The following is a 57,671-nucleotide window of genomic DNA, read 5'->3' on the forward strand; positions in this document are numbered from 1 at the left end:
AAGGCTTTTTTGGGCCTTTGGAGCTGCCCCCCATGCAAATCCGCCTCCAACCCAAGTCCATATTGATATTTTTCCAATAGGCTGCCCCCCTGCTTGTACTGTGTTAAGTTCTTTGCAAAATTACTGGGTGAACAGGCCAACCCCGCCCCAACAACGGCATTTCTGCCGTTATTTCGGGGTGCCGGGGCCAGTTAGGCCTCAACAACGGCATTTCTGCCGTTAATTCGGGTCGCCCGGGCCAACCCCGCCTCAACAACGGCATTTCTGCCGTTAATTCGGGGTGAACAGGCCAACCCCGCCTCAACAACGGCATTTCTGCCGTTAATTCAGGTCGCCCGGGCCAACCCCGCCCCAACAACGGCATTTCTGCCGTTAATTCGGGTCGCCCGGGCCAACCCCGCTTCAATAACGGCATTTCTGCCGTTATTTCGGGGTGAACAGGCCAACCCCGCCCCAACAACGGCATTTCTGCCGTTATTTCGGGGCGCGCTGCAGTACTCTTGCGAATAATCTCACACAGTCGAGCGAGAAAGAGTAAGCGAATGAGTGTGGAAGTAAGCGTTGGGAAGGGAGTTGCCGGACGCTCAGCTTGCCCACTCCGCACCTACACAAGGGGATAAGCCCAAAAAGCAAAAAAGCCCGCTACAAGCGTACCTATAGACTGGACACTTAGAAAAAAGGTATGCGGGCTGTTGTTCGCTTTGAAAGAAGACACGGAACTATGAAGTCTTACTTCATCTCGCCTGCGCTCAGATCGTTTGGAGAAGCATACGATCCATTCATTCCCGGTAACTTATTTTGGGATAGGTTCTAAGGCTTATCCGATGATGTTATAATAATCGGATGGATGAATCACACAGAGATAGTAACGGAGGAATTATGTTCATACAAATTATCGGCGTGGGCAAATTGAAGGAAAAGTACCTGACCCTCGGCATCGCGGAGTATGCCAAACGGCTGACGCCCTACGATGATTGAGGTGGCGGATGAGAAAGCACCTGACAATCTCAGCGAAGCCAAGGTGTCCAGGTGAAGGCACGCGAGGGCGAGCGCATCCTCGCGCACATTAAGAGCGACGCGCATGTCATTGCGCTCGCGATCGACGGCAAGCTCTGGAGCTCGACAGGCTCGGCACCTACGGGACGAGCCATGTCGTTTTCATCATCGGAGGGAGCCACGGGCTCTCCGATGAGGTGATGCGCCGCGCGCAGCAGCGCATGAGCTTCGGCCGCATGACGCTGTCCCACCAGCTCATGCGGCTGGTGCTGGTGGAGCAGGTGTATCGGGCGGTGAAGATAAACCGCGGTGAACCGTATCATAAGTAGCGGCAAGTTTTTTGGTGGGTAACTGCGTAAAAGGCGTGGAAAAAGATTAGCATGGTGAGGGTTTACACTAAGTAACTTTCTGTGAAAAAGCCTGCTACAGAGGAGATATGCTGTGATTTGAGGGCATAGAGCTGGACGGGACTTACTCCTATTTGGCATCAGATGACGATAGTGTACGGAGCGTTGAACTTTTGCTTGGGAAAAGCAAAAGCCCCTGCTACCGTTTGGGTGAAAGGGGCTTTTCTTAAAAAACACGAATTGACTTTATCATCGAACTCCAATTCGATGCCGTCCGGTAACCGGTAACTGGAAGTCACCTACCCCACCAGATCCTTCTTCACTTCAACCGTGCAATAGAATCGTTGTTTGATAGCCGTTCTTTCTCCTCTCTTTAGTCTAACTTTTGAGAGGGTAAAGTGTCCAACGTTATGCGGTTTGAAATACAAATGGCCGGTCGTATAATTTTTCCATTACAGGGCAAGATAAAACCGCAGGATTTTGATTTTTTTAATGAAGGAGAAGACTATGGTTGAAAAATACGGCCCTCAAATGAAAAATCATCAAATGTCCACATGGCTTGATGAATTAAAACAGAAATTAAACCATATGGATGATGCAGAAATTGTTGAGCACAGAATGGGTCCCAGTGCCTCAGTCCATCTTTTATACATAAAAACGTTAATCGATCCAGAGCGTTTAAACGAGACGATTATTCAGCCACTTCATCGTTCTGCCGGCAATTCGCTTTCTTCATGGATAACCAATGCCAAAGTTTCGGAAGTTATATCGATCGAAGATGCTCAGCAAAAAATAATGCAAGGATTTATTCTTCTAAACGATTCAGTCAACGATCAGTGGTTAGGCGTCCAACTGGAAAACCCTCTTGGTCGGGCAGTTGAACCTTCCCAAACGGAAACTGTTATATATGGAGCGAAAGACAGCTTCAGTGAACAAATCGATAAAAACATTACAATGTTGCGCAGACGTTTGCCTATAACTACATTAAAAACGGAAAGCTTTACTATCGGTTCACTGAGTAAAACGAAAGTTGTGTTACTGTACATAGACGGATTAACTAATCCAGAATTTGTTTCCCTTGCAAGAAAGAAAATTGAAAGTGTGGATTTCGATCAATTTTTAGACTCCTCTCAGCTTGCAGCTTTTATTGAAGATCATAACCATACGGTCTTTCCGCAGTTTCTACAAACGGATCGGCCGGATGCCTGTGCCTACGCCTTAGGTGAGGGAAAGCTGACGCTATTGGTTTCCAATTCACCGTTTGCTTTAATTGCCCCCATTACTTTTTTCCATCTACTCCAATCTCCGGAAGACTACTTCCTTCGTTGGCCGGTAGCCAGTTTTTTACGTTTAATCCGGTACGGAAGTTTTATTGTTTCTTTGACGATGATTCCTTTTTATGTTGCGTTAACGACATTTCATTACCAAATGGTTCCGCTGCCGCTTCTTTACGTATTATTGGAATCGAGAGGCAAATTGCCCTTTACTCCGTTTGCGGAAGGATTTTTCATGATCGTAACGCTGGAAATCATCAAAGAAGCAAGTTTACGAATGCCGACCAAAACCAGTCAAACTTTAGGGGTTATCGGTGGTATCGTCATTGGACAAGCTGCTGTAGAAGCAGGCTTTGCAAGTAAAGTATTGATAGTGTTGATGGGTATATCCGCTATTGCTTTCTTTTTAGTTCCCAATTATCAAGTTACAAAATCCATGGTGCTGATGCAAATTCTTCTTCTTATCCTTGCATCGTTTCTTGGGTTGCCGGGAATCGTGATCGGGCTAATCGGGATTCTTGCACATCTCCATGCATTAACGTCATTAGGTCAACCTTATTTAGCACCGATTGCTCCTTTTTATGGAAAGGATTGGAATGACCTCTTTATCCGCGGCCCTTTAATTTGGATGAAAACTCGTCCGAAATATCTAAAACCACTACGGAAATGGCGACAGGAGATGAAGAAGTGAAGAGTTTATCCTTATATAAGCGAACTTCCACTCTTGGCGGTATCTATTTCCTTCTCTTAGTGAACCGCATGCAAATGCATTATTTTATTTTAATCATGCCGGTTTATTTGGTTCATTCGTATATGGTTTGGGGAATTGTCGTGATGGGGCTACTGTCCCAACTTAATTTGATGATGATGTCCAAATGGTTTACTTCCAGTTATGCAGCGAAAGGCTATCAAGGATTTTTACAGCTTTTCGGGAAACGGACGGTTCAAGTTTTCGCAATACTTGGATTTTTGATAATATTGTTAAAAATTTCAATCATAACACTGGGATACGTTGAAATGCTCCATAGTTTTATTTTTCCATCTATGGATAAAAGGTGGCTGATTCTAATCATTCTTTTGATCAGCTTATATGTGGCTTCACATGGAATGGAGAATACATTGCGTTTTGTCGTCATCGCCTTTCTTTGCGGGGCTTGGATCGCAGTCCTGTTTATTCCTTTTTTCTTTCAACCGGATACAAATTACCGCGATTTGTATCCTCTCATACCCACCGAATGGTCAGGACAATCATGGCAAGGTTTGTTGTTTATTTGGTCGGCATTTTCCGGTCCGGTATATTTGGCTTTTATGGTTCCATGGTTAAGCTCCAATAAAAAAATATCGAAATACCTGGTCATTGGAAACATGCTGTCGATCATGGAATATTTATTATTGTTCGTTGCTTCGGTATTGTTTTACGGTTCGTACTACTTACGCAAGATCGATTTTCCGATAGGATATATGGGAAGCTACATTCAAACGAGCGGTTTAGAACGAATCGATTACATCCTTATCTCTTTCCATATGTTTAATTATGTGTTTGACATTTCAATTCTTCTGTTATGTTTTTATGGAGCCGGAAGAGTCTTTATGAGAAAAATGAAAGAACGCACGACTCGGATCGGATTATTGTCGAGTTGGTTCGTCATTTTGATAAGCATCATCTTAATGGATCAATGGTTATGGCAAACGGTTCCGGGTCAAAAGATGTTACTGAACCTTCAAATCTGGATCGGCTCATGCATTTATTTACTTATTCCTACGATCCTTTTCACTGCAGTTAAACGAAAGGAGAGTATGTAGGCATGGTACCATACAAGCACTATGGTTTATTGGCGATTGTAAGCCTTATGTGGATGGCCGGCTGTTCTTCTCCATATGTCGAGAACAATAAAATCGAAGAGATTGCTCCGGTAGTTTTCTGGTCGGTTGACAAGGGGACGGAAGGAAAGTTGGAAATCAGCACTTTAGTACCACCGCTCATCCAAGAAAAAAAACGTCTTCTCTCCAAGGAAGTTGATCTGTTAAAGCAGGGAGACCAGAAGTTTAATTTAATTTATTATCGGGAATTAAAGCAGGGGCAGCTGCGAATGTTATTAATTAATGAGGAGCTGGCAAAAAAAGGAGGCATTGAAAAGCTGATCAATACCATACTGGTTGATCCCGATATTTCAATGCGTGTCTATTTGTTGATTGTCAGAGGCAATTTTGATGAATACATAAAAAATCAATTGACGGAGCAAGAAAACCAAGATTATTTTCTTTATCGGATGTTAAAGCATTACGAGGAGCATAATCAAGGTGAAATGAGCATCGTCAATATTCATAAATTCATGAAGAAGGTATATTCCCCTTTTAAGGATCCGATCCTGCCGGTTTTTCATTCGGATAAGAACAATTTCAATTACGTAGGAACAGCCATCTTCCAAAACGATAAAGAAGTAATGGTCATTCAAGACGTGGACGATAATATTTTTCAACTTCTGGATAACGATCATTTCCTAAAAGTCTTGGCCATTCCAAAGTTATCTATCAGTTTAGGACGTATTCGATCCAATGTTCGCATGAAACTATCGAGGGACTATTCATCCTTGTCTTTACATGTGGGATTGAAAGGAAGAATTGAGGAATACCAGGGAGAATTGAATATTCAAAGTGAGGAACAATTGGAACATTTAATTCATAAAATTGAGGTCTACCTTGAGGAACAAACGTCAGATTTATTAAAAAGAATGCAACGTTGGAAAGTCGATCCCTTAGAGGTCGGAACCCATTCGCTTAAGGCGTTTTCTAAAGAAATAACGAATGAGCAATGGTTGAAACATTGGGAAAATATGAGAATTAATGTTGATTACGACATCAAAGTACATCCTTTGATTAATGGAGCGGTTGATGTGTTTCAAAACAAGTAAATCGTTCCGAGCCGCTTAAGAGCGCATGATAAAGATGGGCATGCCAGTATATCGACGCTAATCGGTGAGGGATATCAAATCATTACACTGTAAAACAGATGAACGATCAGGATCCCATGTCTTCGAGGTATGTCTAGATAACTGTAACGCTTACTAATCTTTATTTGTAAAAATCCCAACATATAATAAATGGTTTGTTATGTCTTGGAAAAATGTATTTTATGTAAAAAATTAAATATTATGAAACTTTTTCTAATAAAATGCGTCTGAGCGAAAATAATGAGTATAATAATATTTTCTTCTCAGCGCTCTACAAAAATGTCGGTCCGTGGTGTTCAGCACATAATTGAAAAATATCGAGAACGTACAAAGATAGAACACCTCACTTGCCATACCCTCCGGCACACCTAATATTGAAATGCCGATAGGCTTTGGCTGCTCTGAATCCGGAGTAAATGTTGCTCGGGTTTTTAAACATGCCTGATGGTAGTGAATCAAGTTTAAACTGAAGGTAGATTGTCGCAACGGCTAGGATTTATTATTACTCAACTTCCGGTTTATTGAGCAAATCTGCCAGTTAGCAAGCGAGTAAACAGGCGAAAACATAACTTTATAGTGAGAGTGTGAAATATGGAAAAAATATTATTGGTTTGTATTATGATAATGTTGATGCTAGTATCGGCTTGTGGAAATGTTGAAATGACATCAAATCCAAATTCTTCTAGTGAGCCTAAACCTGCAACGGATGAGTCTATTATTCCAAAAAACACATCCGAATATTGTGATTCAGAAAGTATAAATTTGGATAGTGAAGCTGAAAAATATTTCTATGGAACTTGGAGAGTTGAGAAGCTTTTAGGATTTGCAAATTCATATAATGACGCTTCTGAATATCCAACAGGGCAAAAATTTATCGGAGATGAAATTATAATCAAAAAAGATTCTTTTTCATCAAAATATAAGTGACCCTTCTACAAAAATTAGAATACCTGTAAGTGTAAGTTTTTTTGTTGTTAATAACGATAGGCTTATCTTGTTATCAGAGGCAACTATTTTTGAGCTTGAAAAAATTACTGATTAAATGAATGCGATTCTGCAAATGCCTGTGAATATAATTTTTTAAACAAGAAAGCGATATTCAGGACATCGAAGGTATGCTCCGTGAGGCCAATGATGAGAAGATACGTGTGGCTAAAAATGTAATTATTATGAAGCAAAGCAAAACGCACAAGCCATTGGCTTGTGCGTTTTGCTAGTGCTAGGACTTCGGCTTTTCTAATCTGCTCTGTTCACGCATGGTCCTCATCTGCCTTGCATGTCTTACTTCACGGCGGCTTTCTCTCGTTTTGAGTTGGCCGAGCATAATGAGCAACCCCAAAGCGCCGAGCACATAAGAAACGATATGACTCATTTCATTCCACATGTTTGCAGCAGTCAGAAGGAATACCGCTCCAATGATTGTGGCAATAATCCGCCCTGTATTCTTATTTTGCGTTTCTATCAATTTTTTCTCAAAGGAACTCGATAACTTTACCCGTAAATTTCCGCTATCCATTTTATCTACTGCAGAAATGAACTTCTTTGTCGTAGGAAGGATTCCTTTTAGAAGGTTCTTGCCTTCATCTACAACTTTGGAGAAGGCACTTCCGAGTAGATCGCCACGCATAACCTCTTCGACATAAGGCTTAACGGTCCCAATCAAATCAAGCTCAGGGTCCAGTCCAGTACAAAGTCCATACACCGTGCCCAGTGCTTTTCCCAAAAATGTTGTATTTGCAGGTAACTGAAAGGGCTGAGAATAGAGGAAATCACGTAACTCTTCTACATTGTCACCTGACGTCACAAAACTCAAATCAAACGTATCGCCGTTTATTTGTTCAAATAATAACGTAAGATTCCTTGAGAATACATCTAAATCTACATTCCGTCTTAAAAATCTCAAACGGGTAAGGGCATCGATGGCGCCGTGGGCATCTTTTAAATACACGGCCATTAGAAGCGCGATCATCTGCTCCTTCATATCCTCGGCAATGCGTCCGACCATTCCAAAATCGATTAAGGCTATGGTGCCGTCAGGCTGCACGAGAACATTGCCCGGATGCGGGTCTGCGTGAAAGAAACCTTCTAATAAAATCTGTTCTACGAAAATTTCTATCAGTGACTTCGCTAATTGGGTCCGGTCTACACCCCAGGCATCAAGCTGGGCAAAATTGTTGATTTTTACACCCTCCAAGAACTCCATGGTTAGCACTTTGGAAGTTGTATAGGACCAATGAATGGCTGGAACGACAACATCATCCCGATGGATAAGCTGCAGCTGGAATTCTTCTGCATTCCGCCCCTCTTGCTCATAATCGAGCTCATCCATAACGGTATCGTGAAACTCATCATACACAGCATCGAGGTCCATGAAATCTGCAATCTTCGTCTGGCGTTTCAATAACGAAATAGCAACTTGTATGGATTTCCAATCAATGTCTATAATGTCCTCGACCCCGGGACGCATCACCTTCACTGCGACTTCTTCACCTGTTCGTAAGGTTGCCCGGTGTACCTGTCCCAAGGAAGCTGCTGCAATAGAAGTCGTATTAAACTCTGCAAAAATCTCGCTAATGGATACGCCGAGTTCACTCTCTACCTTGTGCCTGATCTCGGGAAAATCTACGGAATCTACGGAATCCTGCAGCTTGGATAATTCCTCAATAACTTCCTTCGGCAAAATATCCACCTGCGCACTCACATGCTGCCCAAGCTTGATAATTAATCCACCCATATCCATGGCGGTCTTCGTAAAATACGCTGCCTGCTTTCGATATAAGGCTTTTGTTTTCGCTTCTAAATGCCGTCTTGGTATGAAATACTTTTGCTTGCCCAGCCACCAGAAATCCCAGGCGAACTTAAAAATCATCCGCATGGTTCTTCTGAACCGGGCATCCTTCATCAATTTAAAGAATTCGCTCATTCTTTTTCATCTACCACAGGTTCATCATCTTCATCATCTGAAACAGCAGTGTTTTTATCAAAGATCGCTTGAGCCATACTTTCAAACTTTTTCGAGGCGCTCATGAAGAAATCCGCAAATTTGTTGAACATTTCAGCTTTGACTAGAATTACAGCCCCCTTGCGCTTATGCCCGAAAACGATGAATTTCTCACCTGGATTGATATCAAGTTCTTCCCTTGCTTCTCTAGGAATAACAATTTGTCCCCGCTCACCCATTGATGTTGTTCCCAGCACTTTGCCGTGCCCGAATCCATGACTATTTTCTTTTTTATGCTGCATCCTGAATCTCTCCTTTGATAAACAATCTGTACAATAGTATGATATTTCATACTAATCATATTTACAAGGGAGTGGTGAAGAGGTCGTATTCACAACACCTGGAATCTTCAATGATCTCTTAACATTATTGCGTATGGAATCAAATTAAAAGGTCCAGTCTCATTTCAACATTGTTGCACATGCGAAAACGTTAACTTGCCGTTACAGACAGCGCGGTGAACTGTATCATAAGTAGGGGCAAGTTTTTTGAAGAAAAACTCGCAGGGGCCTGTAAATAATTCTTAAAGGGCATAGGTTTGGGTTGACCAACCTTGTTAAGATAGTCGCTACAAAAAGCCTCCTGCGGGGGAAAAGGGATGACTAGGATTTGAGGGTTCGCTGAACGTTTAGAACCTTCGGTTGTTCTGAGAACAAGCTAGTGAAGGTGATGGTGTAGTAGCGGTAGGGCGGGTTATGTGCTCCCTCAAAGGTAGTGACTTTCAGAGTGGCTTCCCAATAATACTGGCCCTGTCTTTTCGTTGGTAATCGACTTATGGAGTCATCATTTTATTAATAAGGTAACTGTATGCAGTTGTAATTAATAAAGGAGTAAGGTAACCGTTCAGTACGGAAGAAACAGCCCCGGGACTCTCACTTGTTAGTCTTGCGAAGCAAATTCAACCGTCTCCACGATAGCGCCATGGCGAAGCGTGTTGCCGATGGTGCATGCGCGCTCGGTGACCTTGTTCAGCTTCTCTTTGTAGGCCGGCTCCAGACCCGGTGGCAGCGTTACACGAACATAGAAGTTCGAGAAGCGGTTTGCTTTGTCTTCGGGCTTGGCAGAAGTGACTTCCACTCGAATCGTATTTTTATCGTAAGTGATACCGTCATAGTCCATAATTTTCTGTATGGAGATGGATACGCACAGGCCAAGCGCGGCTTCGAGCAGCTCACGCGGATTCAGTCCATTACCGTTCAACTGGTGACTGCCGATTAGCTGCAGTCCTGCATCATTATAGATTTCATCCTGATCTTCTACTCGTTTAATGATTGTCATGTTGAACGCCCCTTGTTCTAAATTAGATGGCAAGCTGTTTTATGCTGATTGGCGGTTTCTCTGAGCACGGGCAGTTCTACCTGGCAGCGCCCGGTGGCTAGCGGACAGCGCGTATGGAAGACGCAGCCGGACGGTGGATTCAGCGGTGAAGGGATCTCTCCCCGCAGAATGACCCGCTCCTTCAAGCTATGCTTGGAGACGCTGGGCACGGCCGAGAATAACGCCTTAGTATACGGATGCAGCGGGTTGGCGAACAATTCGTCTGTCGGCGCTTCCTCTACGATTCGTCCGAGGTACATAATGCCGATTCGATCGGAGATATGGCGGACGACGCTAATGTCATGGGTAATGAATAACAGAGTCAGCTTCAGCTCGCTTTGCAGCTGCTTCAGCATGTTAAGAATTTGCGCCTGAATCGATACGTCCAGCGCCGATACCGGCTCATCGCAGACAATGATCTTCGGATTCAGAATGAGTGCTCTCGCCAGCCCCAGCCGTTGGCGCTGGCCTCCTGAGAATTCATGGGGATACCGGAAGTAATGCTCCGGCTGTAACCCGACTACGCTTAAAATACGGTGAATTTCCTGTCGGCGCTGTGCGCTGCCACCCATTTGATGAATAATCAATGCTTCGTCTAGAATATCGCCGATCCGTTTGCGCGGATTGAGCGAGGAGTACGGGTCTTGGAAGACAATCTGAATGTCTTTGCGCAGCTTCCGCATCTCCTTGGGCGACAGCTTCGCAAGATCTTGATTCCGATAGAGAACCTGTCCGCCGGTCGGCGGCGTTAGTCCCAGAATTGTCCGCCCTGTCGTGCTCTTGCCCGAGCCGGATTCGCCAACCAGACCATACGTTTCTCCTTCATACAGCGTAAACGACACATCGATCACCGCATGTACGTGCTGCTTCGCGCCAAAGAGCTTGCCGAACGAACCGTAAACCGGAAATTTCTTCTCAAGCGAGACGACCTCAAGAAGAGGAGACTTCTCTACCTGCGACATCGTGAATCGGCCCCCTCTCCCTGCTGCGAATAGCAGCGTAATGCCAGCACTTCACAAGGTGCTTGCTGTGCGCCGATTCCATCGGAGGTTCCTCTTCCTGACACTTCTTATCCGCATAGGGACACCGAGTCGAAAAGCCGCAGCCCCGCGGAACTCGGGAGAGTGAAGGAACCGTTCCTTCTATAACATGCAGTTCGTCGTGGCGATTACCGTCCGGCTTAGGGATCGATTGGATCAGTCCTTGCGTGTAAGGATGAAGCGGGGATTCGAACAGACGGTCAGTCTCCATCTCCTCCACAATCTGGCCTAAGTACATCACCTTGACGCTGGTGCAGATCTCGTTGACGACGCCAAGATCGTGTGTAATGAACAGTACGCCCATGCCTAACTCCCGATTCAGCCGGGCGATCAACTCGAGAATCTGCGCCTGAATTGTCACGTCCAGCGCGGTCGTAGGCTCGTCCGCAATTAGAAGCTTTGGCTCGCATGCGAGCGCCATTGCGATCATGACACGCTGCTGCATGCCGCCGGACAATTGATGCGGATACTCATCCGCACGACGCTCCGGTGAAGGAATTCCGGTCATGCGGAGCAATTCGATCGTTCTGAGGCGCGCTTCCTTACGGGATACCTTCTTATGTAGCCGAATAACTTCTTCTATTTGATTGCCAATCGTGTATACCGGGTTTAGGGAAGTGAGCGGGTCTTGGAAAATAATCGCTACTTTGTCACCGCGCACCTTGCGCATCTTCGCTGCCGACAAGGCAAGGAGATTCTCGCCGTCCAGCAGAACTTCTCCTTCGTATTCCACCGAATCCGTATGGTCAAGCAGCCGGATAATGGACTGGGACATAACGCTCTTGCCGCAGCCGGATTCGCCAACGATACCAATAATCTCACCATCCTGCATATTAAAGGAGACGCCGTTCACCGCTGTCACCTTGTTTCTGTCACTGTGAAAATGCGTTTTTAACTGTTTAACCTCAAGCAGCGGCTGCTTATTCATTGTAATCCCTCCCGCCGGTGTTAGGCTTTCTTCTGTTTGCGCTTTGCTCGAGGATCCAGATGGTCGCGCAGCCCGTCACCAAGCAGGTTTAAGCTTAAGACGGACAGTATCAGAGCGCTGCCTGGGAAGGCAACCATCCACCATGCCTTAGATATAACTGGTTTACTTGCTTGAAGAATATTGCCCCAGCTTGGTTCCGGCGCGGGGATTCCGGCGCCCAGGAAGCTTAGTGCCGCCTCCGACAGAATTGCTTCGGCAAACACGAAGGCGGCCTGGATGAGCAGCGGTGACAAGGTATTCGGTACGACGTGCCGCCACAGAATACGAGAATGGCTGGCTCCCTGCGCGTGCATCGCTTCAATATATGTCTGCTCACGTACAATCAGTGCCGTGGAGCGGATGATGCGCGCGATATTAGGCGTGAAGACGACGGTCAGCGCAATAATGACGTTCAGCACCGAGGCTCCAAGCGTCGCCATTAGCGCAATCGCGAGCAGAATTCCCGGGAAGGCGATTAGCCCGTCGCAGATACGCATGAGAATGTGATCGAGTGTGCGGTAGAACGAGGCATAGATACCGATGATAAGCCCTAAGACCGAGGACAGTAGCGTGACGACTAGTCCGATACTAATCGATACGCGAGCTCCATACAGCACGCGGGTCAGCAGGTCTCTACCGAATTCATCGGTTCCGAACCAATGGGTGGCGCTTGGCGGTTTAAGACGGTCTACAACCTTCATGGCAAAAGGATCGTACGGCGTCAGCAGAGGACCGACGATGCCCAAAATGATAAGAATTGCTAGGATAATACTCCCGATTAGCAAGGCATGATTGGATCGCAGGCGGAGGAACGTTAATAGCCTCTGCTCCTTGCGGAGCCGCCGGCTCAGCTGAGCAATGGGTTCTTTCTCATGAATGACGTTCACGCTAAGCTCTCCTCCTATTTGCGATCCAAACGGACTCGCGGATCTACGACACCGTATAGTAAGTCGACAATCAAGTTAATCAAGACATAAATCAGCGTAACGGACAGTACGACGCCTTGAATGACGGCGAAATCTCTTCTCTGTATCGAATTAATGACAAGCTGTCCCAGACCCGGAATGTTGAAAATCGTCTCCACGATGACCGCTCCGGTAACCAACGTTCCGAACGTCTGCCCTATGACCGTCAGGACGGGAATAAAGGCATTGCGGAAAGCATGCTTCACCAGTACCTTTGCCTCATGAATTCCCTTCGAACGGGCCGTCTTGATATAATTCAGATTCAGAATATCCAACATTGATGAACGGGTCATTCGCGTAATGAGCGCAGCTTGAATCGCCCCGAGCGATACGCCCGGAAGAATCAAATATCGATAGTGTGCCCATAGGCCGCTAGACAGCGGCTCGTAGCCCGCAATCGGCAACCATTGTAGACGTACGCCTACGAACAGCATCAGAAACAAGGCCAGCAGGAAACCCGGCACGGCCATACCGAGCAGTGAGATTCCCCGCAGAAAGTGATCTAACATGGTGTCTCGCTTGTATGCCGAGAAAATCCCGAACGGGATTGCCAGAAGCAGGGCGATAATTTGCGCTAGCACGGCTAGCGAGAAGGTAGGGCCGATATGCTCTGCAATCGCCACACTTACCGGCTGATGCAAGAAGAGCGATTCTCCCAAGTTTCCCCTTAGCAGGTTTATGGCCCATTCCGTGTATTGTTCGACGATGGGACGATCGAAGCCCATCTGCTTGTTGAATGATATGACGTCCTCTTTGGTCGCCTCCAGCCCGAGCAGCGTCGACGCCGGATCCCCCGGCATAATGTGAATGAGTAGGAAGGTAACGATCGTCACGACGAACAGAACGGGAATTAGGGATAAGAGTCGTTTCGCAAGATATGCCAGCAATTGTAATCCCTCTCTTGTTACCCGATTGTGAAAAAGGGAGTGCTGCCAGGTTACTTCCGTAATCTGCAGCCCCCTTCATATTACTTGCTTATTTTGGTGCTTTCGTGTTCCATACAACGGGTAAGATAAATCCTTGGAAGCCTTCGATGCTCGCGGCCGTAGCGACGACAGATTTATATTGACCCAATACTGTTGCGAACCCTTGTTCATACAGGTAGCTCTGCAGCTTGTCCCACTCTTTTTTCGCTTCCTCAGGTGATGTTTGGGAGCTGATTGCAGCGACCGATTGTTTGACCGTATCGTTGTTCAATCCGGCCCAGCCTGGCGTTACGGCCAGAAGCTGCTGCGGCGTTAACTGATAGCCCGTGCTGGCTACGAAAAGATCCCATTTGCTATGGTCGTCTTTGGTCGATAGGAAGGTAGGGAAGTCGTAGCTTACAACCTCGACATTAAAGCCGATTTGACGAAGCTGTTCCTGAATAACCAGCGTCGCATTATACATCTCACTGTAGTCCGGAGTCGTGAGCAGCGTAATTTGTTCGCCGTTGTAGCCGGCTTCCTTCAACAGTTCCTTAGCCTTGTCCTGATTCTGCTGATTATAGTACTCAGCACCGGACGTGCTTGCCCACTGCGTCTGACTCGGGTTCATGAAGCTCGGCGACAACGTGTACAGATCCGGCTTAGCGAAGCTCGCCAGCATAATCTCATCATCGTTCAACGCCTGTAGAATCGCTTGGCGGACCTTGACGTTCTTGAGAGGTCCTTCGTTAGTATTAAGGAAAGCGGTAAGTGCGCCGCCCGTGTTCGAATGCAACGCTACGTTGCTGTCGGAAGCGAGTTCGTCGTAGCTCTCGTTCGGGATGCTCTCGGCGATATCGTATTCACCGGTCTTCACACCCGCAACCCGCGTAGCGTTATCAGAGACAAAGTAGTAGTAGATACTCGGCGTTGCCGCGTCTTTGTGACCGGAGAATCCGCTCGGTTCGCTATCTACCCCTACATAATCGTCGTTACGGACCAAATGGATATACTGGTCTTTCTTCCATTCCTGGAGCTTGTAAGGCCCTGTTCCGATGTACTCCGTAATGCCATCGGCCGTAGCGGCTTCTACAACTTCCTTCGGCATAATCGCCGGGAATTGCGATTGCGAAGCGATGAGAATGATGACGTAAGGGTTAACCGTCGCCAGCTTCAGCTCCGCAGTGGTTGAATCCACGGTTGAGAACTTGGCATCTGCGAGCAGCACCTTCGCCTTGGAAGACGTAACCAGCCAGCGGTTCATCGAGGCGACCACGTCATCGGATGTTAACTCCTTGCCATTGTGGAACTTCACACCTTGACGAAGCTTAAATGTATAGGTCAAGCCATCTTCGCTCTTCGTATATGATTCCGCAAGTACCGGCTGTGGCTCGTAGTTGGCATCCAGCGTGTACAGTTGTTCAAATAAGTTAAAGGCAACTTCAAGCGCCGCGCCGGAAACCGTCGTTGGGGGATCCAGTGTAGGCGGCTGTGCCGTAATCGCAACTTTGAGCTCGTCCTTATACTCCTTTGCTGCTTCCGAAGCGGCTGGCGAATTCGATGGTGCCGCAGAACTGCTGTTGACGTTGGATGAAGTGTTATTGCTGCATGCGACAGTAAAAGCCAGTAACAGCACTGCCGACAAAATAGACCCGACCCTTGCTTTTCTCATACGATACAACCCCCATATAGTTTTGAATGCTATGATGACAATTTCACTTCTTAAATCATTACCTCGACAAATTTCCGCATTATACACAGTAATTTAGTCGGATTTATGATAAACCGAATAATAAAGGATACTATAAGAAAAGTCAATATATTTATAGCCGTTTAATTTAGTAGAGCTATTCCTATTTGATGCGAATCTATCAAACGCTTAAGAACTGCGTCTCCCGATTAGTTCTACAAGTATACCTAAGGAAATAAAGCAACCACTTAACCGCTTTTACCAAGCAGGGAATTACAGGAACGAAATTGAAAAGTATTCAAAGTAACGGAGAAGAATGAGCGTGTCGTTTCGTTATATAAGCTGAACTTAAGAATGATGGCCAGCCGATGGCTGAAGGGCTAGGATATAGGAATAGCAAGACGGCTGATGGTTTATTTTTGACCGGAAATGTGGTAGAACATAGAGGATAACATTAAGCAGAAAGGACGTAGCGGATACGTCCTTTTGCTGTTTATATAATGGAATAGCGATGATTGAGTTGCGGACACTACTATGGAGTCCTCTTGATTTGGCGAAGGTAAACTCAGGGGCTCTCCGGATTTTCAGCGAATGCCGCAGGTGTACATAGAAGCGTAACGCACAGGAGGAATTTATGTTGATTCAGATTATCGGCGTAGGCAAATTGAAGGAAAAGTATTTGGCTAACGGCATCGCAGAATATGCCAAGCGGCTGACGCCATACCTCAAGTTCCAGATGATTGAGGTGGCGGATGAGAAGGCACCCGACTCTCTGAGCGAAGCAGAGGTCGGTATTGTGAAGGCGCGCGAGGGCGAGCGCATTCTCGCGCACATCAAGAGCGAGGCGCATGTTATTGCGCTCGCGATCGACGGCAAGCTCTGGAGCTCGGAAGAGCTTGCCGGAGAGATCGACCGGCTCGGCACCTACGGGACGAGCCATGTCGTCTTCGTCATCGGAGGGAGCCACGGGCTCTCCGATGAGGTAATGCGCCGCGCCCAGCAGCGCATGAGCTTCGGCCGCATGACGCTGCCCCATCAGCTCATGCGCCTGGTTCTGGTGGAGCAGATTTATCGTGCAGTGAAGATAAACCGGGGGGAACCGTATCATAAGTAGGGGCAAGTTTTTTAGAGAAAAGCTCGTAGGAGCCTGTATTTGCGGCATGCGGACCCAGGGGTTAGGGCTGGGTCACATTCCTAGGCCTTCAAGAAACGGTCGAGCTTGATCCGTGAATCGTCCTTATAAGGTAACTTGGGAATGATAGATCGGAAAAAGGATGTGTACTCCTCCAAATCAGTAAACTCTAGACTCAGGCTTGCCTCATTTTCAGAATGAAGGCTTTCCTGAAGCAGATTCCGTATGGCTTCCATCCGGTGGCGGTCTACAAGTTCGAAATCGTCCGGACGTTGAAGATGGAGCAGAAAGGCTGCTGCCGAAAAGCCGGTGCTCCAATCTGGGAGTTGTCCCTGCCAGAACTAAAAATCTCCTGCGGTTCTGCTGAGACCAGCGGCAAGAACTCCGACCAGCCTTTGAGAATGGCAGCAATCGTGCGCGACACTGCAGGGGGAAGGCTTTGCCGTTGCCAGCCCCCGAAGTGCCAGCCGAGGGCCTTTTTAATCGTCTCAGGGGGAACAGAGGCCGGATCGGAGAAAATTTTGCACCACTCCTCTAGCGGTTCTACCGGGTATCGGGCGTAAGGGAAACGCTCCAAATGTTCGTCGATACGTTCCTGAACGATAGCGGCTATAGTCCGCTTTTCTTTTTCGCTTAATGTAATCATATTATTCTCCTTTCTGTTGTTTACTTCGTAAGAAATCCTTCAGAAAATGCCTCCAGCAAGTAACTTGTTATTTGCCGAGATAATCTCCGAAAGGATCTTCTGAGTTCTGGTCTGCAATTCGTTCTTCCACTCTCGCTGCTTCATCACCATCCATAGCTGTTGCTGCTTTCCTGGCTTCATCCGACATCCACAACGGCGGAGCAATCTCCGATACCCATTCTAAGGCCAGCTCGTTTGGGCTTCCCTCAACGGTTGGAGGTTTATTTACTAGGGCTACTTCGTCAAGCAGCCGAATGTTCTCCCCGGCCAAAGCGATATCCAACTCGGTCCCGTCCCAGTAGGGATTAACTATGTCATTCTCCTTGTAGGTCAGCGCGACTCTCAATCTCCAGTGAGATTCCAAGGCTGCTTCATCCCCTGCACTTTCTCTGGCTGAAACTGCCAAAAGGTATACTGTTCCGTCGTAATTAAAAGTTCCCTCCAGAAATTCCAGCAGTTGTTTCCTCATGCTTTCATTTGTGTGAAAGTCCTCTTCCATCTCAATCTCCTCCTATTTATTGGCGTTCAATATATTAATATTTGCCTGTGATTTTTGGCTTTGCGAAAAAGCAAATCCCTACCCGAATAGCGGGTAAGGGAAGAGAGGGAATAGGAGTTAACGGTTAGATTCCGACAAACAAAGGAGGAAATATTTTCTGTGATTTGGCTGAGCCTTATTTGCCTCGGTGGTCGGTTTGGAGAAGCGGGTGTTTTGTCCATTCAGGTAAGACTGTTCTTGGTCAAGAATAGTCTATGAGCAGGACGTAGAAAGGTCTAGCCAAGAAATGAAAGTGCCCCCTCAAAAAGGGGTCTTGGCAATAGTTCACGAATATGATATATGTCCATAAATCTTCATGTAGCGATTTTAAGTAATGGGAAGAAATGCGGCAATAGACTAGTAAAAGGATTGACGCAAATCATGAAACTGAAATAATGAGAAGGGAGCAACTCCATTGGATGGCTTATTACGTGTCGCTCAAAACATTATAGATCAGATTCCAATACCTCCATCAATGACGTACCTTGTACTCGTTTCAGAGACTAAAGAACAAATCGGACTATCAGTGCAAGCTTATCTGGATGCATGTGGTTTTGAAACCTATTTCGTACGCCTTAGCCCGAAGATTGAACATGGATTCTTAACTCTTCAGGATGTAGTAGGTCAATTTGTTAACAGTCAGTCAGGGGTCATTTGCTTACTTCAACCTGAACACGCATTCTTCTTGTTCGATACGTTCGGACGACCAGATATGGGTTTTAAACAGCCAATGAAATATATCTACTGTGATTGGCTAATGCCCGTGGATAACCTTGAAAAGAACTTTGGGTGCTGATTATCCCGAATTAAAACAATTTAAGAATTGGCTATTGACTCACGTTAAGGGTGCTCGCGAAATTAACATTATTACAGCGAGCGGGACAGACATTACTCTCTACCCACGAAATTGGTTGGAAACGGATGGAGAAGTATTCTGTACTCCATTCGAGAGTAGAACTAAAGGCAAGATATTCGTTGATGCATGTGCTTATTGGGCACCGCCCAAAATACCATTTACTCTCTGGATTGATGGTGGACGAGTGGTAAAGACGAGAGAAATAGAAACCGAAGATCCTCAACATCAAAACGTATTTCAGGACTTGCATCGAGATATCAATTCGAATGTTGTTGCGGAATTCGGAATTGGCATCAATCCCAATGCTCTGTGGAATGAACAATTGATGGAATCGGAGCAAGCGAGAGGCACGTGCCATTTTGGATTTGGACATAACAAGAACTATGGCGGAGCGATAGAATCAACTTATCATTTTGATTTGGTTATTCAGAAACCAACAATTGTAATAAACGGCGATGTAATTTGTAACGAAGGCGTGTTCTTAAGTTAAAGGAGAGCATTAGATTCTGTTTGGTCTTTCAGGCATTATTCCCCTTCCTTTAGCGTCGCGATTCAACTCGACATCGGCAAGGTTGTGGAAGTTGTCTCCCGCCTCGTCCTCTAGTTCATTCCTCTTTTCTCCGTAGAAGTGTTCGGAAAAGGGGGCTTGCTACTGGGTCGCGAATATGATACATGTAAGAATTTATATTTGATGCGGGTTTGAGTACTGTGTAATTGTGTAAAATTGAAATCGTGCAAATAGGAGGAGAGTAGGATAAGAATACATATCATAGGTGGCTCAGGAAGTGGTAAATCATTTGTATCAGCATTATTAAGTCAAAAACTCAAAATCCCTCATTTCGATTTAGACGATATTTTTTGGGATAATAAATCGAATGACTATGGAGTAAGGGTTCCAGAGGAAGAGAGGGATCAAAAACTTAGAGAACTTGTCTGTTGCTATTCATGGGTCATAGAAGGTGTATATAGAGGGTGGGTAGATCCGAGCTTTTCAGTTGCGGACAAAATCATCGTTCTAATGCCTCCCTTGTTCGTACAAGAAGCAAGAATATGGAATAGGTATGAAGAGCGCATTTCAGGAGTTGTAACAAGTAAAAAGCGCGAGACTCTCGAAGGCATTCGGAAGCTTTTAGAGTGGAATAGAGAATATAACCTTAAAAAGCTTCCCCTTTTTATCGAGAATTGCGAGTATAAGGAAAAGATAATTACTGTTAGTAATAATTTGGATATTCTCGAACTACTTTCAAAATAGACTGAGGCCATCCTGCAAAGGATGGCCCTAAAACTTGCCGTTACAGACAGCGCGGTGAACCGTATCATAAGTAGGGCGAAATTTTTGTCACAAATAGTAACTAAATTCAAAGCCAGCGGAAAGCCTTCCTGTTGCCGTTATCAACGTTTTCCAAGTCCTTCAATACCTTTTCACGGGCTTGCAACGTTGGGTTGATTTTTGCCGCTTTTCATATTTTTTATTGTAATGGTAGAGCAGGGAATCATACTCTTATCTTCATCAATCTCTTCAAGATGAGGTCTATGCTGCTCACGAATGAAAACGTATTTGTTTAAAATTGGGACTTTAATTTGGTAATCGCAAGCACGGGTAGATTTTGCGGCCTGTATCCAAGCATTAGTTGATGTTCACTACCCGGAAGCCGAAAAAATTGTCCTGATTATGGACAACTTGAACACGCATAGCATCGGCTCGATTTACGAAGCGTTTGAACCCGCTGAAGGCAAACGACTTGCTGGCAAATTAGAGATCCATCATACGCCAAAGCATGGAAGCTGGCTCAATATGCTGAAACTGAAATCGGTATTCTCAACCGTCAATGTCTGTCTGAGTATATTTCAACCAAGGAAGCGATGATCCATGAAGTTTCCGCTTGGCCACGTTAAACTGGCAGTTTACCGCCAAAGATGCTCGAATCAGGCTTAAAAAACTCTACCCATAAATATATCTGCAAATTTAGGTGCGCAGTACTCCTCCAATACTTGTTCAAGACTTGAGTATTTCTATAATCGGGTGCTGCTGATCTCCGGTATAATTATTCCCCATTTTGTACCTTCTTCCGGTACTGGTTAGGCGTAACCCCATAAGCTCCCTTGAAACTGCGGTGAAAATGACTGTGCTCCTCAAAGCCGGTGCTCTGCCAAATTTCTTTAACAGACAAATTGGTGTAATCCAGCATGCGCCTCGCCCGCTCCATACGGAGCTCCATGACCTTTTTGGAAAAGGTGGTGTTGGCTAATCGTTTGAACATAGCCGAAAAATAGGCCGGATGATAGTTGAAGTGGGCAGCTGTGCTATTCAGCGTGACGATTGAACAATTGTCGGCCATATATTTCAGAATGCTGCCGATTAAGTATTTCTTCATCATGCTGGACTCGCTGATCACAAGATTACCTTGATGGATTAGGTGCAGATTCGATAAAAGGAGTATAGACGTACACCGGATCGTCTTCTCGGAATAGTAATTATTCTCACAAAGCTCCAGAAGCAAAGCTTGAATGGAGTGGTTAATCTTCATGTTCATATTGCAATCAAAATACAGGAACTCATCATTGCAATCTTCCAGATGAAAGAAGTCATAAATGAGGGGAAGATCGGCAATCTGAGAATGAAACAACGAATCGAAGAGCTCTTTGTCATAATAAGCAATGTAGACCTCTGTACCTGTTTCAGGCTGCACGACAAATCGGCATCCATCCCTGAAAAGAATGATGTTTCCCGCAAAACAGTTAATTACAGCGTCAGATAGTTCAATTGTGCATTTTCCCCCGCAATAGAGGATGGTTAAAAAGCTGCTACTGCAATGAACAGGAATTCCGTCCTTGGGAAGTATTTCGACGGCAGTAAGACGCCCGCTGCTTGGCTTAAAGATAGACGGGTCGATGGCATAACGATTGAATGTTTGGTCAAAATGAAATAACTTGGTGTTCTGGCTTCCTAACAGATGCCGGACTCTCCCTAATGCTTCGAACACAGTGTTTCTCTCCTTCCGAAGTATCTCTCTATGGTAGAGCGCCAGGAGCTTTTTTGTATGTGAATAATTTCACTAAATGGTCGGTGGCATTATCGCTTTGAAGGCCTTAAAATAAACCACTTTTTTGCTTATAGGCGCTCATATTTTTCGATAATATTGTGTGGTACGATCCTCTTATTGAAAGGAAATGAAATAAAAGTTCACGGGGGAGTCATGTTGAAAGCGATGATAAAAGACAAAAAAATTCGATGCTTAATGGTTCTGCTGCTTGTATTCCTGACGATTTTATCCGGATGTCAAAATGACAATACCGAGCCGGCCAGCAATTCTTCGGTAAAACCGGGCACTTACACAGCTACAGAGAGCGGCTTTGGCGGTGATGTGACGGTCAATGTAACCGTTGAGGCCGACGGCTCTGTCTCTGCCATTGATGTGAATGCGGACAATGATACCCCGACAGTGGGAGGAGCGGCAGCACCCAAGCTTGCCGAAAATATTGTGGAAGCGCAGAGCCTTAATGTAGATGCAGTCTCCGGTGCTTCCTCTACAAGCAAGGCTGTAATTGCGGCTGTTGGAACCGCACTTGCACAGGCCGGAGTTGATGTTGAGGCGTGGAAGACAAAAGAAGTTGTGAAGGATGGCACTGATGAAGACGTAACGGTCGATGTAGTCGTCGTAGGAGCCGGAGGTTCTGGTACAGGAGCGGCATTGGCCGCCGCCGAAACAGGAGCCAGTGTCATGATTATTGAGAAGACGGCGGCTGTGGGCGGAAATACGAAATTATCGAGCGGCTTCTTTGCCGTTAATTCGGATCTGCAAAAGGCGGAAGGCCTGAATTTGTCCGTAGATGAGGCTGTGAACCGTCTGTTGGAATTTAACCACTATCTATCAAACGGGCCGCTGACACGCGCCATTGTCGGGAATTCGGCAGATACGATCAAGTGGCTGGAAGGGTATGGCGTGGAGTTTTACTTGCAGCAGGAGACCACTCAGTTCGCCCATGAAGACGATGTATACAAGTATAAGAGCTATCATAAATATAAGGATACAACCGCCGCATTTGAAAATATTTATAAGCATCTGGATGAGATGGGCGCAGACCTCAGGCTGAATACAAGTTTGAAGTCAATCATCCAGAGCAAAGACGGCACGGTTACAGGGATTACCGCCACAAAAGAGGATGGCGGTACACTAACAGTGAATGCGAAGGCCACGATTATCTGTACGGGCGGGTTCGGCGCTAATACGGAGAAAGTATCTAATGTGATGAACAGCGCATATCTGAATAGCCTGGGAATGCCGAACAATGGCGAAGGACTTGAAATGATGGAAGGGTTGGGCGCCATTACCTGGGATGCAACAGCACTGCTGCATGCCGCGCAATTGGCTGAGTCGACAGTCGCGCAAAGCTCTGGCTCTGAACATATGGCAGGCTTCTCGAGTTCCAGCCTCACTCAACTGTTGATGTCTCCGCTGTTGTGGGTGGACGCCTCAGGAAGCCGGTTTGTAAATGAAGATGTGGTCTATGATACGGCATATTGGGCGAATGCAGCTTATGCCGCGGGCGGTAAGTATTATATCGTCGTGGACACAGCCACACTGAAAGACTACACAGCCGGTACTTCAATGCGGATTTCTAAAGCGGGGCCGGGAGCTAACATGGAAGCCGAAGATTTTGCAGCACTTGCAGATCAGGCTGTTGCGAGCGGCACGGCATTCAAAGGAAGCACGATTGCTGAACTGGCGGAAGCTTCCGGAATGGACGCGAAGGATCTGGAGGCCAATGTCTCCCGCTACAATCAAATGGTGAACAATCAGAAAGATACAGATTACAATAAATCGAATGCATCGCTCAAATATACCGTGGAATCCGGAGATCTGTATGCCTTTGATTGCCGGGCCGTGAATCTTGGAACAATTGGCGGCGTCAAGGTGGACGAGAAGCTGGAAGTCATTGATAATGATTATAATCCGATAAAAGGGCTTTATACGGCCGGTACCAACGCTGGCGGTTACTACGAAGGTCAGGGCTATCCGCCATACGAAGGGCTTGCCAGCGGCTTTGCCTGGACTTCAGGCCGAATTGCAGGGGAAAGCGCGGCAACTTATGCCGCAAGCAGCAAGTAATTGCAGAATGCAGGGGCTCAAAGGGACAGCCCCTGTTTTTGTACGAGAAGTCGAGAGAACTGCTGGTGGAGCTGACTTATCGCACGGTGAAGATAAGTCGCGGTGACCGTACCATAAGTAGGGGCAAATTTTGTTATGCTGTAGAATAATGATGACCTTGACAGGGACTTTTGCCGATTAGACAGCAAAAGTCCCTGTCCGCCGCTTCATGAGGCCGACCAGAGGTTCCTGCCGTTAAAGGTGCTGGGAGGGGAAGTAGGAGTTATTCGGAAAAGCACCTGCACAACGTTCCAAAGTATGTACGGTTGATATTTTTCATATATGATACAAATCTATAATGGAGCCGCAAATTCTATACCGGGTCCAAGCGGCAACCCGAGCATTTTTGGACCTGGCAGCCCGAGTGAGATAGAGTAGTTACTCAAGAAAGAGCTGTTTTAGGAGAATATTTGTGGAAACGGCCATCATCCTGTGAAAATCAGAATGATGGCCGTTTCTGCTTTATCTGCCGCTTAAAACTGTTCGCCGACGAGCTCCTCACTCTTTGTCCAAAGCAGCTTGGCGCGTTCGGGATCGACTGCATAAGACATTACGGCATTCCGGAGCCCAGGCGCATCATCGATGGGCACAACTTGGCAATCTTGACAATAGTGACCGCCCATTTCCGTTCCATCGGCGACGACTGCTGCCCATACGGATGTTGCAGCAACTTGGGGAATCGTCTTGAACTCGAACGGAGGCAGATTTGCATCTGCATTTTCGCCCTCGATTCTGTTCTTGAGCGCCAAGAGGTCCTCTTGCGATAAATATTGGGCGAGACCAGTATTGGCCACGCCAGGCATAAGGGAACATGCCCGTATGCCCCTTTTGCGATGCCTCCGGTCGAATTCGACGGCAAACAATACAACTGCCGTTTTTGCTCCCCCGTAGCTGATCCACGGATCATACGGTCTGATTTCAAAATTGGGGTCTTCCAGATCAATATCTGCCCAGCGGTGGCCATTGGAAGAAACGGTCACAAGCCGGCCGCCGTCACGGAGCAGAGAGGCGATACGGTTAACCAGAACAAAGTGGCCAAGGTAGTTGGTGCCAAACTGGGTTTCAAAGCCGTCTTTAGTTCTTCCAAAAGGGGTCGCCATTACACCCGCATTGGCAATAATAGCGTCAAAAGTGCGGCCATCGGATATGAGCTGGTCGGCTGCCGCACGTACGCTTTCCAGGTCTGCCAGATCGAGCGCGATAACCTCGAAGCTGCCGCCACTCTTCTGGGCTGCCGCGCGCACTTCACCCGTTGCGTCGTCCGCCTTTTTCAGATTGCGTGCGGTACCCACTACCTCCGCTCCATGGGCTACCAGTGCCCGAGCGGTCTCAATTCCCATGCCGGATGACACTCCAGTCACAAGATAACGTTTATTTTTAAGATCAATGCCTGCAAGAACATCTTCCGTTGTCGACTTCGCATTAAAATGTACAGTCATGGTATCCTCTCCTGTTATCAAATTGGGTTCTCAGTAGATGCATCTACAGTTTGCTTTATCTTCAATACCTATTGTAGACATGATATAATTCAATTTATTGCATTTATGTTTCTTTAATTATATATTAGTGACATGATATTATTGTTGCATTGCGCTTTATGGCTTTAGCAGATTTACATTAAGGAGGCATACGTATGCTTGATTTTACAAAGTACTGCGAATATTTATATCAAACCTTCTATATTCCCGTCTATCTGTATGAACACAATAATCTAAAGGTTTGTTACCCTGAACAGAATACGGATACTTTGCCGCCCCTATCTTATTTGTCGCAATTATGGGACACGCCGAATTCGGTGTCTTATACCATGACTCCGTTTCATTCCTATTATGGATGCATAAAAATTGAACAATACGATTATTCGCTTGTCATAGGTCCGATTAACGATATTCCTTATACGGCAGAATCGATACAAGATATATGCAAAGAATTTTCGGCCGATTTTTCACAAATGGAGGAATTTTCTTCATTCTTTTACAACATTCCCACGCAAAACTTGGATGTTTTTATGAACTCCTTGATTTTCATTAATTTCACCTTGAATAATGTACAGTGTACGACAAGGGACATTTCCGCTTGTACGAAGGGTAGAATTAAGCAGTCTATTCATCAGCAATATTCCACAGACGCCTATCTAAATAAAGAGGAAGAGCTTTTGAATAATAATCACGCCATGGAAACGGAGATGTTTCACTATGTTGAAACCGGAAATATGGATGGACTGGGAGTATTGACGGATAGAGTGAAAAAAGCTGGGATATGCATCAATGAGAGTGACAATCTGCGGCAGGTACGAAATAAATTCATCGCCAAAATCGCCCTGATTTCGCGTGCTGCAATTAAAGGGGGGCTTGCTCCCAGCATCTCATATCAGCTATACGATGTTTACCTGGAACATGTCGAACGTATAACCGATATTCCTTCCATTTCGTATTTGTTTGGCCAAGTGCTGCGGGATTATACCCATCGCGTCAAAAATTCTATTTCGTTCCCCAAACTGGATAATATTTTATATCAGGCCATTCAATTCATCGAGGAAAATACAAACAAGAAAATAGCCGTTGCAGATGTAGCTAATCATATAGGCTATAACCGTTCTCATCTATCGCGGAAATTCTCGAAAGAGCTGGGACGCAATCTGAGCGATTTTATTAAAGAGCGGAAGCTGGAGGAGGGCAAAGATCTGCTTGCTTTCTCCGATAAAAGCATCAGTGAAATCAGCGCCTATCTGTGCTTCTCCAGCCAAAGCCATTTCCAAAAAGCATTTAAAGAGCAATTTAACATTACACCGCATGTTTTCAGAAAATCGGTATTGGTATGAGGAGACTGGACTTTTTAATACAGCATACCAAAGGAGATCATAAAGAATAGTTCTAAAATTAGCAGTTATTCCCTGCATTTATTTTCCCGTTTGTGTAGGCACTGTTTCCTAAAGTGAATCGATGAGGGCAATCTAACATACTATTATCGCTTGAGCCATTATTTGGCGCTGTATCAGAAGAGGGCGGGAAGAATGGAGGAACACTGGAGCAGATACTTCAAGCCTTGAAACCGGCTTATGGGTTGGGGAATGACAGTCATTTTACAAGAAGTCTAGCGCTCTTCGATGTTGTGCGATTGGGCAACGGTGGAGCAGGTGAGAGAGGTTCAGTCGTTGATTAAGGAACGGTAACCGCTGGGGGGCTCCGTTTCTTTTTTCTGATGGCTTCTCATGCCCGGGAAAATGCGGCAGCCATGGACGAGAAAATAAATTCCTGGGCTGCCGCTGTTTGTGTGGAACTATTGCTTCCTGCTGTAAGCAGCTACACCTCGAACTGAACAATCTTCCCTTCGGCCTCCACATAATCAATGACCGTCCGGTTAATGCTCAGATCAATATGCAGTGTGCAGCGCAGAGCACCCCGGGTCCACTCCAGCCGGATCTCATTACTTGCCGATTCCAGTACGCGGAAATCGCCGTTAAAGGCGCCGTATTCGTTGCGGAACCGGATCAGCGCAAGAAGACGCTGGACTGCGCTTTTGCCAAGCGCCTGTTCAATCTCGTCTATACTGAAGTTATGACGGTTAATCTCCCGCCCTTCTCCTGAACGGCGAACCCCTTCCTCATCGTTCTCTCCGGCCAGAAGTCCGACGTAATACACCTGCGGGATGCCAGGAGCGAAGAACTGGATGGCACGGGCCGCGAGATAAGCGTCATCATCGCTGTTCAGCACGGAATAGTAGGAGCAGCGGATCTGGTGTACATCGAACCCGTCCTCGGCCTTGTGCCCGTCGGAGACGATAAGGCTCAGATTGGCGCCGCGTTCAAGACAAGTATCGACCAGCCCCCGTGCTTCCTTCGTGTCGATCAATCCGTCGAGATCGGGCTTGACGGGAATGCCGTCATGGCAGTCCAGCATCGTGAACTGCTTCGCAGGACGCGTGGTCAGGTATTCCTTCAGCGCTTCCGCATTTTTATTGACGAGAGTATCGAGAATGCGGTAAGGCAGAATGAAATCATAAATCCAGAAACCGTGCTCCGCCAGTTTATATTGAATGCTGCAGTGGGAATGAACCTCCGGCAGCAGCTCGATTTCCAGCGAATCGGCCAGCTCCCTGATCCAGTCCAGAAAGCCGTAAATCTCAGGCTCCACGAAGAAGCAGCTTGTGCCAAGCTTTTTGATGATGTAGCCTACGGCATCCAGCCGCACAATCTTGACTTTGTTGTTCCGGAAGTTCTCAAAGATACCGGTCAGCAGACGTTTTACCTTTTCCGAATGAATGTCGAGGTCAATCTGTTCCGAAGGATCGGTTTTGCCGAAGGTCGTCCACACCTTCTCCACTTCTCCCGTCTCTTCAATAGTGAATGTGGAATACGGCAAGGGGCGGCGAAGGAACATCTTGTCGATATCGGCTTGAACGGGCTGACCGTCTGCCCAGATTTTGTCGAGTGTCAGGAACCAATCCGCGTAGGGCGAGCTTCTTCCCTGCCTCAGGAAATCCTGGAAATACTCCGACTGCCGGGAAATATGATTGACCATCACATCCAGCAGCACATCATGTTTCGCCCCGATCGTCCTGATGTCTTCCCAGGAACCGAATGCAGGCTCAATCTCGAAATACGTAAGCGGAGCGAATCCCCGGTCTCCCGAGGAGGGGAATGGAGGGAGGATATGAATGCCGCCCTTGAAAATATCCGAAAAATGCTCATCCAGCACACGGTTTAACGTTTGCAGGCTCCCGCCCAGCGAGTCGGGATACGTAATCAGCTGTACTTGATTGTGAATTGCCATTACTCTCGCCCTCCTAGATTTGGTACTTCGTCTTGAATGTCTCAAGTGCCGGCAGCTCTACGACTGCCCCTGTATATTGCAGCTTGTACGCGCTGACTGCCAGTCCGAACTCCAGCGCTTTGCGAACCGGATACCCCTTGACGAGTGCCGTATAAAAGCCGGACCAGAAGGCATCCCCTGCCCCCGTCGTATCTGTCACCTGCGCAGCCAGAGTATCGAACTTCACTGTTTCCTGCCCGTTTGAGGCGAGCGCGCCGTCCTTGCCCAAAGTCAGAATGACCAGCTTCACGCCCAGGTCCAGAAATTTCTGCATCTGATTCTCCGGGCTGTCTTGCCCGAACAGCCGCTCGGCATCGTCTTCCGACGGCTTGGCGATATCGACAAGGGGAAGGATGGATTTGATATACTTAACCCCGTCCTCCCCTTTCTCCCATAGCGCCGGATGGTAGTTGGGATCAAAGCAGACGAGAATCCCGTTCTGGCGGGCGTCCCGGATCACTTGCTCCACCGCGGATTTTACCGGCTGCCTGGACAAAGGCCAGCAAGAGAAATGGACGATCTTCGTCCGGAGCAGGGCTGTGCGCAATTCCTCTGTGTAGGTGAGCCGGTAATCGGCTCCCCGGTAGAAGATCGGAACCGGCGTGGACTTGCTCTTGGTCACGACCACCAGGCTGGTTGCTTCGTCCACATGCTGTACGCAGCTTGTATCCATCCCGGCTCTTCTCAAATGCTCCACCAGAAATTGCCCAAGCCCGTCCGTCCCCACCGCAGATGCCACAAGCGGGCGGATGCCCAGCCGCTTCGTATTCATGGCGATATTGGCCGGCGAGCCTCCGAAATACCGGTGGTACGTGCCGTTCTCAAAGGAATCGCCGTAATCCCCCGATATCAGGTCAACCAGCAGTTCCCCGACAGTTAAAAGATCCAGGTCTTTCTCTTCAAATTCCATGCTATTTTCAAAATCAAACATGGGTATTCCTCCCATTCATATATAGATACGGCTTGGCTCAGTGCTCCTGGTTGTGTTTCTTGAAGGACATGGGAGAGGTTCCCGTTACATTTTTAAACAGCTTGGAGAAGTAGAGGGAATCCGTTATGCCGACGGAAGCCGAAATCTCCTGAATGTTGAGGTCTGTCTTCTGCAGCAGCACTTTGGCGTTCTGGATACGGATTTTGCTGATATATTCCGGGATGGACATCCCGGTAATCCGCTTGAAGTAACGGGAAAGGTAGGAACGGCTGTAGTTGACGTGCTTGCACAGCAGATCAACATCAAGATGCATGTAATAATTTTGCTCGATAAAAAGAACGGCCTGCTGCACCACGCTTTCGGAGCCTGTCCGCATGCCGGCCTCGCCGTAATGTTTGGCTCCCTGTTCAACCAGGTGGAAAATATGCAGCAGATAGCTGATGCACAGCAGCTGTCCGTCCCTCGCTTCCGGGAGCTCCTGGATCAGCAGCAGTATTTTATTAATGATGGTATGCGTCGTAATTCCCGCCAGGCAGCAGTGATTACTATCCAGCCCCATCAGGCTCAGATAGTAGGGAGCATGCTTGCCGTTGAAGGTGACCCACATGATTTCCCACGGGTCCTCGGGGTCGGCATAGTAAAAATGCTTCTCCCTGGCAATCAGGATAAACATATCCCCCTGGTTCAGCATTTTGTTGACATGATCGCCCTGGGTTAAATAACCTTTGCCGCTGAGGACAAAAACCATTTTATAGTCCTCAAGGACGCGCGGGCCTACGACATGGTCTTTGCCGCACTTCCGGTGGCCAGCCCAGGTAATGTAAGCGGACTGATCCATTTGTGTTTTTGTCGGTGAGTGAAAATGCTGTACGATATGATCTTCCATTTCTGTTTCACCCCAAAAGATTTGCCGTAAATTACGTTCTCTCACTGTGCCGCATGTTTTTTCTTTGTCAGTTGATCAAAAAAAGCCCCAAAAGGGGCTCAGCCCGGCAGCGGCCCGGTTATTCGGCGCCGGTTACCCACTGCTCCGTGAAGGAGATAAACTTCATCGTGCGGCGGTTGCCGAAGGAATAAGCAGCCTGCAGACTTCCGTCCGCAGCCTGCATAATGCATGGATACTCGTAGCGGCGGTTGCGGATTAAGTTTTTGTGGCCGCTGAAGCCTTCACCTGTCTCCACATGGCGGCGGTACGGCCACGTTCTGCCCTCGTCCTCTGAAATGGCTACAGTCACCGGGCAGCGTTCAAACGGCCAGACGGTAATATCCGGCTTGTCGTTGAAGCGCAAATCATTGTAGATGATGGCGAGCTTGCCGCTCGCAAGCTTGATGGCGGAAATGCTGGAATTGTTGTTCGGCAGCTCGGTGCGCACCGGTTCGGTCCAGTTCTCTCCGTTGTCGTCCGATTTCGCAAAATAAATATTGTCCGCTGCGCGGCTGCGGAAGAGCCCGATCAGCTTCCCGGGCGCCGTCTCGATCACGTTGCAGTGTACACGGCCGCGGCTGCCGGGAACTTCGACGCTGCGCCACGTGGCGCCTTCATCGTCGGAGATGTTCATGACCGTAATGTCGCTGCCGTTGCGGGTTTCGTCATTGAAGCAGATCCAATTCTCAAAGATCCATCTTCCACTGGAGAGAATCTGGATTTTCTGGCGGCAGAACGAGCCTTCACGCGGAAACATCATCTCTGCCACTCCCCAGGTTAACCCGTTGTCCCTGGAAACCTTGCGGTAAATCTTAGAGGTGTACTGCAGGTTGAACTCCGGCGGCTCGTCGGCCGTACGGGCCCGCTGGGCAGTGTACATGACCCACAGCTCGCCGTTCGGATGAAGAAACAAGGACGGATTTTGCTCACTGAAGCCGTTGTCGTCGGAAATTCTCACAGCGGGAGTCCAGGCGTCCGAACCGGCGTTCAGACGGGACATCACGATGCTGACATCCGAGTTGCCTTCATCCGAACCGGCAAACCAGACGCAGAGCAAATCGCCGCCCGGCAGCTCCTGCAGGTCGCAGGCATGGCTTGTTTCGAAATCGCAGGGCAGCAGGGATTCCACCAGTCCGAGGCGGCGGTTGAAATACAGCTTTCCGTCTTCCGTAAGGTCGTTTAATTCAATCATAGGATTATTTAGCATAATGCGCTCCTTATTCGAGAAAATTGTGAAATTGGCCGATTGGCTCCACGAAGGCAAGACGGGCTTACTTCACGGAACCGATCAGGATACCCTTTTTGAAGTACTTCTGCACAAACGGATAGATCAGCACGATCGGCACCATCGCTACGAAGATAGCGGCAGCCTTCAGGTTGCCGGGATTCAGCATAATGCCGTCCTGGATAATCGTGCGGAAAGCCGTATTGGAATCGCCCGAACTGATGACAAGTCTTTTCAGCATGACCTGAATCGTCTGCAGGTTGGGATTTTGCAGATAAATGAGCGGCATCAGATACTGGTTCCAGATAAACACGGCGTAGAAAACGCCGATTGTGGCCAGAATCGGTTTGGAAATGGGGAGAAAGACGCGGCTCATAATCTGGAAATCGTTGGCGCCGTCGATTTTGGATGCTTCCTCAAGCTCAGCCGGCAGGCCGTCCAGGAATGTTTTGGTAATAATCAGAAACTGCACATTGATCGCATTGGGAATGATCATCACCAGCCAATTGTCCACAAAGCCAAGCTTGTTCAGGACGATATAGGCCGGAATAATTCCCGCTTCGAATACCCAGGTGAACACGAACAGGCTCATGATCAGAAAGCGGCCTTTAATCTGCTTCCGGGACAACACGTAGGACGTCATATACGTCAGCAGAAGCGCAACAACCGTGCCGACCGCCGTATAGATGCCCGAATTCAGCAGCCCCCGGAAAATGCCGAGGCTCGAATTCGTCAAAATATATTGATAGGCTTCAAAGTTAGGGTTCTTCGGAAAGAACACAACGTCCCCTGAGGCGATGCTTCTTCCGTCACTGATGGAAAGAAAGAATATATACAGGAAAGGATACGTGCAGACAAGAGCGATCATTAGCAGAAAAATATTGTTGCAGATGTCGAACAGACTGATCTTCGTTCTCATCATCCTTCTCCTTTCTCAGAATAGCCGCGTATCGGAATATTTAGTGGACAGCTTGTTGGTACCGACAACCAGAACGTAGGCGACAACGGATTTCAGCAGATTGACTGCCGTGCCGTAGCTGTATTCCGGGAATCCCGTGCTTGCGAAAGCCAGGCGGTATACATAAGTCTGAATGACGTCGGCCGTTTGGTAGACGCTTTGATTGTACATGAGCAAAATCCGGTCCAGATCGACCGTGAAAATGTTGCCGACGCTGATAATCAGCATGATGGCAATTGTCGGCTTAAGGGAGGGCAGAGTGATGTGAAGCATTTGCTGAAACCGGCTGGCACCGTCCAGCGAGGCCGATTCATAGACGGATGGATCAATAGCAGCCATTGCGGCAATATACACGATTGCCGAATAGCCGAAGGTCTGCCATACCTGAAGCAGCACATAGTTGCTGCGGAACCATCCCGGTTCAGCCATGAAATAGATCTTATCCAGGCCAAAGCGGACCAGAATGTCGTTAACAAGGCCGGTCGAAGGCGAGAGCAGCGTATACAGAATGCTGACCATGACGGCCGAAGAAATGAAATATGGCAAAAAGCTCAGCGATTGCACGCTTCCTTTGATCCAGCGGACCCGTACCTCATTCAGCAGCAAGGCGAACAGAATCGGAATGGGAAACGTGAATAGAAGGGAATAGAAGGCGAGAATAAGCGTGTTTTTGACAAGGGTCCATATATACGGGTCCTCAAAGATACGTTGAAAATGTTCCAGACCGACAAAGGGACTGCCCAGCACCCCGCGAAAGGCGCTGAAATCTTGAAAAGCGATAATCATGCCGCCCAGCGGAGCCAGCTTGAACAAGACCAGGCTGATCAAACCGGGCAAAAGCATGAGCAGCAGCAGCTTGTTCGTATTCATATAGGCGAGAAAACGGCGCATCATCGTTTTTTGGGGAAGAGGCGTCATTCTTTCACTTGTCATCACTTTCTCCACCACCCATTTGATCTGTATTTGTACCCTGTATTTAGGAGCCGCGCCGTCCCTTGGGGGGATGGCGCGGCTGGTGCTGTTTATTTATACATTGCGTCGTAAGCTTCCTGCTGGAGGGCTACAATCTTCTTGTACCCCGCCGTTTCCATTTCGCCGAGGAAGGCATCCCATTCACTCATTGGGCGTTTGCCGTTGACGAATTCCGTCACGCCAGCAGTAACCGCTTCATTGACCTTGGCAGAAAGGTCAGCCAATTGTTTGGCCTGATCCGCTGTGTAGGTCACCTGTACGCCGGTTTTCAAATTTTCGTCTGTGAACAGCTCAAGTGCGGCATTGCGTACAAGCTCGGTGTTCCAGGAGTAGAACGCGTCGTTGTCAATCGGCTTGACGAAGGTGAGACGGTCGTTGAGGAAAGACCAGCGCGGCTCTCCGGCAGGAGTTGCTTCCTGTTCCGAGAAGTCCAGGATATACTGTTTATTTCCGCCCTCTTCTTTATAGCTTTCCCCTTCAACGCCCCATGATACAAGCGTTTGGCCTTCGTCGGAATAGAGGTAATCCAGGAATTTGATAATCGTTTCCGCTTTGTCTTTACTGTCTGCGTTAATAACCATCGCTCTCAAGGTGTTGTACTGGGTTTCAGTTGTCTGCACGGAAGGATTGCCGTTCAGGTCTTTCAGATACGGAAGAATGGCAATATCATAGTCCGGGTCGTTGTCCGGTCCTCCGTTATCCATGAACCACGAGGGACGGGTCAGGTAGTCATAGCTGATGGAGCCTTGTCCGGTCAGCATTTTCGACTCCCAGCTTTCCTCCGTGCCTGAGCCTGCTACCCATTCCGGATCGATCAAGCCTTCGGCATAGAGTGTTTTGTACCACTCCACCATTTTCTTGTATCCGTCGGAATACAGGTCAGTGCCTGTTTTGCCGTTGCCATAAATACCTTTGGATACGCCGTCATCGTAGTTCGCGGCTGCATTGAATGCGCTCTGGAAGCGGATATAGCCTTCACGGCCGACCATCGGATAGTAGTTCTTATCATCCTTGCCGTAATACGCTTTCAATTTGCGCATAGCATCGGTCAGCTCGTCAATCGTCTGCGGCGCCTTGGTAATGCCGGCCTTCTCAAAATGATCGGCGCGATAGAAGATGAAGTCTGCAAAAAGCGGAGCCTCGGCAACCAGTCCAAAAATCTGTCCGTCTTTATTGCTAATCAGCGTTTTATAATTAGGGTTCTTCTCGATATAACTCTTGATATTGGGTCCGAACTCATCAATGTAGGGAGCCAGATCGACAAACGCGCCTTGGGCGCCGTATACGGTAGCCTGCGAAACGGACACGATGCCTGAATCAGGGAAGGTGCGGCTAATAATTTTCTGGTCAACGGAAGCGTAGTACTCATCGTCGTTGGATCCGCCGGGAACAAATTCGACTGTCGTGCCGGTGGCCTCTTCCACGTACGGATACCACTTGTCCTCCTGCAGCCAGTTAATAAATTTATCATGCATCAAATAAGAAAAGCTGCTGCTTCCTTCCGCATTCCCGTTTCCGCTGTTAACAGTGTTCGTTTTGGCATTTTGTGAGCAGCCGGACAGTACGGACCCAGCTGTCAGCAGAGCGGCGAAGACCAGATAAAACGCTTTCTTTTTTCTCATTATTTATTCCCCCTCATAGCTTAATTTGAAATACTAGGAGTGTCTTTATGATTAGTATCTCACGATCCAAGAATAATATTAATGCAAAATTAACTATAACTCATGGAAAATTGCGCACAAAATCTTTTTTGTGCTACTCATTTTAAAAATAAGTTGCAATTTGCAATAGAATGGGCAAAATTTTTTTACAGCAAGCCTCTCTCCGTGTAATTGGCCACCATACGGCGCACTTCCTCCAGTGCCTGAGGTGTCAACGGAGCCACAGGCCGCCGGGCCGGACCTGCCGGCAAGCCGATTTCGTTCAGCACAGCTTTCAGCACGGAAGGCAGGGTGCCAAGCGCGAAGGCTGTCCGCAAATCACGGAGGACGCGTTGTGCCTGCTCTGCCTGCTCAAATTCACCGCAGCGCCAATGCTCATAAATCGCCACCACTGTGGACGGAAAAATATTGGCCGTTGCTGCAATGGCCCCCGTGCCTCCAGCCATGAGCGTGGACAAGATGAGCGAATCCGTTCCGGCAAGCACGGAGAAGGATTCCGGTGTGCGGTCGATCAGTTGCAAAATGTTATCGAAGCTGCCGCTGCTGTCCTTGATGCCAACCACATTCGGCAATTCCGCCAGCTTGGCCACTGTCTGCACGCTTAGCGTGTTGCCTGTACGGACCGGAATCGTGTACAGCACAATGGGCAGCGATGTATCTCCCGCTACGGCTTCAAAGTGGTATTGCAGCTCCGGCTGCGTATAGGTCAGAAAATAGGGCGTAATCACGGAAAGTGCATCCGCTCCAGCCTGCTCCAGTCTTTGCGCAAGGCGGCGGGTCTCGCCCGTTCCCGGACAGCCTGCCCCGGCATACACGGGCACGCGGCCGCTCGCCTCATCGATGACGATCTGCGCTACTGCCAGCTTTTCTTCAAAAGAAAGATTAAAGAATTCGCCGTTGGTTCCCAGGCAAAAAAGTCCGTGCACTCCGGCGTCTATATAACGGTTGACCATCTCCCGCAGCGCCTTCTCGTCGATTTCCTCCCGCTGATCCAGCGGAGTGACCATCGCAGGTATAATTCCCTTCACTTCCAGCATTGTCCCCAGCCCTTTCCTGTTATTTCATGTATCGCGAACTCCAGGAGCAATCAGCCCCGCGGTACGCTTAAACTGCCTGCTGCGGGGCCAGCTCTACAGCGGAGCGGATCGCCTCCAGCATGCTTCTTTCATCCGCAATGCCCTTTCCGGCAATATCAAAAGCCGTCCCGTGATCAACGGAGGTACGGATGATGCCGCCCTTCAGGCCAACGGTAATATTGACGCCGTCCTCAATGCCCAGCACCTTGATCGGCGTATGCCCCTGGTCGTGGTAGCAGGCGACGACGATATCAAAGTCTCCCCGCATGGCCCTGTAAAAAAGGGTGTCCGCCGGAGCCGGACCATATACATCCATCCCTTCCGCCCGCGCTTTCTCTACGGCCGGAAGCAGCTTCTCTTCTTCCTCTCCGTTTCCGAACAAGCCGTTCTCCCCGGCATGGGGATTGATGCCGCACAGGGCGATGCGCGGATTCTCATTTCCCGCTGCCCGCAGCACCTGATCCGCGAGCTTCAGCACCTTGTACGTCCGCTCCGGCGTAATCATCTCCACTGCCTTGATTAGCCCGACATGGGTTGTCAGGTGAATAACCTTGAGGCGGCCGGTGGACAGCATCATCGAGAAATCTTCCGTTTCCGTCAGCTTGGCCAAAATTTCGGTATGTCCGGGATAGAGATGACCTCCCTTGTGCAGCGCTTCCTTATTCAGCGGCGCGGTACAGATTGCCTGGACTTCACCGGCCTTAGCCAGCTCAACGGCCTTGGCAATATAATGGAACGCCGCATTTCCCGCCGCGGCGGACAATTGCCCGAAAGGCACAGCGTCCGGCAGAAGATCCAGGTTAATGCAATCAATGGTGCCTTGCCGGAAAAGCGCCTCCGCAACTCCCGATACCGGGTGGATTTCCGTTTCATCCCGGCCGGAGACGGCGGCGGCCCGCTTCAGTATTCCGGCATCACCGATGACAACCGGCCGGCACACCTCGTAAACATCAGGGTGCGATAACGCCTTCACAATAACCTCAGGCCCGATACCGGCCGCGTCCCCCATAGTAATGGCAATAATTGGTTTCATCATATCACACCTTTCTGCAGAGCCTTCACGGAGCGGACCAGTACCTGATCGCTGCCGAAAGCCCCCGCTTTCGTAATAATATATCTGCCGGATTCGCCCGGCGTCCGCCCGAGCGGGACTCCATTCTCCACCTCATCTATGAGCATGATCTCCACATCGCTTAAATGGCGGCAGACCTGCTTCGCGGTATCGCCTCCGGTCAGCACCATATGGCGGATTCCGCATTCGGCGATAATATCAGCAGCCACCCGGCCAAGCGCCGCGCTTATGCGCTCGCCCACTTCCGTAGCACTCAGGCCGCCGGCGCGCCCAAGCTCGCGGGCCTGTTCGACCTCATCCGGATTGCCGGACGTATAGAGCGCCACATGCTTCCCCTCCCGGGAGATGATGCCGATTGCAAGCTCACGGACCCGGTTCAATTCCATACCGCATGAGCTTGGGAAGAGAAGCTTATCCGATTCAACGGCGATAGCAGAGACACTGTCCTCTTTCACCAGTTCGGTTAGCTGGCGGCGCGACCACGGGTTGACGCTGCCGACGACAATAAGTACGGAATTCGGATCGCAATACGCGACATTTTTGCAGGATGCCTGTTTCTCGCCTGACTTATTCAGTTCAACACCCTCTTGCTTCGAGGCTTCTCTGAGGCTGCGGAGAATTTGCGCCGTCAGGGCGCCAGCCAAGCCCGCTGACCCGGCCCATACAACTTTCGGACGCCCCGGTCCTCCGGGAAATAAAGAAGCGATCAAGTCCAGATCCTCTTCCCGTTCCGCGTCGAATACAAGATAGGGAATGCCTGCCTGACGGTACCCGGCAATCAGTTCATCAAGCGCAGCCCGCTCTCCTCTCAGCCGTTCGAGCGAAATAAGGGCTGCAGGATAACGGCTTTGCCGCTCAAGAATGGCAGAGAAGGCCGACTCCGTTGCCGGATGCTTGGGATCACAGGCCATCTCCGTCTCGTGCAGCGGCATCCCGTTCACATACACAATTCCGTCCGTCAGCGTGCGCCCGACCCTTGGAAAAGAAGGGGCGATGACGATAAAATCAGGCTGCAGCGTCTCATAGACGGCGTCCAGCTCACTGCCGATATTTCCGCGCAGCGTGGAATCAAATTTTTTGTAGATGACAGGAGAGGAAGCTTCTCCGCCGCGCCCCAGAAACAGACATACATCCCTGACTTTCTGATAAGCCTCCAGGGGAGGAAGAGAGCGGCTGTCGGTATCAAACACAACGGCCTCCTGTTTTCCGCCGCCCGTCTTCAGCTCAAGCAGTACAGAAGTGGCCAAGCCCTGACGGGCCATTTGCACCCCCGTATCGTTCGCTCCGGTCAAGTCATCCGCGATGACGGCGATGTTCATTTCTAAACCCCCTCCATACAAACAGCAATCACATCAATACGGCAGAACGCTGCTCCAGAAGCAGCCGCCATGTCAGTCTTCTTTTAATTTGCGCCACAGAGTCGTGCGGTTGATGCCAAGCCGCTTGGCGGCCAGCGACTGGTTCATATCCTCCTGCTCCAGCACGGTCCGGATGATATCCCGCTCAATGTCCTCCAGCGGCTGACGCAGGTTCAGTCCTTCCCTGCCGGACACCGGGGCTAATCCGCTGCGGGCTTTCCGGCTTCCTTCCTCCAGCATCGCCAGCGCTTCCCGTTCAATGAACGGCCCCGCGGCCGCCGATACAAAGAGCTCCATTACCGTGCGCAGTTCGGTAAAATTACCTTGCCACGGATGCGCGAGCAGTGTCTCCATCACTTCCCCCCGGATACCGGCAATCTGCTTGCCCAGCCGTTCGTTCGTCCAGATCAGGCAGGCGCGGATGCTGCGCTCCAGCCATGGCGTATCCCGCAGGGCCGGAAGCGAGGTTCTCCGGTTCTGAAAGCTGCGCAGCAGCTTTCCGGCCAGCCGTTCCTCTACAGCGAGCACCTCCGGGTCCCTGTCAAACAGGAACACCGTCTTCATCTTGCGCTTGATAATGAATTCAGCCAGCTCTCTCTGTTGCTTGGCAGACAGCATTTCCGCCCCTTCTATGGCGGTGACGCGCCCGCCGCCGTACAGCATCAGCTCCATCATGGCCTTCAGCACCTCTTCCGGCGATCTGCGGATATTGAGGTACAGGATGCCGTCCCTTGATTCGGAGAGGGCGGCGTTGATGACGTAACGCTTGCGCCCGCTGCCTTTTTCGCCGTATACGGCTGCGGGATAAACCTGAAATTCCGTCTCCAGCCCGCCTTCTTCCTGATAGGAGAAAAAAGGGGCATCCGCCAGAAGGTAGCTGGCCGCAAGACCGCTGTGCTCCGGCTCTTCCTCCGATGCGAGCAGCATATACAGCCGGCGTTCATCCGCGGCAGGCAGCAATTGCGCCCGCAGGTACAAACCCTGCTCAGGCTCATAAACGGCTGTCGCGCGGTCAAAATCTGCCCCCCGGCTGACATCCCTGAGCATTTCGCGCAGACCGGGGTACATGGTATACAGCGTATCTGCCGTTTCAGGAAGCCTCAGCAGATGCTTGAACGAGGGGTTGGCGAACTCCAGCTTGCCGCCTTGGTCCGCTGCCGCATATCCACCCTGCAGCTTGCCCAGCATCGCCTCGTACATTTCATTTTTTATCTTCAGCTTCTCGGCCGATTTATAGAGCTGCCCGGCCCGCGAGAACGCTTCCATTAAAGATTCTTTGCCAGAGGTGATTAACACGCCCTGCAGACCGCTCTCTGCCGCCATTTTGACCGTGATGCTGTCGCCAATGACAACCTGGATGCCTCTCGCCTTGGCGTTTGCAAGGGCAGCCCCGACTTCCTGCTCCTGATGGATAACCGTGTATGAAATATCGACCTCCATCAAGCTGGACACGGACATAAAGCCTTCGATGATATTGGGAAATCCGATCATTTCACATTTGGCGTTGTATCCTTTTACCAGTGTCAGGATCCGCAATATGTCGAATCCGGAAACGGGAATTTCTACAACCGGCAGGTAGGAATGCTTTTGCAGCAGCTTTGCCGTCCCGCCTCTGCTGATAATGACATCGTAGCCTTCCGTGTGAATGCGGCCGATCAGCGGCAGCACCCTCGACAGATCTCCGTGCTCCACTACAATTTCAAACTCCTGCAGCTCATTTTGCAAGCTTAGCGTTAATTCGGATAACCCCGGGTAAGGAGCAATGACGATTGTTTTAATTTTCATGCAACTATTCATCCTTGTTTTTTAATGCCATTATAACCCGGCCGTTGCCCTTTAGGCAGTATTAAACAGTTCCCCGGTCCTTAGTGAAACAGCTTGCCGTATACCGCCCCGATATCCTCCAGCGTCATTGCCTTCGGATTGTTGCCCATCAGCCGGGTAACCTGCGAAGCCGCAAGCGAAAGCTCGGGAATATCCTCGCGCGCAGCTCCGAAGAGCGCCAAATCCTGCGGAATGCCCATCTCCTGCGTCCACAGCCGGATCTGCTCAATCACCTGTTCTGCATCGCGCTGTTTTCCCGCTCCCGTCTGAAGTCCCATCGCTCCGGCAACGAGGGCCAGCCGTTCCACAATAGCATCAAAATTAAACTCCATCACATGCGGCAAAAGCATGGAGTTGGCAACTCCGTGCGGTACATGAAATTTCCCGCCGATCGGATAAGCCAAAGCATGCACAGCCGCCGTTCCGGCGCAGGTAAGTGCCATTCCGCCGTACATGGAACCGATCAGCATATCCTCCCGCGCTTTTCTGTCGTCTCCGTGGTGATAGGCCTGCAGTATGCTTGCAGAAATGTTGCGGATGGATTCAAGCGCGAACATGTCGCTGAACCGGTTAGCCTTATTGGAAATAAACGATTCCAGCGAGTGGGTATAGGCATCCATTCCCGTCGAGGCTGTAATATCACGAGGCAAACCAAGCGTCAGCAACGGGTCCAAAATGACAAGCGCGGGCAGCAGGTAGCGGCTGACAACGCCGATCTTCAGCTCTTCCTCCGGCAAAGTCACAATGGCGTTCGGCGTCACTTCCGAGCCTGTGCCCGAGGTGGTGGGGATCAGAACCGTCGGAATGCCCGGATTCGGAATCAGATCAGTCCCAAGCATTTCCCGGACAGAGAGGCTGTTGGTTTTCATGACAGACAGCAGCTTTACAACATCCAGCACACTGCCTCCGCCGATACCGATAATCGCATCGCAAGGAATTTCGGCTATTGCGCTATAGAGCTCTTCCAATTGGGCGATGGTCGGTTCAGGCTGAACATCGGTATTCCAGTGCACGGCGATACCGCCGCTCTTCAAGAGATTTGTAACTTTGTCCAGCGTGCCGCTGCTTTGAAGAAAGGGCTGGGATACAAGCAGCACCGATTCTAAAGACCCGAGCCTTTGCAGATGCTCCACAATCCGCTCTAAAGAGCCGCAGCCCGCGATAATGCTGCGAGCCGTTTGAAAGAAATACTGTTCCATCTTATCTTCCCCTCTGGACGTCTTGATACATCAATTATCGCATTAAGTATAGCATAGTGTTGCTATATTACAACGTTTAATTAGGTTTTGTTGAGGATAAACATGATAATGTTGCTTTATGCAACGTTTATTATATAGAAACCGGACTGCCAAGGGCAATTGCAGGCCGGCTTCATGAGGACTGCATTCTCTTGACGAGGCATCCAGGCCAAGGCGGAATGGTGCTTGCCGGGGGCTCTCTTGGCGATAGAGGATAAACTTCGTAATGAGGTGTTGAAACATACCGCACAGATAACGTACCCTCAAAAAATAAAAAATATTCTTATAGCCTGGACACCTTCGGGTGTGTGAAGGCTTTTTTGCAGTAAATGAGAGGTGCAGCAGGGAGTGATATACCGTATGTGTGATGAGAATAAAGATTTGCTTTGCTTATTCAACCTGAGTACTGTAGAATTAATAAGTGTAGACTGGAAAAAAATGGTAAGATGGGGGTGTGCGTATGAATCTAAAATATCTAAGACTAACTATCTTTTTGCTGGTATTCACATTATTATCTTCAAAGATTTTAATGCCGGTTTCAGCTGCGGCAATAGAAATGAATTTGGGTTCGGCGAGCACTTTTGGACTTCTCGCAAAGACGATGACAACAGTTGAAACTTCCGTTTCCGGAGATACGGGAGCTATTACACAGACAGTAATTCCGCATATTACGAATGGGGACAATTATTTAGATGACAGTGTTTATCACGCCGCAGATATTGATTTGGGAAAGGCCATTATTTACGCAAATTCGCAGGTTCCTACTGTTAACGGAACGGCTGGAGCGGATCTGGGGGGAGAAATCCTGTTGCCGGGTGTATATAATTATCCGGGTGCAGTTAATATTAGTGCCGATGTAACACTTAGCGGTGATGATATTTTTATCTTCCAAATTGCAGGAACATTGGACACAACAGCCGGTACGAAGATTTTATTAACAAACGGGGCACAGGCCTGCAATATTTATTGGGTAGCAAGCGGGGCCGCGACACTCGCGGCTAATACGGAGTTCAATGGTAATTTAATGAGTCAATCTTCAGCAACGACTGTTGGTATTAATACAATTATAAACGGTAGAATTCTGTCACAAGATGCAGTTACATTCACTGGCCCAGGCCCGTCGGTCATTACTGTTCCAACTTGTGTACAGGAACCGGCGGTAGAACCGCCAGTACAACCGCCAGTAGAAACTGAAACCCCAACTGAAGCGCCCGTACCGGCCACGGCAACGCCCGTAGCTGCCACGGCAACGCCAATACCAGCAACGGCAACGCCCGTAGCTGTTACGGCAACGCCAATACCGGCAACGGCAACGCCCGTAGCTGTTACGGCAACGCCAATACCGGCAACGGCAACGCCCGTAGCTGTTACGGCAACGCCAATACCAGCAGCGGCAACGCCCGTAGCTGTTACGGCAACGCCCGTACCGGCCACGGCAACGCCAGTAGCTGCCACGGCAACGCCAGTAGCTGCCACGGCAACGCCAATACCAGCAACGGCAACGCCCGTACCCACAGCAACACCTTTCAATACGCCTGCTGCTACATCTCCTGCTGGATTGCCTGCAGAGCCTATATTAATTGGTGAGACGGAATTGGTTAAAGTAGTTTTGCTTCCGAACGGAGATATATTAATTGACGCAAAGCTTCCTGATAATGAAGAAGAAACAGGAGTGTGGAATTTCGATCTGGGGGGAAAGATATACACGGTAGAAGGAAATGAAAGTGTCAAATATACGGTTGTTAAAGCACCGGTAGGAACTTATAATATCCTGGTGAAATTCACTTCCCAAAATGGAGCGGCGTTTAGTTTTGATGCGGTTCCTGTAAATGTCCCTACAGTCACCGGAGGTCAGCTTCCGACTACTGCGACGCCCTGGTACAACTTGCTTCTTGCCGGATCTGTATTAACAATAACTGGAGGAGTAGTATTATGGAGGAGAAAGCTTCGTGAATAATCGGGATCCTAAGCCTAAAGTAAAAGCTGGAAAACGGATTTACATTATCTCCCTGGGATCGTTGATTCTGGGGGTCTTTTTTATCTGTTGGGCCTTGATTCATATTCAGGCGCAGGCTGTTCCCGCTGTTTATAATGGGGATAATGACTTACCCCCAATTCAGGTTGATCAGCAAAAGGGAGTAAAGGGCAGCACCGTCGTTCCCGTAGAAGCAGGCGGTTCCATCAGCACACCGCAGCATGATGATATCCTTTACCCCATAAGGCCGTTGGAAGGCGATGTTATCGGAAAGCTGTCAATTCCGGCATTGCAGCAAATATTGCCTATCATCCATGGGACAGACGAGGATGAGCTGGAACAAGGAATTGGACACTTTTCCCAAAGTGTGCTGCCGGGAGAGAATAACAATTCGGTTCTATCCGGACATCGTGACACCGTGTTTGCCAAATTAGGGGAGCTGGAAATAGGAAATAAGCTTGTCGTTGAGACATCGGCCGGTACTTTCACCTATAAAATAAGCGCTATACGAATTGTTCATAAAGACGATAAAACGATTATTGTTCCTACAGACCACGCTGTCCTAACCGTAATTACCTGCTATCCCTTTCGCTTTATCGGTGCGGCTCCCGACCGTTATATTCTCATAGCAGACCTGATCGACAAAGTCCGCTCCCCCCAAACATGAAGATCTTCCAACCTATCCTTTGACATCCCGGTGCCAGAGGATTTTTTTTGAAGCTGTAATGAATTATCGATTGCTGAGCTTCAGGTTCAACTGAGGGACCGGTCTGCCTTGGTCATCAACGCAACTGTCCGGGCAATGGATTCTCTCAGAACGTCCGGGTCCTTCGCGGCTTCCGGATCATGCGAAGGGCCGAAAGGATTCTTCTCCGTCCAGGCGGTGGCGAGCGTCATGATGGACGTATGTATCACACCCCGTTCAAGGCGGTTAACAGTCTTGTGTTCGAGATTGGACCACATCAGCAGCCGCATTAAATGGGGATGCGCCATGGCGAAATCAAACACCCTGACCGCTTAGCCCGGAAGGTCGTCAGGAGTGAAGGGAATGGCATCGAACGCGCGGTCAAGATATTTTTGCAGCACCGTGGTCAAGAGCGTCTCTTTATTTTCAAAATAAACATAGATCAAGTTTTTATTGAACCCCGCAGTTTTGGCGGTGCGCTCGACCCGCGTGCCGGCAATGCCGAAGCTGCCGAGGCATTCCTGGCAGTCCAAAGGAGCCTGTTGAGGGTGGGCAGTTAAGGAGCTTATCCAGGGGTTGTAATATGGCAACGATATTAAAAATGATCCGGCAATAATACTCAAAGGGCGGAAGGGGTTCGCGGACAGCGAACACTCTTCCGCCCTTCGTGCGTTGAACAGGACAATGCGTCAAACGATAGATGATTGCCTATGCCTCTGTCACGGGGGCGGGTGGGATAAGCCAGGATTATAGCTTACATAACGGAGCGGTATTTGTTCCTGAAAGGATTGAAGTGTTAAATTCTTATTACAAGGAAGGTTTCTTGACAAGAGATGTACCGCCGATCCTTCATCGTTAAAAAAAGTACCCCAGAGGAGGACATCATGAAAGTATTAATCGCTTCTTTCACAGCAGAATCAAATTCGTGGAATCCGTTCCATGAGAAGTTGGAGCAGTTTGACATCGGCTACGATGAGAAGGTGCTGGACTACATGTTTTGCCGGGATGTATTTGAACGCAACGACATTGAGGCTATCCCGACCATTTACGCCAACGGCGGAGCGGCGGGATACATTGAGAAGGAAGCCTTCATGTTCATTGCCGACAAAATAATCGGGACTGTCAGAGAACGAAAAGATGAGCTTGACGGCATCCTGATGTTCCTGCACGGCGCCAGCCATGTCGTTGATCTGGAAGAAGATGCCGGGGAATTGTACATTCTCGAAAGAATCCGCGAGATTGTGGGCTATGATTTGCCGGTAGCGATTACGATGGACCCTCACGGCAATGTCACAGAACGTTACACCGAATTGGCGAATATTATCCGCTGTTACCGTCAGTCTCCGCATTGGGACAGAGAAGAGTGTCATCATGATGTGGCCGAGTTGTTCGTGAAGCTGCTCAAGAATTACAGAAAGATCAAACCGGAATATGTGCGGGTGCCCATTCTGGTCGGCGGTCAGCGCAGTGTGTCGGCGGATGAGCCGATGTGCTGGATCAACGAGCTTCTGGACAAGACAGAAGAGCTTGAGGGCATCATGAGCGCATCTTATCATATCGGATACAGCCATGCGGACAGCGCGCTCTGCGGCGCAGGCGTAATCGTTGTTCCGGAAAGCTCCGAATACCAGGAACTGGCGGCACAGAAGGCGCAGGAGATTTACGGATTTGTCATGGCCAACAAAGAGGTATTCCACTTCACGGGCTATGCGCTTGAACCGGAGGAAGCCATCGACGAGGCTATTGCTACAGAGAAATGGCCGGTCTTCATGACAGATGCGGGGGACAATGCAACCGGCGGAGCCTACGCCTACAATACCCTGCTGCTCAGAATGTTCATGCAAAGAGAGAATCTGAACAACAAAAAGGTTCTGTTCGCCACGATCCACGACCCAAAGGCCTGCGAAACGCTGATGAAGCACAAAATAGGAGAGCAGGTTAGCTTTTCGCTCGGCACGGGAATCGATAACGAATCGCAGCCGGTACGTATCGAGGGTGAAATCGTGACCGCAGGGGACTTGTTTACCTATTATGCCTTCCCTCACAAAATTGGAGACGCCGTGACCGTCAAGCTGGACGGGAGAGAAATTTATGTTACGGTAGCCAACCATCTCACCGCCTTCCGCGAAATTCAGCAATTCGAGAGAGCAGGACTGAACTACAAGGACTATGACATTATTATCGTGAAGCAAGGCTATTTATACACGGAGGAGCTGGAACTGGCCGGGAGGGACATCATGGCGCTGACTCCGGGAATTACCTTTCAGAATGTAGAGGATCTTGAGTTCAAAAACCTGATTCGTCCCATGTATCCTCATGACAAGGAGGCGTTCGAGACCTCCCGTCCGTTGACGGTTAATTGATTTGGCCATAAATTGCAATGCTGGAATTGCCGAACGGTCTTCGCACCGCATTTGCAATTGTCCAAGCAGAATGCAGCAGCAGGTGTGTTAAAGAAACGCTCTGGCATCCTTTTGGAAATGTTATATGTTCTCAGAGCTTCAAGCCGATATGCTCAAATTCCCTTGCTTCCTCTGTGTTTCCCAGTGATTACACTCTTTAAAAAACTGATATGTTAGTATAAAGTAGGTTTTGTAACACGAGGTGAAACGGAACTCCAATGGGAATGGATGTGGATGGTATGAATGATCACAATATACATTTATATCGCATTTTTAACGAGGTGGCCAGGGTAGGAAACATAACACATGCGGCTAAAAATCTTTACATTAGCCAGCCTGCTGTCAGCAGTGCCATTACCAATCTGGAGAACAGTCTCGGTGTGAGGCTGTTTATCCGCAAGAGCAGGGGCGTCCAATTGACGGAAAAGGGCGAGCTGTTCTACAAACGGGTGAAATCGGCCTTTGATATTTTGGAGCAGGGCGAATTTGAAATCAAGCAGACCGAGCGGCCGGAGATCGGCAGGCTCAGCATCGGGCTCAGCACAACCATGTGTCATTTTGTGGTGCAGCCTTTTTTAAAAAAATTTATTGAAGATCATCCTTATATTGATATTACGCTTGTAAATCAGTCTTCCTACCAGACCTTTAAAATGCTGGAGGAGATAGGACTGGATATCGGTGTAACGACCGAGCCGATTAAGAAGGATACGCTGGAGTATTATCCTTTTATGCAATACGAGTATATTTTTGTGGCGACGCCGGCCTATATTAAGAACCTCAAGCTGCGCGAGGCTACCGACATTTATGAATGCTTTGACCGCGGAACGCTGATGCTGCTGCACAAGATGCATCCGATCCGCAAGAGGGTTGACCAGTATTTTTACGACAACGGATTCACGATTGGGCATACGCTGGAAGTGTCCAACATGGATTTGCTTATTCAATTTTCCAACATGGGTATGGGCATCGGCTATGTCATTCGGAATTTTGTGCAGGAAGAGCTGGAGCGGGGGCAGTTGCTTGAGCTGGTGCTGGAAATCCCGCAGATTGACCGGACGTTCGGGCTGACCTGCAACAAAACCTCGCAACGGACAAAGGAAATGCAGGTATTCATTGATGATTTCAAGAGGACGTTTAAAAAAATTCAGCATCCCAAATACAATTATTCGCTGCTGAAGAAAATAAACACGATGTAAGGAGACGCTATGACCAACTATATGGAATATGTCACCTATGCCAAGGCGCCTGCCCCGCCTGTGTATTCGGAGCCGCAGCCGGTGGATTTGACAGACGAGACTATGGCGATCCATACCCGTAACATTTTGAGCCGGATGAAGCAAGAAAAGCTGGATGTGCTGATTGTATACGCAGACCGGGAGCATGGGACCAACTTTGGCTACCTGACCGGATTTGAGCCGAGATTTGAGGAAGCTGTGCTGGTGCTTCATGAGAACGGCAAAGCTTATCTGATGCTGGGCAACGAATCGCTGCGAATGGGGCAGTTCAGCCGAATACCGGCGGAGGTCGTTCATACCCCGTACTTTTCTCTTCCGAATCAGCCAATGGGGAACACGAAGACATTGGCGGAGCTGGTGGAGGACACAGGGGTCAAGCCGGGAATGGGCGTTGGCCTTGCAGGGTGGAAAATGTTCACAAGCGGGCTTGAGGACAATGGCCTTTTGTTTGATGTGCCTTATTTCATAGTGGACGCCGTTAAGCGCGCGTCGGGCGATTCCGGGCGGATTCGCAATGCCGCCTCTCTGTTCATTCACCCGGAGAGCGGGGCGCGGGTTATCGTTACCGCCAATGAGATCGCGCATTATGAGTTCGGAGCGGCGCTTGCCTCCGCCGGAATGCGAAGAATGCTGGACGAGCTTGAGCCGGGCAAGACTGAACTGGAATTGGCCGATTGCATGGAAAGCTTCGGCCAGCCCAACAATGTGCAGACCATCTGCGCGGCAGGGGAGCGCTTCACCAATGCGGTTGTTGCGCCGAGAGCCAAGCGGGTGAGCGTCGGCGACAGATTCTCCTCTACCATCGGATACCGGGGGGGCCTGACGAGCCGTTCGGGCTATATTGTCTCATCTGCGGAGGAATTGCCCTCCGAAGCGGCGGATTATCTGGAGGCGGTAGCAAGACCCTACTATGCTGCAAGCGTGGCCTGGTATGAGTATATGGCGATTGGCAGGAGGGGACGGGATATATACGAGCTGATAGAGTCCGTTATACCAAAATCCCGGTATGGCTGGAAGCTTAATCCCGGGCATTTGACTGCCGGTGAAGAATGGATGTCCTCTCCCATCTATCCCGGTTCGGATATTGCGGTCGCCAGCGGCATGTTGTTCCAGATGGACATTATTCCATCGGTTCCGGGTTACGGCGGCGCCGGCGCGGAAGACGGAGTGGCCATTGCCGATGAAGCGCTGCGTGCGGAGCTTGCACGGGATTATCCGGAAGTCTGGGGGCGTATTCAGGCGCGGCGCGGCTATATGACAGGCGTTCTCGGCATCCGGCTTCATCCTGAGGTGCTGCCGCTCTCGAACCTGAACGGTTATTTCCGTCCGTATCTGCTTAATAAAACCTGCGCGTTCATAGCGGGCAGAGCATAGTCTTGCCGGCTTGGTAATGCTAAATCCGTCCACTCATAACAAAGGGAGGTTGTTCGTTGTATGTTGAAGGTAAGCAGTGCTAGAGCCATCATTAATCCCAGTTTCCCATGCAAAATGGAGGGGTATCATGAAAAAAGATTCAGCCTGTTCCAGAAGAACGAGAACGGCATAGCAGAAGACCCGATTCGCACGTCTTACGGTGTACGGGATGATCTTGTGCTGGACACGCTCTATCTGGAGGCGGATGACGGGAAAGGCGTCGTTATTCATATCCCGGACATCATCATGATTGAGCAGTCTTACGGCGACCGCGCCAAGGACACGCTGGCTGCCCGCTTCGGAATGGACAAGGAGCAATTTATCATCAGCTGCTCGCATACGCATGCAAGCCCGCTTGTATCAACGGGAATGTACGGGGACCGTGAGCCCGACCAGGAGTATTTGCAGCTTGTTATCGACAAAATGGCCATGAACACGGAATATTGTCTGGCGCATAAGAAGGAAGCGTCAGCCACGCTCGACCGACACCAAATAGACGGTTACTATTGCAACCGCGCCGGTCTTGATGTTGAATATTACGACAAGATTGACACGCTGTTGTTCAGCGATGCAGAAGGACACGGCTTGGTGAAGCTGCTTAACATGGCCTGTCATCCGACTGTGCTGGACAATAAAAATCTCTGCGTCTCCGCCGATTTCTTCGGTGTTATCCGCCGGTATCTGCAGTCGCTGGACGGGGTGCCGGCAGCCATTGCCAACGGTGAAGGCGGTGATACAAGCACGCGCTTGACGAAGCAGGCCGGGGACTGGAACGAGACCGTCCGCATTGGCGAAGGCGTAGCCAGACAAATCGTGGAACCGAACGCGCCGCAAGCATTGACGCTCTCAAGCGTTACCATTACCGAGGTGCCTTTTACTGTGGATTATGTGCCGGCTGAGGATGACTACCTGAAGGCGAAAAAGACCGAACTGGAGAATCGCCTGGGAACACTTGAACCGGGCAGTAAGGAAGCTTTGCTGATTTCGGCCTGCTTCCTTGTTGATGTGGAAGAAAAGCTTGCCCAGACACGGATTTATTATCAGATGTCCAGCTTTATCTATGACTTCGGGGCGCTCCGTCTGGTGACCTTTCCCGGAGAAATCGACACCCAGCTGGCCAAGCGGCTGCGCACTGCAGACAACAAGCCGACGTTTGTCATCGCCTACACGAACGGTTTCCATTATTATGCCGTAAACAAGGAAGAATATGGCCATAACCATGAATCATACAACTCCCGTTTTCCCTATGGAGGGGCAGAACAATTCATCGACAGGATTGTGGCTGAGTATTGACCGCAGCTTAAGGCCGGGCCGGTCAATGATATGAAGCATATTTGATATAATGTGCGCTTATTCCTGACATCCTGTATAGGTATTTGTTGTTTATTCTCCGCTGGCGTAATCTTGATAGCAAGAGAAGAAGCCGGGCAGGAGGCAGCCGATTGGGTGACCGCTGATTTTATTAAATATATCTATTCGTATAACAACGGTAAAATGATTCAATTGATGGGGAAACAGTACCAAATTACATTAAGTGAGGGGTTAAGATCAATGGTAAAAGAGGATACGAAGGAGAAGTTGGCTCTGGCTGTCCTGGAGACGGTTGGAGGCGAGGGCAACGTTGCCATGGTCAGTCACTGTTACACTCGCTTGCGTCTGACGGTTAATGACCCTTCCGCAGTGGACGAGAGCAAGATCAGATCCATTCCGGGTGTGCTGGGCTCTGTCATCCGCGGAAATGAATATCAGGTTGTCATTGGCCCGGATGTATCCTCTGTCTACCTGACCTTCATGACGCTTGGAAACTTTCAGGCGGATGAAGACATTATGAACACTTCAGATGCCGAGCCGGTCAAAAAAGGGGAGAAAAAGGAGGAGGTGAAGCGGGTATCGCTGTTTGTGAAGCTGCTTGACTTTATTGCAGGAACTTTTTCTCCAATTATTCCGGTATTGATTGCCGGGGGCCTGACTGGAGCGGTGCTGACGGTTCTTACCAGTTTCTTCGGCGTTGCTGCCGATTCCGGGACGTATGTCGTTTTCAGCGCCGTCAATCAGGCCGCATTCTATTTCCTTCCGGTTTTTATCGGCTTCAGTGCTGCCAGAAAGCTGAATATCAATCCTTTTTTGGGGGCTTTTCTGGGTGTTGTGCTGCTCTTCTCGACCATTAATGGAGCGGAGGGACTAAACTTCTTCGGCATCCCTGTTCATACAACGACGTACAATACCACCGTATTCCCCGTGCTGCTGGCCATTGGCTTCATGTCTGTTGTCTACAAATTCTTTGATGCCAGATTGCCCAAGGTAATCAAAACCGTGCTGCTGCCCCTTTTGACAATAATTATAACGGTTCCGGTCACTCTGATTGTGCTGGGGCCGATCGGCGACATCGTCGGCACCTATTTCTCGGACGGCGTGTACGGGCTGTACAATCTGGCACCGCCGCTTGCCGTTCTTGTTATCGGCGCCGCTACTCCGTTCCTTGTATTCTTCGGTATGAACAATGCCCTGTACCCCGTGCTGTTCGCCATTTTTGCCGCGCAGAACAATGATCCGCTCATTGTGGCGGGGATGCTCTCGGCCAATATTTCTGTCGGCGCCGCTTGTCTGGCTGTCGGCCTTAAAGCGAAGAACGCCTCCACCCGCAGCGTCGGCATCTCCGCGGGAGTGTCCGGGCTTCTGGGAATCACCGAGCCGGGAGTATACGGCATTCTGTTTCCGCTCAAGCGTCCGCTGGTTGCGGCGGTGATCGGCGGCGGTGTCGGCGGTCTGCTCTGCGGTTTCCTGAAGGTGGCCGGTTATGCGGTTGTCTCCCCCAGCCTGGCTTCCATCGTTGCCTTCATTCCGGCAGACGGAACCATGAACAATTTTTATTTCGCGCTTGTGGTGACCGCTGTGTCCTTTATCGTCGCATTCGCGGCGGCATGGGTGCTGGGCTTTGAGCAAGATACCGATAAGCAGGGAAACAGAGTGCAGAGGCTGGACAGAAAGGAAGAATTGAATGGCGTTACTGTTTGAGCCGCTGACCATTCGCAACAAGACCATCCGCAATCGGATTTGTCTCCCTCCGATGGTCATCGGATCGTTCAGCGATGAGACAGGCATGGTGACACGCAACAACATAGAGCATTATGCGAGCTTCGCCAAGGGTGGAGTGGGGCTGATCATTCAGGAAAGCACCAGCCCTTCCACTTACGGCAAAGTGGCGGAGGATCAATTGGGTATATGGCATGATGACCATATACCCGGTCACCGCAGGATTGTGGAGGCTGTCCATGCGGCGGGGGCCGCAATTGTTATGCAGCTCTGCCATGCAGGTGTAACGGCAATTGAAGAAGAGACCTTCTGCCCGAGTGCGTACAGCTGCACCAAGAACGACCGGTTCCGCACAGGGACACCGCTGACGCCTGAGCATATCCGGAAGCTTCAGGATGATTTCGTGAATGGAGCGGTAAGGGCGTGGAAGGCAGGCTATGACGGCATTGAACTCCACGGCGCCCACCGGTACCTGATCTGCCAATTCCTAAATAAACGGGTTAACAAGCGGGATGACCGATACGGGCGGGACCGGACCCTGTTCGCCATAGAAATGGTCAGGCGGATCCGGAAGCTTGTTCCGGAGGATTTCATTCTCGGCATCAGGCTGGGCGCTTTCGAGCCGACGCTTGAGGACGGCATAGCACATGCCGTGAAGCTTGCCGGTAATGGATTCGACTATCTGAACATCTCCTACGGCTGCACGGGTGAGTTCGACAGCTGCGTCCCCGGGGACTACCCGTTTAAGGACGTCATTTACGCAGCCGGTGAAATCAAGAAGCATGTCGGCGTTCCTGTCTTCGCAGTCAACGGAATTCGTACGCCTGAATCGGCGGAGTCGATTCTCAAGGTCACTGGTGTCGATGCGGTGAATATCGGGCGGAGCATGCTGGTGAATCCGAATTGGGCCAATGATGCGATTGCCAGTGCGGATCCGGGACGTTGTCTCGAATGCCGCGGCTGCCAGTGGCACAAGGAGCCTCCGAAATGCCCCGGAAGGAAGCTGTTGATCAAGAAGCGCAGCAGGGCGGCTGCTGCAGCCGCAGAGCAACCGGGGACAACAGATATTCATGCCGCAGGAGTACCATCAGATGATGAAATGTCACGGAAGACCCTCAATTTGCCTTCGGCAGATTCGAGGCTTCCGTAAGCGTTGTCCCCTTTCGGACACCGTTATTTCAGGATAGATATCTGAGTTTCAAGTTGGGAGCATAGATGAAGACAAACAGAGTAACCCTAATCTCGCTAATTATTGCCATACTGAGCTTTAGTTCCTATGAGGTTGTCAGCAAGACGGTCGTTGGACATATCGACCCGACACAACTGACCTTTCTCCGCTATTTAACGGGAGGGGTCTTTCTGCTTCCTTTTGCTTTCGCGGATCTGAAAAAGCGTCAGAAGGGCATGACGGGCCGCGATCTCCTGAACCTGTTTGCATTGGGAGTCTTAAATGTTGCGATCAGCATGAACATCATACAGATTGGATATCAGCATACCGACGCCAGTCTGGCAGCCATTATAATTAGCTCCAATCCGATTTTCGTGGCGTTGATCTCCAGTTTTATTTTGAAGGAGCATTTATCGTTCAAAAAAATAGCAGGTTTGAGCATTGGAATCGTCGGGGTGCTGATAGCGATGGGCGGTACAGGCGACATGTCAGAGCCGGACATGCTCTATGGAATTATACTGCAGGTCATCGGGATGCTGGCCTTCAGCTTGTACACCGTCTTTGGCAAAAAGACCTCACAGAAGCTTGGAAGCTCGGCCATGACTGCGTTTACCGACTTGTTCGGCGCATTGGCCGTCCTGCCGCTTGTTCTGGCGAAGGGTGTTCACCCGTTCAGCTTTGATCTTGGAGCGATCTGGATTCAGATGCTCTATATCTGTATTTTTAATACCGGTATCGCCTTCTATCTGTACTTCCGGGCCTTGGAGTCGCTGGATACCAGCCTGGGAGCGATGTCGTTCCTGGTTAAGCCCTTGCTGGCCAGTCTGATAGCCGCTGTCTTCCTGGGTGAAGCGCTCTCGTATCAAATTTTCTTCGGTATTTTCTTCGTATCGGCTGGTATATATCTTGTCCTGCTATCCACGAAGGACACGAAGCTGCAGGGCCGCAGTAAAAAGAAGCGGCTGAAAGCCATGGACCAAGCGCCGGAAAAGGTCGGGATGGAGTCCTAGCGGGAACTGTCGTCCAAGCAAGGCGTTCAAGTGGTATGGGGTGGTGCACACTTGTAGGGAAATTCGATGCAAAAAGAAAAGAGGCCATCCTGCAAAGGATGGCCTTATACGTTCCGTTAGAATCAGCGCCCTAAGCCGCCCCAGGGGGGAGGAAAGGGCCGCAGATTCTGTTGGGGCAATACCAGTAACAAAGTCAAGAAGCCTATTGCTTACATGCCATACAGAATTCTGTAATGAAAATTCGGCTTGAGTATCTTCTTTCTACTCCGGGGTTCCCTGGGTCACCCCATGCACATATGTCTGCCAAGGGGAATCCAGTGCTCCTTGACCCGGGTTGTAGGTGAAGAAGTATTCCACGGTATCGCCTTGCTGCAGGTTATTCACCGGGTAGGTGTAGTTGCCGTTGCCAGCGGGGGTCATGGCTACGTTCAGCTGTCCGCCGTTGTTGATCTTGTAGTGCAGATCGGCGAAGGTTGCGCCGTTCACATAGAACAGCAGGTTATTGCCTGTTTTCTTCAGGCCGCGCACCTCATCGCCGATAATAATTACGGCCTGGGGAGGCGGCACGACGGTAATGGTGCTGGAGGCTGTTTTGTTGCCGTCGGCCGTTGTGGCCGTAACGGTTGCTGTGCCCGGTGCGAGACCGGTCACGGTACCGTTCTGGTTCACGGACGCGATGCCGGAACCCGAAACGGTCCAAGCGACCTGTTGATTGGCAGCGTTGGCAGGCGTCACACTGGCGGTTAACTGAACGCTCTGTCCGGCTTCCACTTGGGCGGTGGACGGAGTTACGGATACGCCGCTAACCGGGACATTTCCGGGATTTCCGCCGCCGCTGCCTTCTTTATACACCCGTACATAATCCACCTGCATCGTTGCCGGGATATCAGACGGATCAGGGACCAGCCCGCCGTCAAAGTGCCCGCCGACCGCCAGATTCATAATAATGTAGAAGGGCTGGTCGAAAGGGGCGTTCGGATTGTTCGGTGCAGCTACGGAATACCATTGATCTCTGCTGACTTTAAAGAAGAACTTGCCGTCCACATACCACTTCACGTTATCTTCTTCCCAGATCATGGAATACACATGATAATCATTGGCGAAGGTTTGGCCTTCAGGGAAGTGATATTCACCGGCAATATACCGGTTCACGGGCCATTGTCCGCCAAAGTGTACGGCGCCGCTGGTTGTCCCGGGCAGCCGCCCTTTGGCTTCCATAATATCAATTTCGCCCGATGCGGCCCATGCACCGTACGCTGCGTCTTCCGGAAGCATCCAGAGTGCAGGCCAGATGCCATTGCCTGTAGGCAGCTTGGCGCGAATGTCCACTCTGCCGTACTGGAAGGATAAATGATCTTTGGTGTTGATTTTACCGGAGGAGTATTGTGCATACCGGCTTGGATCCTGCGGGAAGGATTTCGGATCGTTCAAAGCCTTGATATTCAGCTGCCCGTCCTGTACATATATATTTTGTGTACTGTTTGTATAGTGCTGCAGCTCCGCATTGCCCCAGCCCCAGCTATTGGGGTCTTCGGTGATGTAGTAGCCTTGCTCATAATTCCATTTGCTTGTGTCGAGCGCGGTGCCGCTGAACTCATCCTGCCAGATGAGATTCATGCCCGGTACGGCCGGGTCCGTGGGCGTTCCGACTGTAATATCCTCATGGTCGGTGACATCGGGGCGCGGCGCATTGGGATTGCCGATAAAGGTGTAATAGACGTAATTGCTGCCGATACTACCGCCTGTCTGCCCGTTTAACGGATAGCCGATGCGGATTTCCATATCCTCTTGGATAGGCTGGAACCACAGTCCATAGATATAGTCGGCCCAATAGCCCCACTGATTGGCGTCGGACATGTTGTTATAGCCGTTGCCGGCGTAAACAAATCCGCTCTGGCCGGAATTGCTTAAATCCACCCATTGGCCGTTGATTTTAATCTGATAGACGAATTGGCCCAGCTCGCTGCCGATCGGCGCGCCTCCGTCTATCTTAGGAAGCGGAAAGCCGATGGCACCGCTGTTATCCGCTGTGTAGGTGGTGCCGTCGTAGGCTGAAATGACGTATGAATTTCTGACAGGCTCATTAAAGATGATGGTGTATATGAGACTGGCGGAAGAGGTCTTCGATTCCAGCTTGACATTGATTGATTCCGTTACGGTGAACCAGTAACCGCCGCCGCCGTCGGTGAATTGGCCGAAATTGCTGTCATAGATCCAGCCGCTGGCTGCATTGTTGTCAATATCAATCCATGTGCTGCTGTTTACAGGTTTTACATACACCTTCAAATCATCCGCCACGGCTTCATAAATTATGGCCGGATCATTGTTGAATGTAGGATAGGTAAAGCCTGCACTGCCTGTAAAGCCTGCTGTAATCTGCGGCCCTTGTGTAGGCGTCATAGCTGTGATGGTTGTTTTGTTTATGTTCTGAAATACTAGCGTGTAATTGAGTGTAACCCCGCTATTGGCCTTGGAGTACAGCTGAATTTCGGTCGTGGCGGAGAGTGTGAACCAGTAGCCGTTCATGCCGCCGTCGCTGAAGTGTCCCCAGTTCTGGTTGTAGACATAGCCGCCTGCGCTGTCGATGTCTACCCAGTTGCCACCCGTTTTCACTTTTACGCCCACGTCATCCGAAACATCATTCCAGGTGGCGGAGCCCCCGTTGAATATAGGCATGACAAAACCGTAGCTGGCTTGTCCAACCCCTGACTTGGAGATAACAGGCCCGTCTGCCGCTGAAAAGTAAGCCATAGAGCTAACGGTGACTCCTGCTGCTTCTGCTGTCTGAATCCTCGAAGCCGGCAATAGGCCGACGCCTGCCAGCATCACTATCGCTAAGAACAAACTCAATACCTTTTGCTTAAACCCAATCTCCGTAATGTGAA

47 protein-coding genes and 2 pseudogenes (1 of these 49 running past the window's edge) are annotated in these 57,671 nt (G+C 49.4%); 21 read left to right on the top strand and 28 right to left on the bottom strand.

The window, feature by feature from the left end:
- Window positions 1-879: 879 nt before the first annotated feature.
- From rlmH (HYD27_RS20010) to HYD27_RS20035, 6 genes and pseudogenes are all read left to right on the top strand, one after another.
- Window positions 880-1,325 (top strand): annotated as a pseudogene (rlmH, locus tag HYD27_RS20010) (23S rRNA (pseudouridine(1915)-N(3))-methyltransferase RlmH).
- 525 nt (window positions 1,326-1,850) lie between these two features.
- Window positions 1,851-3,308, top strand: coding sequence for a spore germination protein (locus HYD27_RS20015; RefSeq protein WP_219218088.1), 1,458 nt, complete (start codon window positions 1,851-1,853; stop codon window positions 3,306-3,308).
- Window positions 3,305-4,420 carry a GerAB/ArcD/ProY family transporter gene (locus HYD27_RS20020; RefSeq protein ID WP_219218090.1) on the top strand — a complete coding sequence of 372 codons (1,116 nt, stop codon included), beginning with the start codon at window positions 3,305-3,307 and terminating at the stop codon, window positions 4,418-4,420. Before HYD27_RS20015 ends, HYD27_RS20020 begins: the two co-directional genes overlap by 4 nt.
- Window positions 4,421-4,422: 2 nt before the next feature.
- Window positions 4,423-5,529, top strand: a complete 1,107-nt coding sequence (locus HYD27_RS20025) for a Ger(x)C family spore germination protein (protein WP_219218091.1) — start codon at window positions 4,423-4,425, stop codon at window positions 5,527-5,529.
- Window positions 5,530-5,808: 279 nt separating this feature from the next.
- Entirely contained in the window at window positions 5,809-5,940 is a 132-nt protein-coding gene (locus tag HYD27_RS32965; protein WP_219218094.1) for a tyrosine-type recombinase/integrase, read from the top strand.
- A 219-nt stretch (window positions 5,941-6,159) separates the two neighbouring features.
- On the top strand, window positions 6,160-6,495 hold the full coding sequence (locus HYD27_RS20035; protein ID WP_228745226.1) for a hypothetical protein: 336 nt from the start codon (window positions 6,160-6,162) through the stop codon (window positions 6,493-6,495).
- Window positions 6,496-6,787: 292 nt separating this feature from the next.
- Here HYD27_RS20035 and HYD27_RS20040 read toward each other — a convergent pair whose 3' ends face one another.
- The 9 genes from HYD27_RS20040 to HYD27_RS20080 form a co-directional block, all read right to left on the bottom strand.
- Window positions 6,788-8,491 (bottom strand): ABC1 kinase family protein, encoded by a 1,704-nt coding sequence (locus HYD27_RS20040; protein ID WP_219218096.1) that lies wholly within the window; start codon window positions 8,489-8,491, stop codon window positions 6,788-6,790.
- On the bottom strand, window positions 8,488-8,811 hold the full coding sequence (locus HYD27_RS20045) for an AbrB/MazE/SpoVT family DNA-binding domain-containing protein (protein WP_219218098.1): 324 nt from the start codon (window positions 8,809-8,811) through the stop codon (window positions 8,488-8,490). Before HYD27_RS20045 ends, HYD27_RS20040 begins: the two co-directional genes overlap by 4 nt.
- A gap of 360 nt (window positions 8,812-9,171) precedes the next feature.
- Window positions 9,172-9,345 carry a DUF3888 domain-containing protein gene (locus tag HYD27_RS32970; protein ID WP_219218222.1) on the bottom strand — a complete coding sequence of 58 codons (174 nt, stop codon included), beginning with the start codon at window positions 9,343-9,345 and terminating at the stop codon, window positions 9,172-9,174.
- Between the two features lie 103 nt (window positions 9,346-9,448).
- Window positions 9,449-9,847, bottom strand: a complete 399-nt coding sequence (locus HYD27_RS20055; RefSeq protein ID WP_219218100.1) for an OsmC family protein — start codon at window positions 9,845-9,847, stop codon at window positions 9,449-9,451.
- A 17-nt stretch (window positions 9,848-9,864) separates the two neighbouring features.
- Window positions 9,865-10,848 (bottom strand): ABC transporter ATP-binding protein, encoded by a 984-nt coding sequence (locus HYD27_RS20060; protein ID WP_219218102.1) that lies wholly within the window; start codon window positions 10,846-10,848, stop codon window positions 9,865-9,867.
- Window positions 10,817-11,854: an ABC transporter ATP-binding protein gene (locus HYD27_RS20065; protein WP_219218103.1), complete on the bottom strand. Its 1,038-nt coding sequence runs from the start codon at window positions 11,852-11,854 to the stop codon at window positions 10,817-10,819. The genes HYD27_RS20060 and HYD27_RS20065 overlap by 32 nt, the downstream gene beginning before the upstream one ends.
- Before the next feature lie 20 nt (window positions 11,855-11,874).
- Window positions 11,875-12,780 (bottom strand): ABC transporter permease, encoded by a 906-nt coding sequence (locus tag HYD27_RS20070; protein ID WP_219218105.1) that lies wholly within the window; start codon window positions 12,778-12,780, stop codon window positions 11,875-11,877.
- Between the two features lie 14 nt (window positions 12,781-12,794).
- Window positions 12,795-13,745: an ABC transporter permease gene (locus tag HYD27_RS20075; RefSeq protein WP_219218106.1), complete on the bottom strand. Its 951-nt coding sequence runs from the start codon at window positions 13,743-13,745 to the stop codon at window positions 12,795-12,797.
- 88 nt (window positions 13,746-13,833) lie between these two features.
- Window positions 13,834-15,435, bottom strand: coding sequence for an ABC transporter substrate-binding protein (locus HYD27_RS20080; protein ID WP_219218108.1), 1,602 nt, complete (start codon window positions 15,433-15,435; stop codon window positions 13,834-13,836).
- A gap of 652 nt (window positions 15,436-16,087) precedes the next feature.
- On the opposite strand from HYD27_RS20080, the gene rlmH (HYD27_RS20085) reads away from it, so the two are divergent.
- The gene (gene rlmH / locus HYD27_RS20085; protein WP_219218110.1) at window positions 16,088-16,567 is read left to right on the top strand and encodes a 23S rRNA (pseudouridine(1915)-N(3))-methyltransferase RlmH; all 480 of its coding nucleotides are present in this window, start codon (window positions 16,088-16,090) and stop codon (window positions 16,565-16,567) included.
- Window positions 16,568-16,832: 265 nt separating this feature from the next.
- Here the strand turns inward: rlmH (HYD27_RS20085) and HYD27_RS20090 are convergent, their stop codons facing one another.
- Together HYD27_RS20090 and HYD27_RS20095 are read right to left on the bottom strand one after the other, a co-directional pair.
- Window positions 16,833-17,231 carry a hypothetical protein gene (locus tag HYD27_RS20090; RefSeq protein ID WP_219218112.1) on the bottom strand — a complete coding sequence of 133 codons (399 nt, stop codon included), beginning with the start codon at window positions 17,229-17,231 and terminating at the stop codon, window positions 16,833-16,835.
- 67 nt (window positions 17,232-17,298) lie between these two features.
- Window positions 17,299-17,769 carry a hypothetical protein gene (locus HYD27_RS20095; protein ID WP_219218114.1) on the bottom strand — a complete coding sequence of 157 codons (471 nt, stop codon included), beginning with the start codon at window positions 17,767-17,769 and terminating at the stop codon, window positions 17,299-17,301.
- A gap of 454 nt (window positions 17,770-18,223) precedes the next feature.
- On the opposite strand from HYD27_RS20095, the gene HYD27_RS20100 reads away from it, so the two are divergent.
- The 3 genes and pseudogenes from HYD27_RS20100 to HYD27_RS32975 form a co-directional block, all read left to right on the top strand.
- Window positions 18,224-18,604 carry a hypothetical protein gene (locus HYD27_RS20100; protein WP_219218116.1) on the top strand — a complete coding sequence of 127 codons (381 nt, stop codon included), beginning with the start codon at window positions 18,224-18,226 and terminating at the stop codon, window positions 18,602-18,604.
- Window positions 18,582-19,154: a 2,5-dihydroxypyridine 5,6-dioxygenase NicX family protein gene (locus tag HYD27_RS20105; protein WP_219218118.1), complete on the top strand. Its 573-nt coding sequence runs from the start codon at window positions 18,582-18,584 to the stop codon at window positions 19,152-19,154. The genes HYD27_RS20100 and HYD27_RS20105 overlap by 23 nt, the downstream gene beginning before the upstream one ends.
- A 1,122-nt stretch (window positions 19,155-20,276) precedes the next feature.
- A pseudogene (locus HYD27_RS32975) lies at window positions 20,277-20,507 on the top strand (transposase); the annotation flags it as partial.
- A gap of 202 nt (window positions 20,508-20,709) precedes the next feature.
- On the opposite strand, the gene HYD27_RS32750 reads toward HYD27_RS32975, so the two are convergent.
- Window positions 20,710-21,648, bottom strand: a complete 939-nt coding sequence (locus HYD27_RS32750) for a helix-turn-helix transcriptional regulator (protein ID WP_219218120.1) — start codon at window positions 21,646-21,648, stop codon at window positions 20,710-20,712.
- Between the two features lie 225 nt (window positions 21,649-21,873).
- Between HYD27_RS32750 and HYD27_RS20120 the strand changes: the two genes are divergently transcribed.
- Window positions 21,874-23,775 carry an FAD-dependent oxidoreductase gene (locus tag HYD27_RS20120; RefSeq protein ID WP_219218122.1) on the top strand — a complete coding sequence of 634 codons (1,902 nt, stop codon included), beginning with the start codon at window positions 21,874-21,876 and terminating at the stop codon, window positions 23,773-23,775.
- Between the two features lie 512 nt (window positions 23,776-24,287).
- Here the strand turns inward: HYD27_RS20120 and HYD27_RS20125 are convergent.
- Window positions 24,288-25,253, bottom strand: a complete 966-nt coding sequence (locus HYD27_RS20125) for an SDR family NAD(P)-dependent oxidoreductase (protein ID WP_219218125.1) — start codon at window positions 25,251-25,253, stop codon at window positions 24,288-24,290.
- Between the two features lie 194 nt (window positions 25,254-25,447).
- On the opposite strand from HYD27_RS20125, the gene HYD27_RS20130 reads away from it, so the two are divergent.
- Window positions 25,448-26,635, top strand: coding sequence for an AraC family transcriptional regulator (locus HYD27_RS20130; RefSeq protein ID WP_219218127.1), 1,188 nt, complete (start codon window positions 25,448-25,450; stop codon window positions 26,633-26,635).
- A gap of 481 nt (window positions 26,636-27,116) precedes the next feature.
- Here the strand turns inward: HYD27_RS20130 and gtfA are convergent, their stop codons facing one another.
- From gtfA to HYD27_RS20190, 12 genes are all read right to left on the bottom strand, one after another.
- Window positions 27,117-28,586: a sucrose phosphorylase gene (gene gtfA / locus HYD27_RS20135; protein ID WP_219218129.1), complete on the bottom strand. Its 1,470-nt coding sequence runs from the start codon at window positions 28,584-28,586 to the stop codon at window positions 27,117-27,119.
- Window positions 28,587-28,599: 13 nt separating this feature from the next.
- Window positions 28,600-29,556 carry a carbohydrate kinase family protein gene (locus HYD27_RS20140; RefSeq protein ID WP_219218131.1) on the bottom strand — a complete coding sequence of 319 codons (957 nt, stop codon included), beginning with the start codon at window positions 29,554-29,556 and terminating at the stop codon, window positions 28,600-28,602.
- A gap of 37 nt (window positions 29,557-29,593) precedes the next feature.
- The gene (locus HYD27_RS20145; protein ID WP_219218132.1) at window positions 29,594-30,442 is read right to left on the bottom strand and encodes an AraC family transcriptional regulator; all 849 of its coding nucleotides are present in this window, start codon (window positions 30,440-30,442) and stop codon (window positions 29,594-29,596) included.
- Between the two features lie 118 nt (window positions 30,443-30,560).
- Complete coding sequence (locus tag HYD27_RS20150; RefSeq protein ID WP_219218134.1) at window positions 30,561-31,688, bottom strand: sialidase family protein; 1,128 nt, start codon at window positions 31,686-31,688, stop codon at window positions 30,561-30,563.
- Between the two features lie 64 nt (window positions 31,689-31,752).
- Complete coding sequence (locus HYD27_RS20155; protein WP_219218135.1) at window positions 31,753-32,625, bottom strand: carbohydrate ABC transporter permease; 873 nt, start codon at window positions 32,623-32,625, stop codon at window positions 31,753-31,755.
- Window positions 32,626-32,640: 15 nt separating this feature from the next.
- Entirely contained in the window at window positions 32,641-33,597 is a 957-nt protein-coding gene (locus tag HYD27_RS20160) for an ABC transporter permease (protein ID WP_219218136.1), read from the bottom strand.
- 89 nt (window positions 33,598-33,686) lie between these two features.
- A complete protein-coding gene (locus tag HYD27_RS20165) occupies window positions 33,687-35,258 on the bottom strand; it encodes a type 2 periplasmic-binding domain-containing protein (protein ID WP_219218137.1) in 1,572 nt (523 codons plus the stop codon).
- Window positions 35,259-35,443: 185 nt separating this feature from the next.
- Window positions 35,444-36,334 carry a 4-hydroxy-tetrahydrodipicolinate synthase gene (gene dapA / locus HYD27_RS20170; RefSeq protein WP_219218138.1) on the bottom strand — a complete coding sequence of 297 codons (891 nt, stop codon included), beginning with the start codon at window positions 36,332-36,334 and terminating at the stop codon, window positions 35,444-35,446.
- 67 nt (window positions 36,335-36,401) lie between these two features.
- Window positions 36,402-37,406 (bottom strand): 4-hydroxythreonine-4-phosphate dehydrogenase PdxA, encoded by a 1,005-nt coding sequence (pdxA, locus tag HYD27_RS20175; RefSeq protein WP_219218225.1) that lies wholly within the window; start codon window positions 37,404-37,406, stop codon window positions 36,402-36,404.
- Complete coding sequence (locus HYD27_RS20180; protein ID WP_219218139.1) at window positions 37,406-38,764, bottom strand: four-carbon acid sugar kinase family protein; 1,359 nt, start codon at window positions 38,762-38,764, stop codon at window positions 37,406-37,408. Before HYD27_RS20180 ends, pdxA begins: the two co-directional genes overlap by 1 nt.
- A gap of 72 nt (window positions 38,765-38,836) precedes the next feature.
- Window positions 38,837-40,588 carry a sigma-54-dependent transcriptional regulator gene (locus HYD27_RS20185; protein ID WP_219218140.1) on the bottom strand — a complete coding sequence of 584 codons (1,752 nt, stop codon included), beginning with the start codon at window positions 40,586-40,588 and terminating at the stop codon, window positions 38,837-38,839.
- 80 nt (window positions 40,589-40,668) lie between these two features.
- Window positions 40,669-41,826: an iron-containing alcohol dehydrogenase gene (locus HYD27_RS20190; RefSeq protein WP_219218141.1), complete on the bottom strand. Its 1,158-nt coding sequence runs from the start codon at window positions 41,824-41,826 to the stop codon at window positions 40,669-40,671.
- A 499-nt stretch (window positions 41,827-42,325) separates the two neighbouring features.
- Here HYD27_RS20190 and HYD27_RS20195 point away from each other — a divergent pair, with 499 nt between their 5' ends.
- Both HYD27_RS20195 and HYD27_RS20200 read left to right on the top strand, forming a co-directional pair.
- Window positions 42,326-43,822 (top strand): ice-binding family protein, encoded by a 1,497-nt coding sequence (locus HYD27_RS20195; RefSeq protein WP_219218142.1) that lies wholly within the window; start codon window positions 42,326-42,328, stop codon window positions 43,820-43,822.
- Window positions 43,815-44,507, top strand: a complete 693-nt coding sequence (locus tag HYD27_RS20200; RefSeq protein WP_309242100.1) for a class D sortase — start codon at window positions 43,815-43,817, stop codon at window positions 44,505-44,507. The genes HYD27_RS20195 and HYD27_RS20200 overlap by 8 nt, the downstream gene beginning before the upstream one ends.
- 86 nt (window positions 44,508-44,593) lie before the next feature.
- On the opposite strand, the gene HYD27_RS20205 is transcribed toward HYD27_RS20200, so the two are convergent.
- Together HYD27_RS20205 and HYD27_RS20210 are read right to left on the bottom strand one after the other, a co-directional pair.
- Window positions 44,594-44,848 carry a hypothetical protein gene (locus HYD27_RS20205; protein ID WP_309242101.1) on the bottom strand — a complete coding sequence of 85 codons (255 nt, stop codon included), beginning with the start codon at window positions 44,846-44,848 and terminating at the stop codon, window positions 44,594-44,596.
- 9 nt (window positions 44,849-44,857) lie between these two features.
- Window positions 44,858-45,058: a TetR/AcrR family transcriptional regulator gene (locus HYD27_RS20210; RefSeq protein WP_219218145.1), complete on the bottom strand. Its 201-nt coding sequence runs from the start codon at window positions 45,056-45,058 to the stop codon at window positions 44,858-44,860.
- 351 nt (window positions 45,059-45,409) lie between these two features.
- On the opposite strand from HYD27_RS20210, the gene HYD27_RS20215 reads away from it, so the two are divergent.
- The 7 genes from HYD27_RS20215 (at window position 45,410) to HYD27_RS20245 (ending at window position 54,786) form a co-directional block, all read left to right on the top strand.
- Complete coding sequence (locus HYD27_RS20215; protein WP_219218147.1) at window positions 45,410-46,888, top strand: M81 family metallopeptidase; 1,479 nt, start codon at window positions 45,410-45,412, stop codon at window positions 46,886-46,888.
- 278 nt (window positions 46,889-47,166) lie between these two features.
- Window positions 47,167-48,123, top strand: coding sequence for a LysR family transcriptional regulator (locus tag HYD27_RS20220; protein WP_219218152.1), 957 nt, complete (start codon window positions 47,167-47,169; stop codon window positions 48,121-48,123).
- Window positions 48,124-48,132: 9 nt separating this feature from the next.
- Complete coding sequence (locus HYD27_RS20225; RefSeq protein ID WP_228745227.1) at window positions 48,133-49,536, top strand: M24 family metallopeptidase; 1,404 nt, start codon at window positions 48,133-48,135, stop codon at window positions 49,534-49,536.
- Window positions 49,537-49,596: 60 nt separating this feature from the next.
- Window positions 49,597-50,868, top strand: a complete 1,272-nt coding sequence (locus tag HYD27_RS20230) for a hypothetical protein (RefSeq protein ID WP_219218154.1) — start codon at window positions 49,597-49,599, stop codon at window positions 50,866-50,868.
- Window positions 50,869-51,126: 258 nt separating this feature from the next.
- On the top strand, window positions 51,127-52,590 hold the full coding sequence (locus HYD27_RS20235) for a PTS transporter subunit EIIC (RefSeq protein WP_219218156.1): 1,464 nt from the start codon (window positions 51,127-51,129) through the stop codon (window positions 52,588-52,590).
- On the top strand, window positions 52,574-53,758 hold the full coding sequence (locus tag HYD27_RS20240; RefSeq protein ID WP_219218158.1) for an oxidoreductase: 1,185 nt from the start codon (window positions 52,574-52,576) through the stop codon (window positions 53,756-53,758). The genes HYD27_RS20235 and HYD27_RS20240 overlap by 17 nt, the downstream gene beginning before the upstream one ends.
- A gap of 65 nt (window positions 53,759-53,823) precedes the next feature.
- Window positions 53,824-54,786 (top strand): DMT family transporter, encoded by a 963-nt coding sequence (locus HYD27_RS20245; protein ID WP_219218160.1) that lies wholly within the window; start codon window positions 53,824-53,826, stop codon window positions 54,784-54,786.
- A gap of 261 nt (window positions 54,787-55,047) precedes the next feature.
- Here the strand turns inward: HYD27_RS20245 and HYD27_RS20250 are convergent, their stop codons facing one another.
- On the bottom strand, window positions 55,048-57,671 hold the 3' portion of the coding sequence (locus HYD27_RS20250; RefSeq protein ID WP_219218163.1) for a family 16 glycosylhydrolase. It continues 10 nt past the right edge of the window; only the last 2,624 of its 2,634 coding nucleotides appear in the window; its start codon lies beyond the right edge, outside the window — the gene reads right to left on this strand; the stop codon is at window positions 55,048-55,050.

The sequence above is a fragment of the Paenibacillus sp. S150 genome, from assembly GCF_019352175.1.
Classification (GTDB): Bacteria; Bacillota; Bacilli; order Paenibacillales; family Paenibacillaceae; genus Paenibacillus_AQ.

Coding starts and splice junctions, on each gene's coding strand:
- HYD27_RS20015 (WP_219218088.1), top strand. CDS start 1,851: ATGGTTGAAAAATACGGCCCTCAAATGAAAAATCATCAAATGTCCACA.
- HYD27_RS20025 (WP_219218091.1), top strand. CDS start 4,423: ATGGTACCATACAAGCACTATGGTTTATTGGCGATTGTAAGCCTTATG.
- HYD27_RS32965 (WP_219218094.1), top strand. CDS start 5,809: ATGAGTATAATAATATTTTCTTCTCAGCGCTCTACAAAAATGTCGGTC.
- HYD27_RS20035 (WP_228745226.1), top strand. CDS start 6,160: ATGGAAAAAATATTATTGGTTTGTATTATGATAATGTTGATGCTAGTA.
- HYD27_RS20040 (WP_219218096.1), bottom strand. CDS start 8,491: ATGAGCGAATTCTTTAAATTGATGAAGGATGCCCGGTTCAGAAGAACC.
- HYD27_RS20045 (WP_219218098.1), bottom strand. CDS start 8,811: ATGCAGCATAAAAAAGAAAATAGTCATGGATTCGGGCACGGCAAAGTG.
- HYD27_RS20055 (WP_219218100.1), bottom strand. CDS start 9,847: ATGACAATCATTAAACGAGTAGAAGATCAGGATGAAATCTATAATGAT.
- HYD27_RS20060 (WP_219218102.1), bottom strand. CDS start 10,848: ATGTCGCAGGTAGAGAAGTCTCCTCTTCTTGAGGTCGTCTCGCTTGAG.
- HYD27_RS20065 (WP_219218103.1), bottom strand. CDS start 11,854: ATGAATAAGCAGCCGCTGCTTGAGGTTAAACAGTTAAAAACGCATTTT.
- HYD27_RS20080 (WP_219218108.1), bottom strand. CDS start 15,435: ATGAGAAAAGCAAGGGTCGGGTCTATTTTGTCGGCAGTGCTGTTACTG.
- rlmH (WP_219218110.1), top strand. CDS start 16,088: ATGTTGATTCAGATTATCGGCGTAGGCAAATTGAAGGAAAAGTATTTG.
- HYD27_RS20090 (WP_219218112.1), bottom strand. CDS start 17,231: ATGATTACATTAAGCGAAAAAGAAAAGCGGACTATAGCCGCTATCGTT.
- HYD27_RS20095 (WP_219218114.1), bottom strand. CDS start 17,769: ATGGAAGAGGACTTTCACACAAATGAAAGCATGAGGAAACAACTGCTG.
- HYD27_RS20120 (WP_219218122.1), top strand. CDS start 21,874: ATGATAAAAGACAAAAAAATTCGATGCTTAATGGTTCTGCTGCTTGTA.
- HYD27_RS20125 (WP_219218125.1), bottom strand. CDS start 25,253: ATGACTGTACATTTTAATGCGAAGTCGACAACGGAAGATGTTCTTGCA.
- HYD27_RS20130 (WP_219218127.1), top strand. CDS start 25,448: ATGCTTGATTTTACAAAGTACTGCGAATATTTATATCAAACCTTCTAT.
- gtfA (WP_219218129.1), bottom strand. CDS start 28,586: ATGGCAATTCACAATCAAGTACAGCTGATTACGTATCCCGACTCGCTG.
- HYD27_RS20140 (WP_219218131.1), bottom strand. CDS start 29,556: ATGTTTGATTTTGAAAATAGCATGGAATTTGAAGAGAAAGACCTGGAT.
- HYD27_RS20145 (WP_219218132.1), bottom strand. CDS start 30,442: ATGGAAGATCATATCGTACAGCATTTTCACTCACCGACAAAAACACAA.
- HYD27_RS20150 (WP_219218134.1), bottom strand. CDS start 31,688: ATGCTAAATAATCCTATGATTGAATTAAACGACCTTACGGAAGACGGA.
- HYD27_RS20155 (WP_219218135.1), bottom strand. CDS start 32,625: ATGAGAACGAAGATCAGTCTGTTCGACATCTGCAACAATATTTTTCTG.
- HYD27_RS20160 (WP_219218136.1), bottom strand. CDS start 33,597: ATGACAAGTGAAAGAATGACGCCTCTTCCCCAAAAAACGATGATGCGC.
- HYD27_RS20165 (WP_219218137.1), bottom strand. CDS start 35,258: ATGAGAAAAAAGAAAGCGTTTTATCTGGTCTTCGCCGCTCTGCTGACA.
- dapA (WP_219218138.1), bottom strand. CDS start 36,334: ATGCTGGAAGTGAAGGGAATTATACCTGCGATGGTCACTCCGCTGGAT.
- pdxA (WP_219218225.1), bottom strand. CDS start 37,406: ATGAAACCAATTATTGCCATTACTATGGGGGACGCGGCCGGTATCGGG.
- HYD27_RS20180 (WP_219218139.1), bottom strand. CDS start 38,764: ATGAACATCGCCGTCATCGCGGATGACTTGACCGGAGCGAACGATACG.
- HYD27_RS20185 (WP_219218140.1), bottom strand. CDS start 40,588: ATGAAAATTAAAACAATCGTCATTGCTCCTTACCCGGGGTTATCCGAA.
- HYD27_RS20190 (WP_219218141.1), bottom strand. CDS start 41,826: ATGGAACAGTATTTCTTTCAAACGGCTCGCAGCATTATCGCGGGCTGC.
- HYD27_RS20195 (WP_219218142.1), top strand. CDS start 42,326: ATGAATCTAAAATATCTAAGACTAACTATCTTTTTGCTGGTATTCACA.
- HYD27_RS20215 (WP_219218147.1), top strand. CDS start 45,410: ATGAAAGTATTAATCGCTTCTTTCACAGCAGAATCAAATTCGTGGAAT.
- HYD27_RS20220 (WP_219218152.1), top strand. CDS start 47,167: ATGAATGATCACAATATACATTTATATCGCATTTTTAACGAGGTGGCC.
- HYD27_RS20225 (WP_228745227.1), top strand. CDS start 48,133: ATGACCAACTATATGGAATATGTCACCTATGCCAAGGCGCCTGCCCCG.
- HYD27_RS20230 (WP_219218154.1), top strand. CDS start 49,597: ATGTTGAAGGTAAGCAGTGCTAGAGCCATCATTAATCCCAGTTTCCCA.
- HYD27_RS20235 (WP_219218156.1), top strand. CDS start 51,127: ATGGTAAAAGAGGATACGAAGGAGAAGTTGGCTCTGGCTGTCCTGGAG.
- HYD27_RS20240 (WP_219218158.1), top strand. CDS start 52,574: ATGGCGTTACTGTTTGAGCCGCTGACCATTCGCAACAAGACCATCCGC.
- HYD27_RS20245 (WP_219218160.1), top strand. CDS start 53,824: ATGAAGACAAACAGAGTAACCCTAATCTCGCTAATTATTGCCATACTG.